Raw genomic sequence first — 55,949 nt, forward strand, 5'->3', positions numbered from 1 at the left:
ATCGAACCCACCGAGGACTTCCTGTGATGACCGTTGAAGGACGTGTCGACGTCCACCACCACTTCACCGCGCCGGACTGGCTGGACTGGGCGGAGGAACGAGGCGTCGTCAGCCGCGAGAAGCTGCCGTGGTGGACGCGCTGGGACCGGGAGACGGCCCTGGAACTGATGGACAAGACGGGCATCGGCACCGCCGTCATGACGGTCGCCATGCTCGGCCGGTTCCGGGAGCGCGCCGAGCGCCGGGAGAGCGCCGGCGTCGCCCTGCGGGCCGCGGCCGAGGTCGTGAAGGGCGATCCGGACCGCTTCGCGTTCTTCACCCCCGTCTTCCTCGACGACCTGGAACTCTCGTCGTGGAGCATCCGGTACGGCCTGGACGAACTCGGCGCCGTCGGGGTGAGCACGCGCACGAGCGTGAACGGCGTCTTTCTCGGGGACCCGTCGCACGACCGCCTGCTGCACGAGCTGAACGAGCGGTCCGCGGTGATCAGCACGCACCCCATGGAGGTACCGGGTGGGAAGGACGGCGGTGCCCAGCTGCCGGGAACGCCGCCCTTCGTGTGCGACTTCCTCATGGACACCACGCGCGCGGCCATCAATCTGATCAGGAACGGCACGCTGGACCGCTATCCGAACCTGAGCTTCGTCCTCCCCCACGGCGGCGGCTTCCTCCCCTACATGGCCACCCGGCTCGAACTCTTCGGCGGGCACATCACGCCCCCGATCGAACCGGGCCGGGTCCGCGACCACCTCCACCGTTTCTACTTCGACACCGCGGGTCCCATGTCCCCGTCCGCCACGCCCACCCTGCTGGCGACGGTGGACCCCGGCCGGATCCTCTTCGGCACGGACTGGCCGCCGACGCCCGCCTCGGTCATCGCCGACACCGTGGCGCCGGCGCTGGACGGCGACCCCTGTCTGTCGGAGCGGCAGCTGCGGGACATCAACCGGGACAACGCGCTGCGACTGCTGCCGGCGCTCGCGCGCTCCTAGAACCGCGTCCGCCGGAAGGATCCGGAACGCGGAACGCCGCCGCCCGCGCTCGGTCGGCGCGGGCGGCGGCGTTCCGCGGTTCGCCGGTGCCCCGCTCAGTCCCTCTCCCAGTGGTAGAAGCACTGCGCCATGGCGTCCTTCGGACCGCGCCAGGTCTGCGGGTCGTACGGGCTGACGTACTTCTCCAGCCTCCGGCTGATGTCGACGAACTCGGGGTGCCCGGTCACCTTGGCGATGGCCGGTCCCGGGTCGCGTTCGGCCTCGATGAAGTGCATGTACACGTCGCCGAACTGGAACAGGGAGCGCTGGGTCACCCCGACGAGGTGCGGGAGTTCACCGCGGTCGGAGGCCTCGAAGACGCCGGCGATGTCCGGAGCCGACTGCGGGGCCATCCTGGCGACGATCAGGGCGTGGTGCATGGGTTCTCCTCGGGCGGGTGTCGCTCAGGCGGGGGTGGTGGACGCGGGCCGCTGTTCGCCCGCGGCCTCCTCGACCCGGTCGCGGATGAGGGCCATCTGGATGGGCGAGTTGCGGTTGATGATCTCCGTCATCCCGGCGTCGTCGACCGGGGCGTCGGGCTTCATGGCGAAGTCCTGGGTCCAGTGCATCCGGGTGCCGGCCGGCGTCTCCTCGTACTCCCACACGATGTTCATGTACTCGAACGGGCCGGTCTCGATCCTGCGGGCGCGGACGATGAGCTTGTCGCGGTCGGCGACCCGTTCCGACACCCAGCTCCACACCTTGCCGTTCTCGTCGGGGTGCATGGTCAGGCGGAAGGTCACCGTGTCGCCGTCCCGGGACAGGACCTCGCAGGACGCGTACTCGCTGAACAGCTGCGGCCAGCGGTCCAGGTCGTTCGTCATGTCCCAGACGAGGTCGAGGGGTGCGGCGATGGTGATCTCGTTCTCGGTGTGTCCAGGCATGTCAGGCTCCTGTCGTGAGCGCGCCGTTGACCAGGTCGAGGAAGTGGCGGGGGGTCTTGCACCGCTCCGCGTCGGTGGGCAGCGGGCGGCCGTGCCGGTTCTCCAGCTCGCCCACGATGCCGAGGAGGCCGAGCGAGTCCAGCCCGAACTCGCCGAAGGGGGTGTCCACCCGGCGTTCGAGGTCGTGCGGCTCCACGACCACGCCGGCGGCCTTCTTCATCAGCGCGGCCAGTTCCTCGACGGTCAGTTGGGTCACTTCAGTACTCATCGTTCTCCCTTTCGTTCCGGGCGGCGTTGTGGGCGTCTTCCTGTGCGGCGGTCGGGGGCTGTTGCGGGTAGGGGGCTGTTGCGGGCAGGGGGCTCTTGCGGGCCGGGGCTCTTGCGGGCCGGGGCTGCTGCGGGTCAGGGCCGGCCTCGGCGCAGCACGAGCGCCGCGTTGGAGCCCATGAGTCCCCGGCTGAGGACCAGGGCCGTGCGCAGCTCGGCGGGCCGGGCCGCGCCGGTCACCAGATCGATGTCGTGGCAGATGTCGAAGACGCCCGGCGTCGGCGGGATCTGCCCGTGCTCCATGGCCTGCACCGCGGCCACGATGTCCAGCATCGGCGCCCCGCAGTAGGACCGTCCGATGCCGGTCTTGGGGGCCGTGACCGGTACCCGGGTGCCGTGCGGGCCGAGGGCGTCGGCGAGGGCCAGCGCCTCGGCACGGTCCGCCTCGGGGACCCCCATCGCGTCGGCGAAGACCACGTCGATCTCCTCCGGTGCGCAGCCGGCCTCGTCGAGGGCTCCGCGGACGGCGCGGGCGAGGCCCTCCCGCGACCGGTCCCAGCGTGAGGCGCCGGTGAAGGTGGCGGAGTGTCCGGCGACGGTGGCGCGGATGTCCGCGCCGCGGCGCCGGACCCGCTCCAGGTCCTCGACGACCAGCACGGCCCCGCCCTCGGCGGGCACGAACCCGCAGGCCGCCGAGGTGAAGGGGCGGTAGGCGCGGGCCGGGTCCTCGACCGTGCTGAGCTCGGGGTAGCCGAGCTGGCAGACCCCGGAGTACGGGGCGAGCGGTGCCTCGGCCGCCCCGACCACGACCACGTCCGTGCCCCGCTGCACCGCCCGGCCCGCGTGGGCGACGGCGTCCAGGCCGCCCGCCTCGTCACTGGCCACCACCCCGCAGGGGCCCTTGAAGCCGCTGCGGATGGAGATCTGGCCGGTGCTGGCCGCGTAGAACCAGGCGATGGACTGGTAGGGCCCGACGAACCGGGATCCCTGTCCCCACAGCTTCTGCAGCTCGCGCTGGCCGAACTCGCCACCGCCGGACCCGGCGGCGGTGACCACGCCGACGGAGTACGGCGAGTCGGCGGCGCCGCTGCCCAGTCCGGCGTCCTGCAGGGCGGCGTCGGCGGCGGCCAGCGCGAAGTGGGTGAACTTGTCGGTCTGGACGAGGAAGGTCTCCTCGATGAGTGCCGCCGGGTCGAATCCGCGGACCTCGCCGGCGACGCGGAGCGGAAGGTGCTCGCAGCCCTCCCGGGTGATCCGGTCCAGTACGCTCGCGCCCTCCTTTACGGACTTCCAGTAGGTGTCCGCGTCCAGGCCGTTGGGTGCGACCACCCCGATGCCGGTGACCGCGGTGTGCCGGGTCTGTCGACCGCTCATGGTTTCCTCCCGCCCGGCCCCGTCAGGAGCACCGCGGACTGGAACCCGCCGAAGCCGCTGCCCACGGAGAGCACATGGTCGAGCCTGCGCGGGCGGGCGGTGCGCGGTACGTAGTCCAGGTCGCACTCGGGGTCCGGGGTCTCGTAGTTGGCCGTCGGCGGCACCACCTGCCGGGCCAGCGCCAGCACACAGGCGACGACCTCGATCGCGCCGATCGCGCCGAGCGAGTGGCCCACCATGGACTTGATCGAGCTCATGGGGGTGTCGTAGGCGTGCGGGCCCAGCGACTTCTTGACGGCGGCGGTCTCGTGCCGGTCGTTCTGGCGGGTGCCCGAGCCGTGCGCGTTGACGTAGTCGATGTCCGTGGGGTCCACGCGCGCATGGGCGAGGGCGTCGTCGATGGCCCGGGCCATCTCCAGGCCCTCGCTGGTCAGTCCGGTCATGTGGTAGGCGTTGCCGTAGGTGGCGTAGCCGCTGATCTCGCAGTAGACGTGTGCGCCGCGGGCGCGGGCGTGCTCCAGCTCCTCCAGCAGGAGCACGGCGGCTCCCTCGCCCATGACGAAGCCGTCACGGTGCAGGTCGAAGGGGCGGGAGGCGTGCGCCGGGTCGTCGTTGCTGGGCGAGGTCGCCTTGATGGCGTCGAAGCAGGCCATGGTGATCGGGGAGATCGGGGAGTCCGACGCCCCGGCTATGCAGAGGTCGGCTCGGCCCTCCTCGATGGTGTGGAAGGCGTAGCCCACGGCGTCGAGTCCGGAGGTGCAGCCGGTGGAGACGGTCTGCACCGGCCCCTGGGCGCCGAACCGCTCCGCTATGTCCGCGGCCAGGGTGCTGGGCGAGAAGGCCCGGTGCAGCTGGGGCTCGGCGGCCCGGTGGTCGACGTCCCAGCGCTGTCCGCGTTCGCTGACCAGCACGTAGTCGTGCTCCAGCCGGGTCGTGCCGCCGACCGCGCTGCCCAGGGAGACGGCCACCCGCCAGGGGTCCTCGGCGCCGAGGTCGACGCCGCTGTCGGCCATCGCCTCGGCCGCGGCGACCAGGGCGAACTGTATGTAGCGGTCGGTGCGTTCGACGAGTTCGGGGGCGAGTCCGTGGGCGAGCGGGTCGAAGTCGCACTCGGCGGCGATCCGGGAGCGCAGCCCCTCGGGGTCGAAGAGGGTGATGCCGCGGGTCGCGGTGCGGCCGTCCGAGAGCAGTTCCCAGAACGCGGGTATCCCGATCCCGCCGGGGGCGACCACGCCTATGCCGGTGACCGCCACGCGCCGGGTCACGACAGCACCCCCGGTCGTTCGGGCTGCGCACCCTCCTCCTGGACGAGCGGGTACGGCTTGAGGTCCTCGCCCTCGGCGACCGCCTCGGTGTCCACGTGGCCGAGGCTCGGCTTGGGCGCCAGCGGGCTCAGGTGGAAGACCATCCGGGCCTCCTCGTCGCCGACGTTGCGGAAGCGGTGCCGCATGCCGATGGGGATCATGAGCCCCTGGTCGGCACGGAGGGGAAACGTTTCTCCGTCCAGGTCGGCCTCCAGGCGGCCCTCGACGACGAACACGAACTCCTCGGAGTACGGGTGGTAGTGCTCGCTGATGCGTTCGCCGGGCCGGATGATGGCCAGGCCCATGAACCCGCTCGTGGCACCCACCGTGACCGGGGTCAGCAAGGTGCGCAGGTCACCGCCGCGCTTGCGGTTGGGCTCGATCTCGTTCACATCCACGATGCGCGGGCGCATCTCGTCCATGGTCTGTCTCCAGGTCTTTCGGGGTGGGGTGGGGGTCCCTGCGCGCTCAGGCCGGCGCAGCACTGCGGTCGGTGATCAGCGCCATGCCGGCGTGCGCCAGGAGGCGGGTCGTCGCCCGTTCGCTGGTGAGCGGGCCCTCGATGCCCAGTGCGCCGCCGTCGAGCAGCCGGGCCAGCACGGCGGCCTTGCGCGGGCCGTGGACGCCGAGCGCCCGGACCGGATCGGCCTCGGGGTCGCCCCGTACGTCGATGAGCCGGACGACGACGTCCTGCCGCTGGAAGACGGTGCTGCGGTGCACGGGGCCGGCCGGGTCGGCCGCCGCCGCCTCGTCCTGCCGGCCGAGCAGCCGGGCCAGTGCCGTCCCGCAGCCCTCGCGGGCCGGGTAGTAGAGGGCGTGGCGGGTCAGACCGGAGGGTTCCGGGCCGCCGCGCGCCACATGGTGGACGGGAGGCATGGCCGCGCGGGCGAAGAAGGTCCGGGCGGAGTCGGGGTCGCCGAGGTCCCGGTGCTGTTCCAGATGCGGGTTGAGGGCCTCCTCGACGGCCCGCACCTCGGGCTGGCGCGAGACGTGGCGCAGCGCCGCCATCAGGTCGCCCTCGACCTCGACGGTGCGGACGACCCGGTTGCCGTGCATGAACAGGGTGGTGCGGCGCAGCCGGGTGGAGTCGTCGACCCGGGCCCGCGGCGGCGCGTAGCCGGCGAGGATCTCCGCGACCTTGGACTCGGAGCCGGGTCTGACCCGGAAGGTCAGGGCGTGGCGGGTCACGCCGTCGCCGACCCGTACGGAGGTCTGCAGTCCCCCGGCGCCGGGGTGGGCGCTGCCGGTCTCGCGGACGATGCCGTAGCGCAGCGAGCGCAGCTCGCGGACGCAGGCCTGCAGCGGCCGGACCGTCTCCAGGTGCTCCTCGCTGCTCACCCAGGCCAGGTACGGCAGGGCGGTGGCCCACTCACTGGTGATGACCCACTGGGAGGGGTCGTCCATCGACTGGCACAGCTGGTCACCGAGGTGACCGGGGACCGACGCGACCCGGTCGCGCATCTGCTCGTAGGCGTCCAGGAACTGCTGCTCGGCGCCGTCGTGGAGGTCGACGTGGAGGAGGACTCGCATCCTGGAGCCGTCGAACGCCGACTGGCATGTGTAGGGCGAAGTGGTCATCCGGCGGACCCTTCCTTCGCGGAGGCAAGCGGCGGCCGTCCGTGTCCACCTGCGCGAACGCGGGTTTCGGCCCTGAGCCTTCATCGTGGGTCAGGGCCGGGGGGTCCGCGAGCCGCGCGGGCCAAAGGAGGGAGCCGAAGGAGGGAACCGGAAGGGGAACCGGAGAGGGAAGTGCCCGCCGGGCACCCCGGAATGCGCAGGTGCCGCCCGCCGGCACCGCGTCAGGCGGGTCCGGCGGCGGCACCGGGCCGTGCGCGAGGAGCTTGCCGTGCGCGGGGAGCGGGCCGAAGCACCCGCCGCCCGCACGGAGTTGCCGGGGCGGCCGTCCTACCGGGCGAGATACCGTTCCACGGTCTCCACCTTGGAGGTGAGACCGTCCGTCACGCCCGGCCGGATGTCCGCCTTGAGCACCAGCGAGACCCGCGGCGCCCGTGCCTCGACGGCGGCGACGGCGCGCCTGACGACCTCCATGACCTCGTCCCAGCTCTCGCCCTCGACGGAGGTGAACATCGCGTCGGTCCGGTGCGCCAGCCCCGATTCGCGGACCACGCGGACGGCGTCGGCGACGTACTCCCCCACGTCCTCGCCGACCCCCAGCGGTGTCACGGAGAACGCGACGATCATGCGCTGACGACCCCTTCCTTGCGGGCCCGAGAGGCGATGACCGCGTCCTCGGCCTCACGGCGCAGCCGGCGGTCGGCGAAGAAGCCGCCGGCCGGCAGGACCGAGAGGACGAAGTAGAGCGCCGCCGTCCTCAGCGGCCACTTCGCCCGGTTCCAGGCGTCCGCCCAGAAGATGACGTACAGCACGAAGAGAACACCGTGGATCATGCCCATCACCGGCACGGCGTTGAAGTCGGTGGTCCGCTTCAGCACCGAGCAGACGAGCAGCAGCAGGAAGGAGATCGCCTCGGGGGCCGAGACCAGGCGGAGGCGGCGGAGGGAGCTGGCGGTCTTGAGGTCCACGGGTGGGTCACCTTCGGTGGGAGACGTCGACGATCTTCTTGTGAACGCGCGCACAAGCGCGCCGCCATTGTGGCAAACGGTCCGACGCTCCCTGCGTCGGGGGTCACAGGGCCCTGTCGGCGGGAGGGCGCGGCGGATACCTTTCGCTGCGTGGCGATGTTCCGACTTCAGAGCAGCAAGGTGCTCGCCGTCGAGATGACCGGGGACGCCGTCAAGGCGAAGAACGGCTCGATGGTGGCGTACGACGGCGAGATGGCGTTCAAGAAGCTCACCGGCGGCGGTGACGGACTCCGGGGCATGGTGACCCGGCGGCTGACCGGCGAGCAGATGACCGTGATGGAGGTGAAGGGACGCGGGACCTGCTGGTTCGCGGACCGGGCGTCCGAGATCAACCTGGTGACCCTGCGCGGCGAGAAGCTGTACGTGGAGTCCAGCAATCTGCTCGCGGCCGACGGAGGCCTGCGCACGGGCACCGAGTTCACCGGGCTGCGCGGCGCCTCGCAGGGCAACGGCCTGTTCACCACCACCGTCGAGGGGAGCGGGCAGGCGGCGATCATGTCGGACGGTCCGGCGGTGGTGCTGCGGGTCGGCCCGCAGTACCCGCTGACCGTCGACCCGGGAGCGTATGTGGCGCACCAGGGGAACCTGCGGCAGTCCTTCCAGTCCGGCGTGACGTTCCGCACGCTGCTCGGGGAGGGCGGCGGGGAGGCCTTCCAGATCCGGTTCGAGGGGGACGGGCTGGTGTACGTACAGCCGAGCGAGCGCAACACCATCGCGGGAGACGTGTGACATGGGCTTCCGGGAGATCAACTCGAAGATGGTGGAGGCGACCGTCGCCCCGGGGCAGCGGCTGTTCAGTCAGCGCGGGGCGATGCTGGCCTACCAGGGGGACGTGTCCTTCACCCCCAACATGGCGGGCGGCCAGGGCGGCATCATGTCGATGATCGGACGCCGGGTCGCCGACGAGGACGCCCCGCTGATGACGGTCGAGGGCAGCGGCACCGTGCTGTTCGGGCACGGCGGCCATCACATCCAGGTGATCAACCTGTCCGGGGACACGCTCTGCGTGGAGGCCGACCGGCTGCTCGCCTTCGAGGGGACGCTGGAGCAGGGCACGGTGTTCCTGGGCGCACAGGGCGGTGTGATGGGCATGGTCCGGGGCCAGGTGAGCGGCCAGGGCCTGTTCACCACGAGCCTGAAGGGCCACGGCGCGGTGGCGGTGATGGCCCACGGCGGGGTGTTCGAGATCCCGATCACACCGCAGCGTCCGGTCCACGTGGACCCGCAGGCGTACGTCGCCCACCACGGCGAGGTGCGCAACAGACTGTCCACGGCGCTCGGCTGGCGCGACATGGTGGGCCGCGGCTCCGGCGAGGCCTTCCAGCTGGAGCTGAGCGGCAGCGGCGCGGTCTACGTCCAGGCCTCGGAGGAAAAACTGTGAGCACGGTGCACGACCCGACGACCCTGCCGTCCGACGACAACGTCGACGACTACACCTTCTGCGTGGAGCTCAAGGGAAGCCAGTGGTTCCTGCAGAAGGGGAAGATGATCGCCTACTACGGCTCGATCGAGTTCAACGGCATCGGACACGGCCGGCTGGACCGGCTGGTCCGCACATCCTTCCATTCGCCTCTGCACGCGAGCGACTGGGTCGTGGCCGAGGGCCAGGGCAGGATGCTCCTCGCCGACCGGGCCTTCGACGTCAACTCCTATGACCTCGATGACGGCAATCTGACCATTCGCTCTGGCAATCTGCTCGCATTTCAGCCAACTCTGAATCTGAAGCAGTCGATCGTCCCGGGCTTTCTGACCCTGATCGGAACCGGAAGGTTCGTGGCGGCGTCCAACGGACCGGTGGTGTTCATGGAACCCCCGATCCGGGTGGACCCGCAGGCGCTGGTCGGCTGGGCCGACTGCCCCTCCCCGTGCCATCACTACGACCACGGGTACATGACCGGCCTGCTGGGCGGTCTACGTGCGATGACGGGCCTCGGCGGCGCCTCCGGCGAGGAGCATCAGTTCGAGTTCGTGGGGGCGGGCACGGTGCTGCTGCAGTCGAGCGAGACACTGATGCCGGAGCAGGCCACGGGGGCGACTCCGCAGCAGCCGGGGGTCCCCGGCGGCGGGGGGCCGGGAACGCACGGTGCCCCGGGCGGGGTACCGCGCCTTCCCGGACAGCTGGGAGACCTCCAGCGCCGCTTCGGGCTGTGAGCGGTAGTCTGCGGAGTGTGACATCGAACGCGTGCGCACCGTCACAGGACCACTCCCATTAGTTCGCCTTTCAACCTCTTAGGTAGACTTCATTCATGGAGACCGAGACGGCCACCCGCTGGCTGACCGACGCGGAGCAGTGTGCTTGGCGCACCCATCTGGAGGTCAACAGACTGTTGACGTACCAGCTCGAGAAGGACCTGCAGCCGTTCGGCCTGACAATGAACGACTACGAGATCCTGGTGAACCTCTCCGAGTCGGAGGACTTCAGGATGCGGATGAGTGACCTCGCATCCGCCACGCTCCAGTCCAAGAGCCGCCTCTCCCACCAGATCACCCGCATGGAGAACGCGGACCTCGTCCGGCGGGAGAACTGCGAGTCCGACCGCCGCGGGCTCTACGCCGTGCTCACCGACCACGGCATGGAGACGATGCGCACCGTCGCACCGCACCATGTGGCGTCCGTGCGGCGGCACTTCATCGACCTGCTCTCCATCGACGCGCTGACCGACCTCGACAAGGCGCTCAAGCCCATCGCCGAGCATCTGCGGGGCCAGCGAGGGCGCCCCTGACCCGGTTGCCTACACCGCCGGCAGGCGGAGCTCGAACAGGGCACCGCCTGCCGGAGCGTCGCGCACCGTGAGCGTCCCGCCATGGCGCCCGGCGACGTCCCGGGCGATGGCCAGCCCCAGCCCCGCCCCGCCGGCGTCACGGCTGCGGGCCGGGTCGAGCCGGACGAACCGCTCGAAGATCCGCTCCCGGTCCTCCTCCGGCACCCCGTCCCCGTCGTCGGCGACCCCGACCACGGCAAGCTCCCCCTCCCGCCGCACGGACACCACCACGCCCTCCCGCGCGTGCCGCTCCGCGTTGTCCAGCAGATTGCCGAGCACCCGCCCCAGCTGCCCGGGCGAACCGACCGCGGCCACACCCCCGCCGTCCCGCACGGACACCCCCGCCCGTCCCGCGGCCTCCTCCCGCGCCAGCCCACCGAGATCGACCCGCGCGTCGGCCGGCCGCTCCCCCGCGTCCAGCCGGGCGAGCAGCAGCAGATCGGCGGCCGGCCGCTGCAGCCGTACGGTGTCCTCCACCGCCCCGCCGAGGTCGAGCAGCTCGGGATGGGCGGCCCCCACCTCCAGCTGCGTCCGCAGACCGGCGATCGGGCTGCGCAGCTCGTGCGAGGCGTCGGCGACGAACCGCCGCTGCCGCTCCACGGAGGACTCCAGCGCGGCCAGCGTCGAGTTCGTGGTGAGCGCCAGCCGGGCCACCTCGTCGTGAGTGTCCGGCACCGGCACGCGCCGCGCCAGGTCCTCGGAGGCGGTGATCGCGGCCATCTCGCGGCGGATGCCCTCCACCGGCCGCAGCGCCCGCCGGGTGACCCGCCAGGCCACGCAGGCCACGACAGGAACCCCGCAGGCGGGTCTCAGCTCGTCGTCAGGCCCGTCACCAGCTCGTCCGCCGCGCGGTACGGATCCAGTTCCCCGGCGACGATGCGCTCCGCCAGCGCGCCCAGGCGGCGGTCGCCGTGCAGGTCACCGATCCGCTCCCGCAGCGTCGTCACCGCGATCGTCTCCACCTCGCGCGCCGCCCGCGCCCGCCGCCGCTCCGCCAGCACCCCCCGCTCCTCCATCCACGCCCGGTGCTTCTCCAGCGCCTCCACGACCTCGTCGACCCCCTCCGCCCGAGCCGCGACCGTCTTGACGATGGGGGGCCGCCAGTCACCGGGCCGCCGCGCCTCGCCCAACCCCAGCATGTGGTTCAGCTCGCGAGCCGTCGCATCCGCCCCGTCCCGGTCCGCCTTGTTCACCACGTACACGTCACCGATCTCCAGGATCCCGGCCTTCGCCGCCTGGATCCCGTCCCCCATCCCGGGCGCCAGCAGCACCACCGACGTGTCCGCCTGCGAGGCGATCTCCACCTCCGACTGCCCGACGCCCACCGTCTCCACCAGGATCACGTCGCACCCGGCGGCGTCCAGCACCCGGATCGCCTGGGGCGCGGCCCACGCCAGCCCGCCCAGATGCCCCCGCGTCGCCATCGAGCGGATGTAGACACCGGGATCCGACGCGTGCTCCGACATCCGCACCCGGTCCCCCAGCAGGGCACCCCCGGAGAACGGCGACGACGGGTCCACCGCCAGCACCCCGACCCGCCGCCCCTGTCTGCGGTACGCCGTCACCAGCGCCGACGTGGACGTCGACTTGCCGACCCCGGGCGACCCGGTCAGCCCCACCACATACGCCCCGCCGGTCAGCGGCGCCAACGCCGCCATGACCTCCCTGAGCTGCGGGGACGCCCCCTCCACCAGGGAGATCAGCCGGGCCACGGCTCGTGGCCGACCGTCCCTGGCCTGGGCCACCAGTGAGGAGACGTCCTGCATCACAGCTCCGTTCCGCGAAGAGTCGTACTGTCGTACCGCTCAGGCCTTCGGTACCCGCACGATCAGCGCGTCACCCTGCCCGCCGCCACCGCACAGCGCCGCCGCACCGACGCCACCGCCCCGCCGCTTCAGCTCCAGCGCGAGATGCAGCACCAGCCGCGCCCCGGACATGCCGATCGGGTGGCCCAGGGCGATCGCACCCCCGTTGACGTTCACCTTTTCGGTGGACACGCCGAGGTCCTTCATCGACTGCACGGCCACCGCGGCGAACGCCTCGTTGATCTCGATCAGGTCGAGATCGCCGACCTCCAGCCCCTCCTTCTTCAGGGCCTGTGCGATCGCGTTCGACGGCTGCGACTGGAGGGAGTTGTCCGGCCCGGCCACGTTCCCGTGGGCGCCGATCTCCGCGATCCACTCCAGCCCCAGCTCCTGCGCCTTGGCCTTGCTCATCACCACGACGGCGGCGGCACCGTCGGAGATCTGCGACGAGGACCCGGCGGTGATGGTGCCGTCCCTGGAGAACGCCGGGCGAAGCTTGCCGAGCGACTCGACCGTGGTGTCGCCGCGGATGCCCTCGTCCTTGCTGACCAGCACCGGGTCGCCCTTGCGCTGCGGGACCTCCACCGGAGTGATCTCCGCGTCGAAGATCCCGTTCTTCTGCGCGGCGGCGGCCCGCTGGTGCGACAGCGCGGCCACGGAATCCTGTTCCTCGCGCCCCAGCCCCAGCCGGACGTTGTGCTTCTCGGTGGACTCGCCCATGGCGATGCCCTCGAAGGAGTCGGTCAGCCCGTCGTGCGCCATGGAGTCCAGCATCTGGACCGCGCCGTACTTGTAGCCCTCGCGGGTCTTGGGCAGCAGGTGCGGGGCGTTGGTCATGGACTCCTGGCCGCCGGCCACCACCACGTCGAACTCGCCGGCGCGGATCAGCTGGTCCGCCAGCGCGATGGCGTCCAGCCCGGACAGGCACACCTTGTTGACGGTCAGCGCCGGCACGTTCATCGGGATACCGGCCTTGACCGCGGCCTGCCGCGCCGGGATCTGCCCCGCCCCGGCCTGGAGCACCTGCCCCATGATCACGTACTGCACCTGGTCGCCGCCGATCCCCGCACGGTCGAGGGCGGCCTTGATCGCGAAGCCGCCGAGGTCGGCCCCGGAGAAGGACTTCAGCGATCCGAGCAGCCGCCCCATCGGGGTACGGGCGCCCGCGACGATCACGGAGGTGTTGCCGTTCGTTCCGGACGTTCCAGATGTTCCCGGAGTTGCAGAAGTCATGAGCTGCGATCCCCTTCCGGCCTGCACGGCCGAGGAGTGAACGAGGGTTTACTTCGAATGTACAAAGGTCCGCTCCACCCCGTCACCGGGCCGCCGGTGTGATCGCGCGCACGTTGCGTAACCACCTCCGGAGCGCTCCACTGAGACCATGCTGACGCGAATCGACCACATCGGAATCGCCTGTCACGACCTCGACGCAACAGTCGAGTTCTATCGGGCCACCTACGGCTTCGAGGTGTTCCACACCGAGGTCAACGAGGAACAGGGCGTACGCGAGGCGATGCTCAAGATCAACGATACGTCGGACGGCGGCGCCTCGTACCTCCAGCTCCTCGAGCCCACCCGCGAGGACTCCACGGTCGCGAAGTGGCTCGCCAAGAACGGCGAGGGCGTCCACCACATCGCCTTCGGTACGGCGGATGTCGACGGCGACGCCGCGGCGATCGGCGACAAGGGCGTACGCGTTCTGTACGACGAGCCCCGGCGCGGTTCCATGGGGTCGCGGATCACCTTCCTGCACCCCAAGGACTGCCACGGCGTCCTGACCGAACTGGTCACATCGGCGCCGGTTGAGTCACCTGACCACTGACTCCCGTACATATGGGCCGGTAGGGTTGGGTGCGGTCGCCGCTCAGTCCAGGGTGACCGGGTCCTGCCGTACGCCTGAATCGTCACTCGTCCGGCATGGCAGGACCGCCGGGGTCCGGGTTTCGGGGGACGAGCGACGGGGCAGCAGCCCATGCTCCGCCGTTGATCTGACACCATTCCCCGGGGGCCCCGTTCGGCTAGATGGACGGAGCTCGTTGGAGAGACTTGCGACCAGGGGACGGATGGGACCGCGCAGTGCGGGGCTACGAGAGCCAGGAGCGAGAGCCGGCGGCTGACGTCGACCACCTCTCTCGGTTCGAGGCCGAGATGAAGCGGCTGAAGACCGAGCGGGAAAAGGCGATCCAGCACGCCGAGGACCTCGGCTACCAGGTCGAGGTGCTGCGGGCCAAGCTGCACGAGGCACGGCGCACCATCATGTCCCGGCCCGCCTACGACGGCGGCGACCTCGGATACCAGGCCGAACAGCTCCTCCGGAACGCGCAGATGCAGGCCGACCAGCTGCGCGCGGACGCCGAGCGCGAGCTGAGCCAGGCCCGCGCACAGACCCAGCGCATCCTCCAGGAGCACGCCGAGCAGGCGGCCCGGCTCCAGGCGGAGCTGCACCAGGAGGCGGTGACCCGGCGCCAGCAGCTCGACCAGGAGCTGGCCGAACGCCGGCAGACCGTCGAGTCCCACGTCAACGAGAACGTGGCCTGGGCGGAGCAGCTGCGCGCCCGCACCGAGCAGCAGGCCCGCAGGCTGCTGGAGGAGTCCCGGGCCGAGGCCGAGCAGGCGATGACCGCGGCCCGCGAGGAGGCCGAGCGGCTCACCGCCGAGGCCCGCCAGCGGCTGCAGAGCGACGCCGAGAGCGCCCGCGCGGAGGCCGAGCAGCTCCTGCGCCGCGCCCGCACGGACGCCGAGCGGCTGCTGAACGCCGCCTCCACCCAGGCCCAGGAGGCCACCGACCACGCCGAGCAGCTGCGCAGCTCGACGGCGAGCGAGTCCGAGGACACCCGTCGCCGGTCCCAGGAGCTCGGCCGCGCCGCCGAGGAGCGGATGGCCGAGGCCGAGGAGGCGCTGCGCAAGGCGCAGACCGAGGCCGAGAAGCTGGTCACCCAGGCCGAGGAGAGCGCCGCCAAGGCCCTGGCGAGCGCCGAGTCGACCAACGAGCAGCGCACCCGGACGGCGAAGGAGCAGGTCGCCCGGCTGGTCAGCGAGGCCACCAAGGAGGCGGAGTCCACCAGGGCGGAGGCCGAGCAGCTGGTCGCGGACGCCCGCGCCGAGGCCGAGAAGATCGTCGCGGAGGCCTCGGAGAACGCACGCGCGGTCACCGCCGAGGAGTCCGCCACCCAGCTGTCCAAGGCCGCCAGGACCGCCGAGGAGGTGCTCAACAAGGCGTCCGACGAGGCCAAGGAGACCACCAAGGCCGCCGCCGAGGAGGCCGAGCGCATCCGCCGGGAGGCCGAGTCCGAGGCGGACCGGCTGCGTGCCGAGGCACACGACATCGCCGAGCAGCTCAAGGGCGCGGCCAAGGACGACACCAAGGAGTACCGGGCCAAGACGGTCGAGCTGCAGGAGGAGGCCCGCCGGCTGCGCGGCGAGGCCGAGCAGCTGCGTGCCGACGCGGTCGCCGAGGGCGAGAGGATCCGCGCGGAGGCCCGCAAGGAGGCCGTGGCGCAGATCGAGGAGGCGGCGAAGTCCGCCGAAGAGCTGCTCGCCAAGGCCCGGGCGGACGCCGACGAGCTGCGGCAGAGCGCGACCACGGACAGCGAGAAGGTCCGCACCGAGGCGATCGAGCGGGCGACGACGCTGCGCCGGCAGGCCGAGGAGACCCTGGAGCGCACCCGCGCGGAGGCCGAGCGGCACCGCGCGGAGGCCGCCGAGCAGGCCGAGGCGGTCCAGGCGGACGCCGAGCGGGCCGCCCGCGAGCTGCACGAGGAGACCGAGCGCGCGGTCGAGGCCCGGCGCTCGGAGGCCGCCGAGGAGCTGACCCGGCTGCAGACGGAGGCCGAGGAGCGCCGCTCGGCGGCCGAGGAGGCGCTGACCGAGGCCCGTGAGGAGGCGGCGCGGATCCGCCGGGAGGCCGGCGAGGAGGCCGAGCGGCTGCGCGCGGAGGCCGCCGAGCGGATCCGGGCACTGCAGCAGCAGGCCGAGGCGGAGGCCGAGCGGCTGCGTACCGAGGCCGCCTCGGACGCCTCCGCGGCCCGTGCCGAGGGCGAGTCCGTCGCCGTCCGGCTGCGGTCCGAGGCGGCGAGCGAGGCCGAGCGGCTGAAGTCGGAGGCGCAGGAGAGCGCCGGCCGGGTGCGTGCGGAGGCGCAGTCGGCGGCCGAGCGGATCGCCGCCGAGGCGTCGGAGGCGCTGGCCGCCGCGCAGGAGGAGGCCTCCCGGCGCCGCCGGGAGGCCGAGGAGCTGCTCGGCGCCGCGCGGGAGGAGGCCGACCGGGAGCGCGAGCGTGCCCGCGAGCAGAGCGAGGAGCTGCTCGCCTCGGCACGCAACCGCGTGGAGGAGGCGCAGGCCGAAGCGACCCGGCTGGTCGAGGAGGCGGACCGGCGGGCCACGGAGATGGTGTCGGCCGCCGAGCAGCACGCCCAGCAGGTGCGGGACTCCGTCACCGGGCTGCACGAGCAGGCGCAGGAGGAGATCGCCGGGCTGCGCAGCGCGGCCGAGCACGCCGCCGAGCGCGCCCGGCGGGAGGCCGGGGAGGAGGCGGACCGGGTCCGCGCCGACGCCTATGCGGAGCGGGAGCGGGCGAGCGAGGACGCGACCCGGCTGCGGCGCGAGGCGCAGGACGAGTCGGAGGCCGCCAAGTCGCTGGCCGAGCGGACGATGTCCGAGGCGATCGCGGAGGCGGACCGGCTCCGCGCGGACGCCTCCGAGCACGCCCAGCGGGTGCGCGCGGAGGCCTCGGAGGCCATCGCCGAGGCCGAGCAGAGCGCCTCCCGCACCCGGGCGGACGCCCGCGAGGACGCCAACCGCATCCGCTCCGACGCGGCGACGCAGGCGGACACCCTGATCACCGAGGCCCGTTCGGAGGCGGAGCGGCTCACCACGGAGACCGCGGCCGAGACGGACCGGGTCCGCACCGAGGCGGCCGAGGAGGCGGAGCGGCTCCGTACCGAGGCCGCCGAGGCGGCCGAGCGGGTGCGGTCCGAGGCGAGCGCCCGGGCCGAGCAGCTGGTCGCGGAGGCCACCGGGGAGGCGGAGCGGCTCCGCGCCGAGGCCGCCGAGACGGTCGGCTCGGCGCAGAGCCACGCCGAGCGGGTCCGCGCCGAGGCCGAGCGGGCCGGGGCGGAGGCGGCGGCGGAGGCCGAGCGGCTGACGACGGCCGCCCGCGACGAGGCCGACCACACCCTGGACGAGGCCCGCAAGGACGCCAACAAGCGGCGTTCGGAGGCGGCCGAGCAGGTCGACAAGCTGATCACGGAGACCACGGCCGAGGCCGACAAGCTGCTCTCCGAGGCGCAGCAGCAGGCCCAGAAGACCACCGCGGACGCCGAGTCGCAGGCCGACACCATGGTGGGCGCCGCCCGCAAGGAGGCCGAGCGGATCGTCTCCGAGGCGACGGTCGACGGCAACTCCCGGGTGGAGAAGGCTCGTACGGACGCGGACGAGCTGCTGGTCGGCGCGCGCCGGGACGCGACCGCGATAAGGGAGCGGGCGGAGGAGCTGCGCGACCGGCTCACCGCCGAGATCGAGGAGCTGCACGAGCGGGCCCGCCGGGAGGCTGCGGAGACGATGAAGTCCGCCGGCGACCGCTGCGACGCGCTGGTGAAGGCCGCGGAGGAGCAGCTCGCCAAGGCCGAGGCGAAGGCCAAGGAGATCGTCTCCGAGGCCAACTCGGAGGCCGGCAAGGTGCGCATCGCCGCCGTGAAGAAGGCCGAGGGGCTGCTGAAGGAGGCCGAGCAGAAGAAGGCCACGCTGGTCAGGGAGGCCGAGGAGGTCAAGGCCGAGGCGGTCCGCGAGGCGGAGCGCACGGTCGAGGAGGGCAAGCGCGAGCTGGAGACCCTGGTGCGGCGCCGCGAGGACATCAACGCGGAGATCTCCCGGGTGCAGGACGTGCTGGAGGCGCTGGAGTCGTTCGAGGCACCGGCGGGCGGCAAGGACGGCGGGGTCAAGGCGGGCGCCACCGTGGGGGCCCCTCGTTCGGGTGGCAAGTCGTCGGAGGGGTAGCGCGTGGGGCGAATTCCGTGTCTGCTTGAGGCCTTTGACCATGTATGGGTCGAGGTCTTCGGCCCAGGACTTGGCAAGCCGCCCGCTGGTTAGCCACTCAAAAGGGGTGTCATTCTCCAGATCAAACACGCATCCGCTCGATGACACGCCGTCTTGGCCCCTAGGATTCCCCTATCACCTCACCGGTCTCTTTCGACAGGAACCCCATGAGCGACACTTCCCCCTACGGCTTCGAGCTTGTGCGGCGTGGGTACGACCGCGCTCAGGTGGACGAACGTATCTCCAAGCTCGTCTCCGACCGTGACAGCGCTCTCACCCGCATCACCGCTCTGGAGAAGCGCATCGAGGAGCTTCACCTCGAGACGCAGAACGCCCAGGCCCAGATCAACGACGCCGAGCCGTCGTACGCGGGTCTCGGCGCCCGGGTCGAGAAGATCCTGCGCCTCGCCGAGGAAGAGGCGAAGGACCTGCGCGAGGAGGCCCGGCGCGCGGCCGAGCAGCACCGCGAGCTCGCCGAGTCGGCCGCCCAGCAGGTGCGCAACGACGCGGAGAGCTACGCCGCCGAGCGCAAGACCAAGGCCGAGGACGAGGGCGTACGGATCGTCGAGAAGGCCAAGACGGACGCCTCCGCGCTGCGCGCCGAGGCACAGAAGGACGCGCAGTCCAAGCGCGAGGAGGCGGACGCCCTCTTCGAGGAGACCCGTGCCAAGGCCGCTCAGGCCGCCGCCGACTTCGAGACGAACCTCGCCAAGCGCCGCGAGCAGTCCGAGCGCGACCTGGCCTCCCGTCAGGCCAAGGCCGAGAAGCGCCTCGCCGAGATCGAGCACCGTGCGGAGCAGCTGCGTCTGGAGGCGGAGAAGCTGCGCACCGACGCCGAGCGCCGCGCCCGCCAGACCGTGGAGACGGCGCAGCGCCAGGCCGAGGACATCGTGGCCGACGCCAACGCCAAGGCGGACCGGATCCGTTCGGAGTCGGAGCGCGAGCTGGCGGCGCTGACCAACCGCCGCGACTCCATCAACGCGCAGCTGACCAACGTCCGCGAGATGCTGGCGACGCTCACCGGTGCCGCGGTGGCCGCCGCCGGTACACCGGCCGAGGACGAGCCGATCTCCCGCGGGGTGCCGGCCCAGCAGTCCCGGTAACGCCCGGCGTACCGGCTGCCGAACTTCGGCGGAGCCCTCTGTCACCGGGGTGGCAGAGGGCTCCGCCACGTTCTAGCGTGGTCGGCATGATCGAGCTGGAGGGGCTGACCAAGCGGTACGGCGAGAAGATGGCGGTCAACAATCTGTCCTTCACCGTGCGACCGGGCATCATCACGGGCTTCCTCGGACCCAACGGCGCGGGCAAGTCGACCACGATGCGCATGGTGCTGGGCCTCGACCGGCCCACCGCGGGGGACGTCCGGATCGACGGCAAGCACTACGACCAGCTCAGGGACCCGCTGACCTACGTCGGCGCCCTGCTGGAGGCCAAGGCCTGGCACGGCGGGCGCAGCGCCTACAACCATCTGCTGTGTCTGGCGCAGAGCAACGGCATCCCGCAGCACCGGGTGCGCGAGGTGCTGGACACCGTCGGGCTGACGGCGGTGGCGAAGAAGAAGACCAAGGGCTTCTCGATGGGCATGGGCCAGCGGCTCGGCATCGCCGCCGCCCTGCTCGGCGACCCGCGGATCCTGATGTTCGACGAGCCGGTCAACGGCCTCGACCCCGAGGGTATCCACTGGATCCGGAACCTGATGAAGTCGCTCGCCGCGCAGGGCCGGACGGTGTTCGTCTCCTCCCATCTGATGAGCGAGATGGCGCTGACCGCGGACCATCTGGTGGTCATCGGACAGGGCCGGCTGCTCGCCGACACGTCGATGGCCGACTTCATCGCCGAGAACTCGCGTTCGTACGTGCGGATCCGCACCCCGCAGCGCGAGCGGCTGCTCGATGTGCTGCACAGCGCCGGGATCACCGCGGTGCAGAGCGGCGCCGAGGTGCTGGAGGTGGACGGTGACAAGTCCGAGACGGTCGGCGAGCTGGCCGCGCGGCACCAGGTCGTGCTGCATGAGCTGAGTCCGCAGCGGGCCTCGCTGGAGGAGGCGTTCATGCAGCTGACCGCGGAGTCGGTGGAGTACCACGCGCACGACGCGCAGCCCTCGGGCCTGCAGCGGCCGCAGCAGGCGTGGGGCAGCGACTGGAGGAAGCGATGAGCATGGCGGCGACGCAGGTCGTGCGGTCCGAATGGACGAAGATCCGGTCGGTCGCGTCCACGGTGTGGACGCTGTCGCTCGCCGTGGTGGTCACCATCGGGCTCGGCATCCTGATCTCGGCACTGTCGAGGAACGAGTTCGACAATCTCGGCGCACGGGACCAGCTGGCCTTCGACCCGACCTTCATCAGCTTCGCCGGGATGAGCCTCGGACAGCTGGCGATGATCGTGTTCGGGGTGCTGGTGGTGGCGAACGAGTACAGCACCGGCATGATCCGCACCTCGCTGGCCGCCGTGCCGCAGCGCGGCACCTTCCTGTTCAGCAAGATCGCGGTGGCGGCCGCGCTGGCCCTGGTCGTCGGCATGGCCACCAGCTTCGCCACCTTCTTCCTGGGGCAGGCGATGCTCGGCGACCTCGGGGCGTCGATCGGCGACGACGGAGTGCTGCGCGCGGTCATCGGCGGCGGCCTGTACATGACACTGATTGCGGTGTTCTCGATGGGCGTCGCCGCGATGCTGCGCTCGCCGATGCTCTCGCTCGGCATCCTGATGCCGTTCTTCTTCCTGATCTCCAACATCCTCGGCGGCGTCGACGCGACGCGGGCGGTCGGTCAGTATCTGCCCGACCAGGCCGGCAGCAAGATCATGCAGGTGGTCCCGCCGCTCGACGACGACACCCCGTACGGACCGTGGGGCGGCTTCGGCATCATGGTGCTGTGGGTGATCGCGGCGCTGATCGGCGGGTACGTGGTGCTGAAGAAACGGGATGCGTAGGAGCGGATCGCCCGGGGCTGGATTTTGCCCGGGCTTGAACGGAACCGTCAGCGCCCGGATATCCTCCTAACCCTTACGGGGGCGTGTGCCCCGCTGTCCTGAACCTTTCGATGGGTGCGGAGCATGATCGAGGCAGTCGGCCTGACCAAGCGCTACGGCGACAAGACCGCTGTGTACAACCTTTCCTTCCAGGTGCGGCCCGGCGCCGTCACCGGCTTTCTCGGACCGAACGGCTCGGGCAAGTCCACGACGATGCGGATGATCCTCGGTCTGGACAACCCGACCGCGGGCCATGTCACCATCGGCGGCTACCCCTACCGCAGGCTGCCCAACGCCCCCCGCCAGGTCGGGGCGCTGCTGGACGCCAAGGCCGTGCACGGCGGCCGGGCCGCCCGCAACCACCTGCTCAGCCTGGCCCAGCTCTCCGGCATCCCGGCGCGGCGCGTGGACGAGGTGCTGGGCGTGGTCGGTCTGCAGGACGTGGCCAGGAAGCGCTCCAAGGGCTTCTCACTCGGTATGGGCCAGCGCCTCGGCATCGCGGCCGCGCTGCTCGGCGACCCCCAGGTGCTGCTGTTCGACGAGCCGGTCAACGGACTGGACCCGGAGGGCATCCTCTGGGTGCGCAACCTGATGAAGGCCCTGGCCGCGGAGGGCCGGACGGTCTTCGTCTCCAGCCACCTGATGAGCGAGATGGCGCTCACCGCCGACCATCTCATCGTCATCGGGCGCGGCCAGCTGCTCGCCGACATGAGCGTGAAGGACTTCATCTCGGCCAACTCCGCCGACTTCGCCCGCGTCCGCACCCCCGACACCGAGCCCCAGGGGCGCGAGAAGCTCTCCTCCGCGCTGGCCGAGGCCGGCGGCCAGGTGCTGCCCGAGCAGGACGGCGCGCTGCGGGTGACCGGGCTGCCGCTGCCCCGTATCAGCGACATCGCGCACGACACCGGCGTCCGGCTGTGGGAGCTCTCGCCGCACCAGGCCTCGCTGGAGGAGGCGTACATGCGGATGACGCAGGGCGCCGTCGACTACCGCTCGACCGTCGACCAGAAGGCGGGACTGCAGCAGCCGCTGCCGCCCGGCGCCCAGCCGCCCATGCCGGTGCCCGGTCAGGGCCAGCCGGGCTGGTACGCCCCGCCGCCGCCCCAGCAGGGCGGCCCGCAGCCGGCGGCCCCGCAGGCCGCCCCGGCCAACCCGTACGCCCAGTCGCCGGCCCCGTACGCCCAGTCGCCGACCCCGGGCGCGCCCGCTCCCGCCCCCGTCCCCGCCACCGACCCGACCAAGCCCGAGGACGCCCGATGAGCACGCCCCAGCCCCCGATGCCGCAGTCCGCGCCCGCGCCCGACTGGCAGACGGCGCCCGGCGCGTCGTACCCCTCCTACACCTCGCCCATCCCGGTGGTGCGCACCCATCTGCTGCACGCGGTCGCCTCCGAGTGGACGAAGATCAAGTCCGTGCGCTCGACGATGTGGACGCTGGGCGTGCTCGTCCTGCTGGTCGTCGGCATCGGGCTGCTGACCGGCGCCCTGGTGTCCGCCTCCGACCAGGACCTGGGTGGCGAGTCGGCGCTGGGTCTGGGCTTCTTCGGGCTGCTGCTCGGCAGCATGTGCGTGATCACGCTCGGCGTGCTGACCACCGCCTCCGAGTACGGCACGGGCATGATCCGCACCACCATGGTGGCCTGCCCCTCGCGCGGGCGGGTGCTGGCGGCGAAGGGAATCGTCTTCTTCCTGGTCGCGTTCGTGGTGACGCTGGTGTCCGCCTCCCTCGTCGCCCTCGTCCATGTGGCCATGCTGGAGGGCCAGGGCGCAGCGGAGCCCACCGGCGGGGAGTGGTTCAAGGGCACCGTCGGGATCTCCCTGTACATCGCCCTGCTGGGGCTGCTCTCGCTCGCCGTCGGCTCGATCGTCCGGCACTCGGCGGGCGCCATCACCATCATGATCGGTGCTGTGCTGGCCCCGCTGGTGATGGCGCTGTTCATGTTCGCGGAGTCGCTGCGGGACGTGCAGCAGGCGCTGTTCGAGTACTCGATCCCCAACCAGCTGAGCATCTTCTACGCCAACTCGCTCAGCGACTCCGGGCCGTCCGGCTGGGACCCGCTGTGGATCATGCTGGTGGTCACGGCCGCCGCGCTGGCGGGCGCCTTCGCCCTGCTGGAGAAGCGCGACGTGTGACCGGCGCGACCGGACGCCCGCCGACCGGACTTCGGCGTACCGGACCTCCCCACGGGCCGGCGGGAGGCCAAGCGCTCCGCTGGAAGTGCCGCGCTGTGCCGTCGCTCGTCTGCGGCGGCATCGTGGCTGGTCGCGCAGTTCCCCGCGCCCCTTCGGGGCGCTGCCGAAGCACAGCGGACTTCGCCCGACCTGCTCAGAACCTCGGCGTGTTACGGGACCGCTGCATCTGCGAGGTGCGGCGGTCTCTGGCGTTCCAGCACGCCTTGTGCCAGTGCCGGCGGTCGTCGACACCCGCGTGGTCGGGCCAGGCCACTACGTGCGGGACACCGTCCGGGATCATCTGGTCGCAGCCGGGGCAGCGGTAGGACTTGCCCTGCGCGCTCGCGCCCGCCACATGCCGCACGTTCCAGTCCTCGCCCTGCCAGCGCTCCGAGGACTGCCAGCCGCCGTAGCGGCCGGGGCGTTCGTCCTCGGCGCTCCGGCCGGACGCTCCGGCTCCCTTGGGTCGGTTGCGACGCGGGGACACAGCACACCTCACGGGGCTATACAGGAAGTACGGACCGTTACCAGCCTACGCGGCCCGGTCATGGGCACCCGTACGCCGCCCATGACCGCGATTCGCCCGTACGCGGACCCTCCACGGGACCGGCGACGCAGGCCGGAGGCGCATCGGAGGCCGCAACGGGCCCTCGACGACGGCCCGTTCGGCAGACAATCCGCAAATTCCTTCGTTCGGCCGTGTCCTCGGCACGTGTCAGGCGGTTATGCCGAGTGGGGGAGCTCCGTGTCGGAGCCGAGGAAGCAGGAAAAGCAATGCGCGTTGGAAGTTTCGTGTTGGCGGCCCAGTTCCCGGGTCAGGGCCAGGGGGAGGCGCTGCACCGCGCGGTCCGCTCGGCCGAGGTCGCCGAGGAGGCCGGGCTGGACTCGGTGTGGCTCGCCGAGCACCACTTCGTGCCGTACGGCACCTGCCCGTCCGCCGTCACCCTGGCCGCGTTACTGCTGGGCCGCACCCGCCGCATCCGGGTCGGCACAGCGGTCAGCGTACTGCCCACCGCCCACCCCGTGGCCCTCGGCGAGCAGGCCGCGCTGCTCCATCTGACCAGCGGCGGGCGGTTCTCGCTGGGCGTCGGCCGCGGCGGCCCCTGGGTCGACCTGGAGGTCTTCGGCACCGGCCTGGCGGCGTACGAGAGCGGGTTCCCGGACAGCCTCGACCTGCTGCTGCGCTGGCTGCGGGAACCGTCGGTCGGCGCCCTCGGGGACCGCTTCCGGTTCCGCGAGGTCCCCGTCGTCCCCCGGCCGTCGGAGGCGCTGGCGGATGTCCCGGGCCCGGAGGTCGTCCTCGCCTGCACCTCTCCGGCGAGTGTGCGGCTGGCGGCCGAGCGTGGCCTGCCGATGCTGCTGGGCATGCACGTCGGGGACGAGGAGAAGGCCGAGATGGTCGCCCTCTGGCGGCGGCATGCACGCGCCGCCGGGCGGCCCGCCGAGGAGATCAGGACCGCGGCCCATGTCTCGGCCGGCGTCTGCCAGATCGCCGACCGCCGCGCGGACGCCGCGGAGACCCTGCTCAAGGCGATGCCGGGCTGGCTGCGGCAGGGGCTCGACGCGCATGTCACGGTCGACGGCCGGGTCCGGCAGATGCGCGACCCGCTGGCGTACACCGAACTGCTCTGCGGGCTGCACCCCGTGGGCACCCCCCGGCTGTGCGCCGACCGGCTGGCGGCGACCAGCGAGCGGACCGGTGTCACCCGGTTCGCGCTGCTGGTCGAGGGCTCGGGAGACCTCGCGGCCACCGAGGAGAACGTACGGCGGCTGGGCTCGGAAGTACTCCCCCAGCTCCACTGACCCCACCGACGGCGCCATCGCTTCCCAAAGAGCTTGCCGCTCCGGTGATGACTGCACCTCCCGCGTACGGAGCGGCAAGCGGGCGTCGGTCCGCGTCAGCAGTCGCGCAGCTCCGGCGACTGGTTCAGCAGCTGACTGCGTACCGAGGTGAAGCGGGTCAGCGTCTCGTCGACCGAGGAGTCGGGCGGGAACACCGCCACCCGGTGGCAGTTCTGGAAGGCCAGCCGCACACCGAAGTGCCGTTGCAGTGCGCCGCGTATCGCGTCACTCGCGAGCGCACGCAGCAGCTGACCGCGTGCCTGCTCGTCCGGCGGGGGCGTCTGGTTGTCGGCGAACTGTCCACCGTCGACCTTCAGCTGTGCCACCAGGGAGCTGATCATCTCCCATGCGTAGGGCAGGGAGGTCCGGACGCAGTCGACGAAGTCAGCTTCGTCGACCTCGCCTCGCTCGGCCTGTTCGAGTAGGGCCGGTGAGACGTCGAGCGACATGGGTTCTCCTCTCGCACCCCCGAGAAGCAGGGGTTGCCGGACAGTAAAGGGAGTTCGCGATTTCGAACACGCTGCGTACGCATCTCGCGACCTCCCGTTCAATACCGTAAGCAACCGACGGTGACGGCACCAGGAGAATGCGCAGATGGGCAATATCCCGTAGGCACACAATCGGCCAGTGCTCAACTAGGGGCTTAGAGGGAGAAGTGGGGCGCCCTCCGTAGCAGAATCGCGTCGGGACGGGCGCGTCGAGTAGCGTTGCCGACCATGCGTCTCGTCATTGCCCGCTGCTCCGTGGACTACGCCGGGCGGCTCACCGCCCACCTCCCCTCGGCCCCCCGCCTGATCCTGGTCAAGGCCGACGGCAGCGTCTCGATCCACGCCGACGACCGGGCCTACAAGCCCCTCAACTGGATGTCGCCGCCGTGCACCCTGAAGGAGGGCACCGGCGACGAGGAGGGTGTGTGGACCGTCGTCAACAAGGCGGGCGAGAAGCTCATCATCACGATGGAGGAAGTGCTCCACGACTCCTCGCACGAGCTGGGCGTCGACCCCGGTCTGATCAAGGACGGTGTGGAGGCGCACCTGCAGGAGCTGCTCGCCGACCGCATCGAGACACTCGGCGAGGGGTACACCCTGATCCGCCGCGAGTACCCGACCGCGATCGGCCCGGTCGACATCCTGTGCCGGGACGCCGACGGGCAGACCGTGGCGGTCGAGATCAAGCGGCGCGGTGAGATCGACGGCGTGGAGCAACTCACCCGATATCTCGAGCTGTTGAACCGCGACCCGCATCTCGCCCCGGTGCGCGGCGTCTTCGCGGCGCAGGAGATCAAGCCGCAGGCCCGCGTGCTCGCCACCGACCGCGGCATCGGCTGCCAGGTGCTGGACTACGACGCCCTGCGCGGCATCGAGGACGACAAGCTGCGGCTGTTCTGAACGCGGTTCGAGAAAGCCGGGTCCCCTTTCGGGGCCCGGCCCTCCTGTTGGGTGCGGACGCGGGTGGTGCCGGCCCGGCCCGGGTTGCCTCAGATGATCTGGCCAGTGGCCGATCCCGCGTCGCTCGGGGTGCCGGAACTGGTGGTGGCGGTCTCCGGGGCACTGGCGGAGCCGCTGGCCTCCGCCGGGGGGCTGGAGGTGCCGCCGGCGGAGTCGGTGGTGGAGGGGCTTGTCGTCGCCGGGTCGGTCGGCGTCGCCGTGCTCTCGCTCCCACTGGGCGTCGGCGAGGGCGAGTCGGTCGGGCCGCTCTCGCTCCCGCTGGGCTCGGGCGAGCCGTCGGACGTCGAGGGGTCGGGAGATGCCGGCGGCTTGGGAGACGTCTCCGGCCCGTCCGGATCGGTCGGCCTCTGCGTCCCGCCCGGCCGGTCCGTGGACGTCCCCGACTTCGTCGGCGTCGGATCGTCCGACGTGCCCGGGGTGCCGTCCTGGCCCGGGTCGGTCGGGGTCCCGGACGGGGTGCCGGAGTCGTCCGGGGAGGCCTCGTCGTTGCCGGCGCGTTCCGCGCCGAGGTCGCCGTCGTCGATGCCCTGGCTGGCGGACGGGTTGACGCCGACCCGGCCGGAGGGGTCGTCGGCGTCGTTGTCGGAGGTGGCGCCGAGGGTGACCACGGTGCCGAGCACGGCGACGAGCATCGCACCGGCGCCCGCCGCGACGAGGTTGCGCCGGGCGAAGCCCCTGATGCCGCCCCGCACCTTGCGGGAGGGGCCGTCGCCGGCACCGTGGTGGGTGACCAGGGTCGGGGGCTGCGGCGCGGGCTGCAGCGGCGGGAACGGGGCGGGCACGCCCGCCGACGGCGACGCGGACTCCTCGTGCCGGGCGTCGGGCACCTCCTCCCCCGCCGTCGGACCGAGACCGCCGGCCGCGGCGGCACGGGCGAGGGCGCCGATCCCGGCCGGGCCGCCACCGGGCATGCCGAGGCCGGGGGTGTCCCCGGAGCGGTCGGCGACCAGGGCGAGGGCGCGCCGGCCGGCGACGGTGCCCCGCTTGTCGGCGGCGGCGCCGCGCAGGCCGATGGAGGTCTCCAGTTCGGAGCGGGCCCGGTCGAGCTCGGACGCGCACAGCGCGAGGATGCCGAGCTCGTGGTGGAAGTAGGCCTGCTCGGTGACGTCCCCGGCGAGCCGGGAGGCCTCGGCGCCGGAGCGCAGCGCCCGCTCCCAGGCGCTCCAGTGCAGCCCGGCGGCGAACGCGGGCGCCGCGGTGCGGGCCAGCTGCACGGCCGGGCTCTCGGCGTCCCCGTCCTGCGGTTCGGCGACCGGCGCCAGTACGGCGAGGGCGGCGAGCACCGCGTCGGCCTCGGCGCAGACGCGCTCCGGGGTGACCGAGGGGTGTCCGGCCCACCAGGCGTAGTGCCGGGCGGCGGTGCGGGCCCGGCCGGGGATGTCGTCCCCGTATCCGGCGGCGTCCAGCTGGGTGAGGACCCCGGCGGCGAGCCGGTAGCGGGAACCGACCGGCGAGACCAGTCCGCAGCCGGCCAGCTCACCGAGGGCGGCGTCGGCGTGGGTGTCGCCGACCAGGGCGGGCAGATGCGCCTGGTGCGGGACCTCACCGCCGAGGGCGACGGCGAACTCCAGGGTGGCGCGGGCGGAGCTGCTGAGCCGGGAAGCGAGCAGCGGCGCGGGCGCGGCGGCCTCGCCGAGCGCGGGCAGCGGTACGTCGTCGCTGTCGCCGGTGTCGTAGGGCGGGGCGTCCTCGGGGGCGGCCTCGGCGAAGACACCGAACTCGTCGACGGCGTCGACGCCGGCCCGCAGCCGGTCGCGCTGCCGCAGCAGGGCGCCGGCCTGGACGAACCGCAGGGGCAGTCCCTCGGACTCGAACCAGAGGTCGCCGGCCCAGTTGGCCTCGTCCTCGGTGAGGGAGCGGTCGGCCGCGTGTTCCAGCAGGTCGACGCCGTCGGAGCGGTCGAGGCCGGTGAGGAAGACCTCCTCGACGGTGGAGTCGGCGGAGGGGGCGGGCACGTCCGGGGTGGCCGCGAGGAGGAAGGCGCACTCGGGGGTGGCGTTCAGCAGCTCGTCCAGCGCGGCACCGCCGGTCTCGGCGTCGTCCAGGACGACGACGGCACCGATCTCCCGGACCAGGGCCAGGAGTTCGTCGCGGGCCGGGCGGTGCAGGGGCGCGCGGTGGACGGCGTAGAAGAGGTCGTGGAGGAGGTCGTCGGCCGTGCGGTGGCAGCCGTTGAGCCGGACCACCCCGTCGGGTGCGAGGTCGGCGCAGTCCTCGGCGACGGTGTCCAGGAGCCGGGTGCGGCCGGAGCCGGCGGGGCCGGTGAGGCGGACGGAGCGGCCCCGGGCGAGCAGCCGGACCAGGCGTTCGCGCTCGTCCTGGCGGGCCAGCAGGGGCAGCGCGGGCTGGGTGGCCGGTCCGGGCGGAACGGGCGGCCGGGCGGCGCGGGCCGCCTCGGCACGTTCGGCGGCGGTCAGCTTCTCCGGCGGGGCGGGCCGCTCGGCCGGCGGGCACAGTTCGATCTCGCTGCCGTCGACGGGGTTGACGGTGAGCAGCAGGTCGCCGGAGACGAGCTGCACCGTGCGGGCGAGCGCCGGCGCGTGCTGTCCGAGGTCGGGTGTGAGCGGGTCCCTGGGCGGGCGCGGGCGCGGCGGGTGGCCGCCGTCACCGTCGTGGCCGTACTCCTCGGGTCCCGGGGTGTTCGGGTCCATAGGTTCAAGCCCCCCAAAAGCGTCGTGTGCTCGTCGAGCCCTCCCGGCCTTGCCGCACACTGCGCTGTCGCTTCTGGTCCGGGCCCGCTCGAGGGATACAAGGCAGCGGGCAGCCAGACCCTAAACCTTCGCTCAGTATCTCCGACAGCCCGGGGTGGGCGGTCGCCCGAGACGTCACAGTCTCGTGAGGATTGCGTGCGTCGGGCGGTTCGGCGAGGGGTGTCCGGGTCTCCGGGCCGGCCGCCGGGGCACCCGCTGCGCCCGTCCGGCGGCGGTGCACCCGGCCCTGGGGTCACACCCGGGGCAGGGTCTCCACCCCGATGCCGCCCTCGATGGCCAGGATGCGGTGCAGCCGGGTGGCCACCAGCAGCCGCTGCATCTGCGGCGGTACGCCGCGCAGCACGAGCCGCCGGCCGCAGCGGCCGGCCCGCCGGTGGGCTCCCATGATGACGCCGAGTCCGGTGGCGTCCCAGGAGTCCAGCTCCGACAGGTCGAGGACCAGGTCGCCGACGCCGTCGTCGACGGCGGTGTGCAGGACCGTACGGGCGTCCGCCGCGCTGCGGACGTCGAGGCGGCCCCCGACGACCAGCTCGGCGTGGTCGCCCCTGATGTACATATGCGCTCCCCGTCCGTGCGTCTCGTACTCCGCGGTGTGGTGTCGTGCCGGTGCCCGGCAGCGGTGAGGTGTTGCAACCTCTGACTGTGTGCAACGCCCCGAGGTTGCCGCCCGTAAGCGAACCGATACCGAATTCACCCCGGCGTGTGATGTGCACGCCGGGGTGATGGCGGAGCTCAGTACTTGTAGAAGCCCTGCCCGCTCTTACGGCCGATGTCACCGGCGTCCACCATCCGGCGCATCAGCTCCGGCGGGGCGAACTTCTCGTCCTGCGACTCGGTGTAGATGTTGCTGGTGGCGTGCAGCAGGATGTCGACACCGGTGAGGTCGGCGGTGGCCAGCGGGCCCATGGCGTGGCCGAAGCCGAGCTTGCAGGCGAGGTCGATGTCCTCGGCGGTGGCGACGCCCGACTCGTGGAGCTTGGCGGCCTCGACGACGAGGGCGGAGATCAGCCGGGTGGTGACGAAGCCGGCGACGTCGCGGTTGACGACGATGCAGGTCTTGCCGGTGGACTCGGCGAAGTCGCGTGCGGTGGCGAGCGTTTCGTCGCTGGTCTTGTAGCCGCGCACCAGCTCGCACAGCTGCATCATCGGCACGGGCGAGAAGAAGTGCGCGCCGACCACGCGCTCGGGCCGCTCGGTCGCGGCCGCGATCTTGGTGATCGGGATGGCGGAGGTGTTGGAGGCGAGGATCGCCTCGTCCTTCACCAGCTTGTCCAGCGCGCGGAAGATCTCGTGCTTCACTTCCAGCTTCTCGAAGACGGCCTCGACGACGACGTCGGCGTCGGCGGCGGCGTCCAGGTCGGTGGTCGCGGTGATCCGGCCGAGGGCTGCCTCGGCCTCCTCCGCGGTGAGCTTGCCCTTGGCGACGAACTTGTCGTACGAGGCCTTGATGCCGCCGGTGCCACGCGCGAGCGCCTCGTCGGTGACGTCGCGCAGGACGACGTCCCAGCCCGCCTGCGCGGAGACCTGGGCGATACCGGATCCCATGAGACCGGCTCCGATGACGGCGAGCTTCCGTGCCACTGTGCGACTCCCCTGATACGCGCTGTTCTTGTCCTCTCGGGCGGACACTAGCGTTCGTGAGGGGCTGTGTGACCGGTTAGTAACGCGCGTCACGTCTCACATGACGGACATCACACCGGGGAGGGCCATTCTTCGCCACGTACGGCGTAGTTGAGCACCCTCCGGCTGAGCTGCTCCTCCCTCTGGTCCGGCGGTGCGAGCATCTCGCGGGACACCTCGGCCGGTTTCCCGCCGGCCGCCGTGCGCTGCCCGACGGTGACCAGCAGGGTGCCGTGCAGCCCTTGACCTGACCGGCCGTCAGGGCGGGCGGCGGGTCGTCGTCCGGGGCGCCCGTCACCGTCGCCCGCCGGTGCTCGCCCGCGACGAGGCCGAGGTCCTCGCCGACCGGGTGGTGACCGTCGGCCGCGGCACGGCCGCGGCACGGCCGCGGCCGAGGGCACACCGTCCGCGCCGAAGCTGCGGTACGGGGGCTCGCCGGACGCCTCGCTGCAGGACCATGCCGTACGGCGTCCTGGTCGCGGCCGGATTCGCCGGGCCGGCCGTGACGGTGGGCACACGTGTCGTCCGAACCGAGGGCGCGTAACTACGCTGGGTGCATGGTCAACCTGACGCGCATCTACACGAGAACCGGCGACCAGGGCACCACCGCCCTCGGCGACATGAGCCGGGTCCCCAAGACCGACCTGCGGATCTCCGCGTACGCCGACGCCAACGAGGCGAATGCGGTGCTCGGCACCGCCATTGCCTTGGGCGGGCTGGACGAGCAGGTCGTGAAGGTCCTCGTCCGTGTCCAGAACGACCTGTTCGACGTGGGCGCCGACCTGTGCACGCCGGTGGTGGAGAACCCGGAGTTCCCGCCGCTGCGGGTGGAGCAGTTCTACATCGACCGGCTGGAGGCGGACTGCGACCGCTTCAACGAGGAGCTCCAGAAGCTGCGCTCCTTCATCCTCCCCGGCGGCACGGCCGGCGCGGCCCTGCTGCACCAGGCGTGCACGGTGGTCCGCAGGGCCGAGCGCGCCACCTGGGCGGCGCTGGAGGTTCACGGCGAGACGATGAACCCGCTGACGGCGACCTACCTCAACCGCCTGTCCGACCTGCTGTTCATCCTGGCCCGCTCGGCGAACAAGGAGACCGGCGACGTGCTGTGGGTGCCGGGCGGAGAGCGCTAGGCGCTCCGCTGGGTGGCCCGGGGGAAGGTGCCGGGGCCGTCTCTCGTCCGCGGCTCCGTCGGGGCTGGTCGCGCAGTTCCCCGCGCCCCTTCAGGGCATCGCGGTCACCGGCGGGCCCTTTCGTACTCGGCGTCCTTGCCGGGCGCGGTCCCCTCGGCCGCCGGGGCCTTGCGGGGCCAGACCGCGTAGGACAGGGCGATCAGTCCATGGATGCCGGCGGCGCGCCAGGCCGCGCCCTGCCAGGCCTCCAGGGAGGTGACGCGGGCCGGGTCGTCGACGTACCAGACGGCGAGCTGGAGCAGCGCCGTCGCCACCGTCGCGCCGATCAGCGTGCCCAGCCACACCTTGCCCTCGTGCCGGGCGCGGGCCATGCCGTGGCGCGGGGGCCGTATCAGCGGGCGGCCGTCGAGGCGGTGGGCGGCGTGACGGTCGAGCCACTTCACGGTGCGGTGACCGTGGCCCACCGTGTAGCCGATGTACAGCGCGGCCAGGCCGTGCTCCCAGCTGGGCTCGGCGCCGTTCTTCAGGTCGATCGCGGTGACCACCAGCAGGACGATCTCCAGCACCGGCTCGCACAGCAGCAGGGCCAGGCCGGTGCGCGGCATCCGCAGCAGATAGCGGAAGCCCAGTCCCGCCGCCAGCAGCACCCAGAAGCCGATCTCGCAGGCGATGATCAGGGTGACGATCACGGTTCGCTCCTCTCGGTCACCGTTCCAGGCTCCCGTGCGCCCCGCCCCGGATCGTCGTCGCCGGTGACGAACCTCCGGTACATCGAAAGATGCAGTCCGGGACCCTTCCCGGGAATCAGGCGGGCGCCCCGCGCACCGTGTTGGATGGAGGCCATGGCCGCCGTACGACTCGCCCGCCCGCACCGCTTCGACGTGTACATCGCGGTCGGCGGCCTGTTCGGCGGCCTGCTGCTGTGGGGCATCGGCCTGGGGATGCGTCCGGCCGGGCAGCCGCTCGTCGTGCTCGAGGGCCGCTGGTCCCTGCTGGCGCCACTGGCCGTGATGGCCGGCTGCGAGGTGCTGCGCCGGACCGCCCCGCGCACCGCGCTGCTGGTCGGCACGGCCGCCCTGGCCGTGGACACCCTCACCCAGGGCAGCCTGGTCACGGTGCTGATGTTCACCGACGTGATGTACGCGGCGGTGCTGTACGGCCCGTCCGCCACGGCCCGCCGCCTCCCCTGGATCACCGGGCTGCTCACCGTGGCCGCGACCGTGGTGCCGTTCGCCGTGTGGCGGGTGCCCGAGGCGCTGCTGATCGGGGTGGCCGTCGGGATCGTGTCGTTCGCGCCCGCCTCCACGGGACTGATCGTGCGCAGTCACCGCGAGGACGCCGAGGCGGCCCGGCTGCGCGCCGAGCAGACCGCGCTGCTCGCCGAGATGGACCGGGTCCAGGCGGTGACCGCGGAGCGCTCCCGGATGGCCCGCGAACTGCACGACATGGTCGCCAACCATCTGTCGGCCATCGCCATTCACTCCACCGCCGCGCTGTCCCTGGAGGACCCCGGCACCACCCGGCAGGCGCTGACCGTGATCCGGGAGAACAGCGTCGAGGGGCTGGCCGAGATGCGGCGGCTGATCGGCCTGCTCCGGGACGCCGGTGCCGGTGCCGCGCCCGGTGCCGCGCCCACCCTCGACGGCCTCGGCACCCTGGTGGACACCGCCCGCGCCAACGGGCTCGATGTCACCCTGGACGCGGTACCCGGGAAGGGGCTTCCGGCCCCCGTGGAGCTGGCCGCGTACCGGATCGTGCAGGAGTCGCTGACCAACGCGCTCAAGCACGCCGCCCGGGGGCCGGTCACCGTGGCGCTCTCCCGCGGAGACGGCGTGCTGCGCGTGGAGGTGACCAGCCCCTACGGCGACGGCGGCCGGGACGCCCCGCGGGCTCCGGGTTCCGGTGCCGGGCTGGTCGGCATGCGGGAGCGGACGGCTCTGCTGCACGGCAGCTTCGAGGCCGGCCCGGTACCGGCCGACGATCCGGCGGGCGGCAAGGTCTGGGCCGTCCGGGCCGCCCTGCCCCTCACCGAAGGAGACTCCGCATGATCCGTGTCCTGGTCGCCGAGGACCAGTCCGCCGTACGCGCCGGGCTGGTGCTGATCCTGGGCAGCGCGCCCGACATCGAGGTGGTCGGCGAGGCGGAGGACGGGGAGCGGGCGGTGGCGCTGGCCAGGGAGCTGCGGCCGGACCTGGTGCTGATGGACGTTCAGATGCCCCGGCTGGACGGGGTGTCGGCGACCCGGCGGGTGGTCGGCGAGCGGCTGGCCGATGTGCTGGTGCTGACCACCTTCGACCTCGACGAGTACGTCTTCGGGGCGCTCCGGGCCGGCGCCTCCGGGTTTCTGCTGAAGAACACCGAGGCGAAGGACCTGCTCGCCGCGGTGCGCACCGTCGCCGCCGGCGAGGGCATCGTCGCCCCGGCGGTCACCCGGCGGCTGATCGCCGAGTTCGCCGCACAGCCCGCCGTGCGGGAGCCTTCGGCCGATCCGGCGGTGCTGCGTGAACTGACCCGGCGTGAGCGCGAGGTGCTGTCGTGCCTGGGCGAGGGGCTGTCCAACGCGGCGATCGCGGACCGGCTGGACATGGCCGAGGCGACGGTGAAGACGCACGTCAGCCGTCTGCTGGGGAAACTGGGGCTGCGCAGCCGGGTGCAAGCGGCGGTGCTGGCACAGGAGTTGGGGATCTAGCGGAGCCCGTCGGAGCGCTTCCGTGCAGTGGTCCAGACCTATTGACCTATGGTCCAGACCTTTCTATTCTCGCGGCACTGCGGGCGTGAAGGCTCAGTCATGCCCACAACAAATCTCCCCATAAAGGAGGCGCAGCATGCGCTTCAGGCACAGAGCGGCGGCACTGATCGCCACCCTGGCGCTCCCCATGGCGGGCCTCGTGGGCCTCGCCAGTCCCGCCCAGGCGGCGACCAGCGCCACGGCCACCTACGCCAAGACCCAGGACTGGGGCTCCGGCTTCGAGGGCAAGTGGACGGTGAAGAACACCGGCACCACGACCATCAACTCCTGGACCGTCGAATGGGACTTCCCCTCCGGCACCCGGGTCACCTCCGCCTGGGACGCCACGGTCACCAACTCCGGCGACCACTGGACCGCCAGGAACGTCGGCTGGAACGGGACCCTCGCCCCCGGGGCCTCGGTCTCCTTCGGCTTCAACGGCACCGGCTCCGGCTCCCCGTCCGGCTGCAAGCTCAACGGCGGCTCCTGCGACGGCACCTCGGTCCCCGGTGACGAGGCGCCCTCCGCACCCGGCACCCCCACCGCCTCGGACATCACCGACACCTCGGTGAAACTGTCCTGGTCGGCGGCGACCGACGACAACGGCATCAAGAACTACGCCGTCCTGCGCGACGGCGCCGAGGTCGCCACGGTCACCGGCACCTCGTACACCGACACCGGCCTGACCAAGGGCACGGACTACTCCTACACCGTCCAGGCCCGGGACACCGCGGATCAGACCGGCCCGGTCAGCGGCGCGGTGTCGGTCCGCACCACGGGCGGCGGCGGTGACCCGGACCCGAACCCCGGTGAGCACATCAAGCTCGGCTACTTCACCAACTGGGGCGTCTACGGGCGCAACTACCACGTGAAGAACCTGGTCACCTCCGGCTCCGCCGAGAAGATCACGCACATCAACTACGCCTTCGGCAACGTCCAGGGCGGCAGGTGCACCATCGGCGACGCCTACGCCGACTACGACAAGGCCTACACCGCGGCCCAGTCCGTCGACGGTGTGGCCGACACCTGGGACCAGCCGCTGCGCGGCAACTTCAACCAGCTGCGCAAGCTGAAGGCCATGTACCCGCACATCAAGGTGCTGTGGTCGTTCGGCGGCTGGACCTGGTCCGGCGGCTTCCCCGACGCGGTGAAGAACCCGGCGGCGTTCGCCAAGTCCTGCCACGACCTGGTCGAGGACCCGCGCTGGGCCGACGTCTTCGACGGCATCGACCTGGACTGGGAGTACCCCAACGCCTGCGGTCTGAGCTGTGACACCACCAGCGCGCCCGACGCCTTCAGCACCATGATGCGGGCGATGCGCGCCGAGTTCGGCCAGGACGCCCTGGTCACCGCGGCCGTCACCGCGGACGCCTCGGACGGCGGCAAGATGGAGGCCGCCGACTACGGCCCCGCGACGCAGTACATCGACTGGTACAACGTGATGACGTACGACTTCTTCGGCGCCTGGGCGAAGAACGGTCCCACCGCTCCGCACTCGCCGCTGACCTCGTACTCCGGCATCCCGCAGCAGGGCTTCAACTCCGCCGAGGCGATCGCCGGGTTCAAGTCGCTGGGCGTGCCCTCCGACAAGCTGCTGCTCGGCATCGGCTTCTACGGCCGCGGCTGGACCGGCGTCACCCAGTCCCAGCCCGGCGGCACCGCCACCGGCCCGGCCAGCGGCACCTACGAGCAGGGCATCGAGGACTACAAGGTGCTCAAGAACAGCTGCCCGGCCACCGGTACCGTCGCCGGCACCGCGTACGCGCACTGCGGCAGCAACTGGTGGTCCTACGACACCCCGGCGACGGTGCAGTCCAAGATGGCCTGGTCCAAGAACCAGGGCCTGGGCGGCGCCTTCTTCTGGGAGTTCAGCGGCGACACCGCGAACGGCGAGCTGGTGACCGCCATCGACAGCGGCCTCGGGTGACCGGCCACCGAGCAGACGGGTAGACGGCCCGACAGCCGAGCGACGTCGGCTCTTCCCCCGGACGTCGTCCGGCGGACCCCCGGACAGCGGGTGAACACGGCTACGCCACGTTCACCCGCTGTCCGGGCGGGGCTGCCTCGAGCCACGCGAGGAAGCCGGTCAGCGCGTCTTCGCTCATCGCCAGCTCCAGCCGCGTTCCCCGGTGCAGACAGGCGAGGACCACGGCGTCGGAGAGCAGCGCCAGTTCCTCCTCGCCGTCGGGGACGCGGCGGCCGGCCACCTCGATCGCGGAGCGCTCCAGGGTGCGACGCGGGCGGGGGGAGTACGAGAAGACCCGGTACCACTCGACGCGGTCGCCGTTGTAGCGGGCCACGCCGTAGGCCCAGCCCTTGCCGCTGCCGTCGCCCTCCTTCGGGGCGTCCCAGCGCAGCGAGCAGTCGAAGGTGCCGCCCGAGCGCTGGATCAGCCGGCGGCGCAGTCCGAAGACGAACAGTCCCACCACCACGAGGGCGACGACGACTCCGCACACAGTCAGAGCGAGGACCATCGGCACCGACCTCCTCGTCTCCTAGGTAACGGAACGGAAAAAAGTCCCACATCTGCCTCAGCCGCGGCCGGGTCCGGATCACTCCGGTCCCAGCCGCGGCTGAGTCACATCACAGTACGGCTCCCCCAGAGCCTAACGGCCCCGGGAGGTACCCCCAGGGGTCAGCGCGCCGCCGCGGCGCGCAGTCGGACATCCGCGCGCCGCTCCGCAGAGGCGTCGTCGTCCGCCTTCGCGCGCTCCAGCGCCCGCTCCGCACGCTGGATGTCGATCTCGTCCGACAGCTCGGCGATCTCGGCCAGCAGCGACAGCTTGTTGTCGGCGAACGAGATGAAACCGCCGTGCACCGCGACGACGACCGTCCCGCCGTCAGTCGTACGGATCGTCACCGGGCCCGACTCCAGCACACCGAGCAGCGGCTGGTGACCGGGCATGACGCCGATGTCGCCGGACGTGGTGCGCGCGACGACCAGGGTGGCCTCGCCGGACCAGACCTCTCGGTCGGCCGCGACCAGCGCGACGTGCAGCTCAGCAGCCAAGGGTGGCTCCTCGGGTCACCACCCGGCGGGTCTGCCGGGTGTTGGTTACAAGTCTAAAGGGCGTGCGTGTGGGGGCGGGACGCGCCCGCCCCCACATCGAAGACACCGGGGTCAGGAGACGCCCAGGTCCTTCGCGTTCTTCTTCAGGTCCTCGAGACCACCGCACATGAAGAACGCCTGCTCCGGGAAGTGGTCGAACTCACCGTCGCAGATCGCGTTGAACGCGGCGATCGACTCGTCCAGCGGCACGTCCGAGCCGTCCACACCGGTGAACTGCTTGGCGACGTGGGTGTTCTGGGACAGGAAGCGCTCCACGCGGCGGGCACGCTGGACGACCAGCTTGTCCTCCTCGCCGAGCTCGTCGATACCGAGGATCGCGATGATGTCCTGCAGGTCCTTGTACTTCTGCAGGATGTTCTTCACGCGCATGGCCGCGTTGTAGTGGTCCTGCGAGATGTAGCGCGGGTCCAGGATCCGGGACGTGGAGTCCAGCGGGTCCACGGCCGGGTAGATGCCCTTCTCCGAGATCGGACGGGAGAGCACCGTCGTCGCGTCGAGGTGGGCGAAGGTGGTGGCCGGCGCCGGGTCGGTCAGGTCGTCCGCAGGGACGTAGATCGCCTGCATCGAGGTGATCGAGTGACCACGGGTCGAGGTGATGCGCTCCTGGAGGAGGCCCATCTCGTCGGCCAGGTTCGGCTGGTAGCCCACCGCGGAGGGCATCCGGCCGAGCAGGGTCGACACCTCGGAACCGGCCTGGGTGAAGCGGAAGATGTTGTCGATGAAGAACAGCACGTCCTGCTTCTGGACGTCACGGAAGTACTCGGCCATGGTGAGGCCGGCCAGCGCGACGCGCAGACGGGTGCCCGGGGGCTCGTCCATCTGACCGAAGACCAGGGCGGTCTTGTCGATGACGCCGGACTCGCTCATCTCGTCGATGAGGTCGTTGCCCTCACGGGTGCGCTCACCGACACCGGCGAACACCGACACACCGTCGTGGTTGTTGGCGACACGGTAGATCATCTCCTGGATGAGCACCGTCTTGCCGACGCCGGCGCCGCCGAACAGACCGATCTTGCCGCCCTTGACGTACGGGGTCAGCAGGTCGATGACCTTGACGCCGGTCTCGAACATCTCGGTCTTCGACTCGAGCTCGTCGAAGTTCGGGGCCTTGCGGTGGATGGACCAGCGCTCGCCCGTGTGCTTCTCGTCGACGTTCAGCACCTCACCGAGGGTGTTGAACACCTTGCCCTTGGTGAAGTCGCCGACCGGGACGGTGATGCCGTCGCCGGTGTCGACCACCGGGGCCTGGCGGACCAGGCCGTCGGTGGGCTGCATGGAGATGGTGCGGACCAGGCCGTCACCCAGGTGCTGGGCGACCTCCAGGGTCAGCGTCTTCTTCTCGCCGTCCTTCGCCGGGTCGGCGACCTCGACGTGAAGGGCGTTGTAGATGTCCGGCATCGCGTCGACGGGGAACTCCACGTCGACGACCGGGCCGATGACCCGCGCGACGCGGCCGGTGGCCACGCCCGCCGCAGCGGTCGGCTCAACAGTGGTGGTCATTACTTGTCACTCCCCGCGGTCGCGTCGGCCAGGGCGCTGGCGCCACCGACGATCTCGCTGATTTCCTGGGTGATTTCGGCCTGGCGGGCCGCGTTGGCAAGACGGGAGAGCGTGTTGATCAGCTCGCCCGCGTTGTCGGTGGCCGACTTCATCGCGCGCCGGGTGGCGGCGTGCTTGGAGGCGGCCGACTGGAGCAGCGCGTTGTAGATCCGGCTCTCGACGTAGCGCGGCAGCAGGGCGTCGAGGACGTCCTCGGCCGACGGCTCGAAGTCGTACAGCGGCAGGATCTCGCCCTTGGCGGACGACTCCTGCCCCACCTCCTCGAGGCTGAGCGGCAGCAGCTGGTCGCCGACCGCCGTCTGCGTCATCATCGAGACGAACTCCGTGTAGACGATGTGGAGCTCGTCCACGCCGCCGTCCGCGGTGTCCTTCTCGATGGCCTCGATCAGCGGAGCCGCGACGCTCTTGGCGTCGGCGTACGACGGCTGGTCGGTGAAGCCGCCCCACGACTGAGCGATCTTGCGCTCACGGAAGTTGTAGTGCGCCACACCACGGCGGCCGACGATGTAGACGTCGACCTCCTTGCCCTCGCGCTCCAGCTGCTCGGTGAGCTGCTCCGCCCGCTTGATGGCGTTGGAGTTGAAGGCACCGGCCAGACCGCGGTCGCTGGTCAGCAGCAGCACCGCGGACCGGGTGACCGTGTCGGCCTGGGTGGTCAGCGGGTGCTTGGTGTTCGACCCGGTACCGACCGCCGTGACCGCACGAGTGAGCTCGGTCGCGTACGGCGTGGAGGCCGCCACCTTGCGCTGCGCCTTGACGACGCGCGAGGCGGCGATCATCTCCATCGCCTTCGTGATCTTCTTGGTCGCGGTGACGGATCGGATGCGACGCTTGTAGACCCGGAGCTGGGCTCCCATGAGTCAGGTCCTTCCTTACGTCACTTGGCGGCAGCGGCCGGAGCGTCCTCGCCGAGCAGCTTGCCGTCGCCGGTCTCGAACTGCTTCTTGAACTCCGCGATCGCGTCGCCGACGGCCTGCAGGGTGTCGTCGGACATCTTGCCGCCCTCGCGGATGGAGGTCATGAGGCCCTGCTCCTTGCGGTGCAGGTACTCCAGGAGCTCCTTCTCGAAGCGGCGGATGTCGGAGACCGGGACGTCGTCCATGCGGCCGGTGGTGCCGGACCAGACGGAGACGACCTGGTCCTCGGTGGCCATCGGCTGGTACTGGTCCTGCTTCAGCAGCTCGACCATGCGCTGACCACGCTCCAGCTGGGCCTTGGACGCCGCGTCCAGGTCGGACCCGAAGGCGGCGAACGCCTCCAGCTCACGGAACTGGGCGAGGTCGACGCGCAGCCGGCCGGAAACCTGCTTCATCGCCTTGTGCTGCGCGGAACCACCGACTCGGGAGACGGAGATACCGACGTTCAGCGCGGGACGCTGACCGGCGTTGAACAGGTCCGACTCCAGGAAGCACTGGCCGTCGGTGATGGAGATGACGTTGGTCGGGATGAACGCCGAGACGTCGTTGGCCTTGGTCTCGACGATCGGCAGACCGGTCATCGAGCCGGCGCCCATGTCGTCGGAGAGCTTGGCGCAGCGCTCCAGCAGCCGGGAGTGCAGGTAGAAGACGTCGCCCGGGTAGGCCTCGCGGCCCGGCGGACGGCGCAGCAGCAGCGACACGGCGCGGTAGGCGTCGGCCTGCTTCGACAGGTCGTCGAAGATGATCAGGACGTGCTTGCCCTCGTACATCCACTGCTGGCCGATGGCCGAGCCGGTGTACGGCGCCAGGTACTTGAAGCCGGCCGGGTCGGAGGCCGGGGCGGCGACGATGGTGGTGTACTCCAGCGCGCCGTTCTCCTCCAGCGCGCGGCGGACCGACGCGATCGTCGAGCCCTTCTGGCCGATGGCGACGTAGATGCAGCGGACCTGCTTGCTCGGGTCGCCGGTGCGCCAGTTGTCGCGCTGGTTGATGATCGTGTCGACGGCCAGGGCGGTCTTGCCGGTCTGGCGGTCACCGATGATCAGCTGACGCTGACCACGGCCGATCGGGGTCATCGCGTCGACGGCCTTGTAGCCGGTCTCCATCGGCTCGTGCACCGACTTGCGCTGCATGACCGTAGGGGCCTGCAGCTCGAGGGCGCGGCGACCGGAGGTCTCGATCTCGCCGAGGCCGTCGATCGGGTTGCCGAGGGGGTCGACCACGCGGCCGAGGTAGCCCTCGCCGACCGCGACGGAGAGGACCTCACCGGTACGGCTGACCGGCTGCCCCTCCTCGATGCCGCTGAACTCACCGAGAACGATGGCACCGATCTCGCGCTCCTCGAGGTTGAGGGCGAGGCCGAGGGTGCCGTCCTCGAACTTCAGCAGTTCGTTGGCCATGGCCGAGGGCAGCCCCTCGACCTTCGCGATGCCGTCGCCGGCAAGGGTGACCGTACCGACCTCCTCGCGCGAGGCCGCGTCCGGCTCGTACGACTGGACAAAGTTCTCCAGCGCGTCCCGGATCTCCTCCGGCCGGATCGTGAGCTCCGCCATCTGGGTTCCCTGCTCTCCTTGTTGGGCCCGAAGTTTCTTTGGGGGGATCTGGGGGCTCCCCCCAGAAACTTTGCAATCCTCTGCACGGCCCAACCAGGGCCGTAGGTACGTACTGCTTGTTCAGTTGGCGCGTCGGCCGCGTGGCCGCTAGCTCGCCAGACGGCGGCCGGCGTCCTCGAGGCGGTCGGCGATGGAGCCGTTGATGACCTCGTCACCGACCTGCACCCGGATCCCGCCGAGGACCTCGGGGTCCACGTCCAGGTTGAGGTGCATCGGGCGGCCGTAGAGCTTCGCGAGGGCGGCGCCCAGGCGCTGCTTCTGCGTGTCGCTCAGCGGCACCGCCGACGTGACGACGGCCACCATGCGGTCCCGCCGCTCGGCGGCGAGCTTGGACAGGGACTCCAGTCCCGTCTCCAGGCTACGTCCCCGCGGTGCGGTGACAAGGCGCGTCACCAGTCGCTCGGTGACCGGCTTGGCCCGGCCGCCGAGCAGACTGCGCAGCAGCTCGCCCTTGGCCGGGGCGCCGGCCCGGCGGTTGGTCAGCGCGGCCCGCAGCTCGGTGCTGGAGGAGACGATCCGGCCGAACCGGAACAGCTCGTCCTCGACGTCGTCGAGCGTGCCGTCCTGCTGCGCCGCGGTGAGGTCGGCGGTGTCCGCCAGCTCCTCCAGCGCGTCCACCAGGTCGCGCGACTGCGACCAGCGGGAGCGCACCATGCCGGACACCAGGTCGGCGGTCGGGCCGCCGACGTGGGAGCCGAGCAGTCGCTGTGCCAGTCCGGCCTTGGCCTCTGCGGACTGCGCCGGGTCGGTGAGGACCCGGCGCAGCGACACCTCGCGGTCGAGCAGCGCGGTGACGGCGGCCAGCTCGCCGGCGAGCGAGCCCGCGTCCACGGGCGTGGAGTCCGTCAGCGCGTCGAGACGCTCACGTGCGGCTGCCAGGGCCTCCCGGCTCGCTCCGTGCATCGTCATCGGGCCGCCTCAGCCGTCGTCGACTTGTCGTCGAGCTCGTCGAGGAACCGGTCGATGACGCGGCTCTGCCGGGCGTGGTCCTCGAGGGACTCGCCCACCAGCTTGCCGGCCAGATCCGTGGCGAGCTTGCCGACGTCCTGGCGCAGCGTCGACGCGGCGGCCTTGCGGTCGGCCTCGATCTGGGCGTGACCGGCGGCGACGATCTCCTCGCGCTGCCGCTGGCCCTCCGCGCGCATCTCGGCGATCAGCGCGGCGCCCTGCTCCTGCGCCTCCTGGCGCAGTCGCGCGGCCTCGTGCCGGGCCTCGGCGAGCTGGGCCTTGTACTGCTCGAGGACGCTCTGGGCCTCGGTCTGCGCGGCCTCGGCCTTCTCGATACCGCCCTCGATGGCCTCGCGACGCTCTTCCAGAACCTTGTTGATGTTCGGGAGAAGCTTCTTGGCGAGGAAGCCGAAGACGATGACGAAGGCGATCAGGCCGATGACAAGCTCGGGGATCGGCGGAATGAGGGGGTTCTGCTCCTCTGCCGCGATCGTGAGCAGATTGCTCATGGGTGTGCCTTTCGTCTAGTCGGCTGGTCGTGGATCAGCGATCAGTAGCCGTAGACGAACGGCATGACCAGGCCGATCAGGGCCAGCGCCTCACAGAAGGCGAAGCCGAGGATCTGGTTGGCACGGATCAGGCCGGCGGCCTCGGGCTGACGGGCCAGGGCCTGGGTGCCGTTACCGAAGATGATGCCGACGCCGACGCCGGGGCCGATCGCGGCAAGACCGTAACCGATGGAACCGAGGGAACCTTCGACGGCAGCAAGGTGCTGGGACATGCCAGTTCTTCCTTTTCCTTTACGGACCGGTGGGGGTTGGCCACCGGACGATTGGTGGGCGGGTGGTGGTGCGGGCTCGCTCAGTGGTGCTCGGCCAGCGCGCCCTGGATGTAGGTGCAGGTCAGAAGGACGAACACGTACGCCTGCAGGGCCTGGATGAACAGCTCGAACGCGGTCATCACCAGCACCATCACGAACGAGACACCCGCGTAGGCGATGCCGACGCCGTTCAGCAGGTACCAGCTGGCGATGGTGAACAGGACCAGCAGGGTGTGACCGGCGAACATGTTCGCGAAGAGTCGGACGGCGTGGGTGAACGGGCGGATCAGCAGGTTCGAGAAGAGCTCGATCAGCATCGCCAGCGGCAGCACCGCGCCGAGCGACTTGTCGTAGCCGGTGACGTTCTTCCAGAAGCCGACGAAGCCCTGACGCTTGAAGGTCAGGACCACCCACGTGACGTAGACGATCAGAGCCAGGACCAGCGGGTAGGCGATGATCGAGGTGACCGGGAACTGGGCGACCGGGATGATCGACCACAGGTTCATCATCCAGACGAAGAAGAACAGCGAGACGACCAGCGGGACGTACTTCTCGCCCTCCTTCTTGCCGATGGTCTCGTAGACGACTCCGCGCCGGATGAAGTCGTAGCCCGCCTCGGCGACCATCTGGAGCTTGCCGGGGACGACCTGCGGCCGGCGGAAGGCGGCCCAGAAGAAGCCGATGACGATGATCGAGCCGAGCAGCGCCAGCAGCATCGGCTTGTTGAAGTACAGGTTGCTGTCCGCGTCGCCCCAGAGAGGCTGGAACAGGAACGAGTGCAGGCCCGGGGAAACCTCGGCGAAGCCGCAGCCATCGAAGATGTGGCAGTCGGTCTCGAAGGCGAGCACCTGCGTCGGGTCAGCACTCACCGCGGGCTCCTTCATCGTGGCGCATGGGTACGGCAACCTCGTTGTGTCGGCGCGGCGCGCAGCCGCGGTTCGGCACGGGACTGGTGTTACGGATTTTGGGGCGGCTGTGGGGCATCTCGCCTCGCGATTGAGCAGGCGTCAGCTCGGATGCCCGCGCCCGCGATGCCGCAGTTGGCACCGGACGATAGCAGGGTCTCTTACCCGTCCTTATCCCGGCCCTACCCCTCACGACGAGTGGCCCGTCTTCTCGGGCTTGTTGCCCTCGGAGTCGGGTTCCACGTAGAGGATCTTGGCCTTCATGTGGGCACGCGTCTGTGCGGCGATCCACACGAGGGTGCCGACGACCAGCGTGATGGCGAAGGACCGGGGATTGAAGAGCGTCGTGTTCTTGAACGCGGCGAGGAAGATGAACAGCAGCAGGATCTGAGCCGCGTAGAGCATCAGGCCCATCGCCTGGAAGAGGTGCGGGAGCGATTTGGCGGTGCGCTGCAGTACGTACAGGCCGATGCCCATGAAGAGGACGACCACCAGCGTCGCCACGACGGCTCCGAGGGCGCCCTTGCCACCGGCGACCGCCGCACTGACGGTGGCGGCGATCGCACCGGCGGCAGCCGTGGGCACGGCGGCCTGGGCCAGGGTCCGGACGTCGTTGGACGGCATGGCGGCAACTCCGCTTTTCACAGGGGGCAGGGGTGTCGTCATGGACGAGCGTAATCCCGGGCCGAGTGGTCACCTCACGCCGAGGAGGCCGTCGCACTACGGCCCTTCGGCTCTGTCCCGGGGTTCTCGTGAACCGTATCACAAACTATTTGATGAGGTCTTTACCTGAGGGTGTGCTCACTCTCACACATGAGAGTGACAGTGCGCGTTTGAGCTGTCACGAGGGCGATTTGTCTGATAGTGGAGCGCTTTGGCGTCCAGCGGTGCCTCAGGAGCGTCCCAGGAGCTTCCCACGGGATGGCAATGCTCTCGCCGGATTCTTACCTTGGCAGCCGCGAACGAGGGCCGATGGCCGTCGCGCCGTTGACGCCCGGGACACCGGAGCTGCCCGGGACACCGGAGCCGCCCGGGACATCGGCCCCGGCGGAGCCGACACCGGCCGCCACCGGCACGCGCTCCTCCTCGTCGCCGTCCGGGCCCGCGGGCCCCGCCGCCGCCGGCACCGGCTCCACGGCTGCCGCACGGCGGCGTCGGTAGCGGGGCGGGACCAGGGCCTCGGCCCAGCGCGGGGCGCGCGGGGTGAAGCGGGGCAGCAGGAGCAGGACCAGGCCGACCGCGCTGAGGCCTACCACGCCCAGCACGATCCACATCGAGGCCGAGTTCACCGAGTAGGCGAGCGCCCCGAAGGCGATCAGCGCCGACCAGAAGTACATGATCAGCACCGCGCGGCTGTGCGAGTGTCCGACCTCCAGCAGCCGGTGGTGCAGATGCCCCCGGTCCGCGGCGAACGGCGACTGGCCCCGCCAGGTGCGCCGCACGATGGCCAGGATCAGGTCGGCGGCCGGGATCGCGATGATGGTCAGCGGCATCAGCAGCGGGATGTAGACCGGCACCATCTGGTGCACGGTGTTGCGCTCGGAGCCCGAGAACAGCTTCATCGCGTCCGGATCGACCTGGCCGGTGACCGAGATCGCGCCCGCCGCCAGCACCAGGCCGATCAGCATCGAGCCGGAGTCGCCCATGAAGATCCGCGCGGGGTGCATGTTGTGCGGCAGGAAGCCGAGGCACATGCCCATCAGGATCGCGGCGAACAGCGTGGCCGGAGCGGCGGCCTCGATGCCGTACGAGTACCAGATCCGGTAGGCGTACATGAAGAACGCGGCCGAGGCGATGCACACCATGCCCGCCGCGAGCCCGTCCAGGCCGTCCACGAAGTTCACCGCGTTGATGGTGATCACGACCAGGGCCACCGTCAGCAGCGTGCCCTGCCACTGGGTCAGCGCCACGTTGCCGACGCCCGGGATGGGCAGCCACAGGATCGTCAGACCCTGCACCACCATCACACCCGCGGCGATCATCTGGGCGCCCAGCTTGATCAGCGCATCGATCTCGAACTTGTCGTCAAGGACGCCGATCAGCCAGATCAGGGCCGCGCCGGAGAGCAGCGCGCGCGGCTCGTTGGAGCGCTCGAAGACCTCACTGAGGTTGGTCAGGTGGTCGGCGACCAGCATGCCCGCGCACAGGCCGAAGAACATGGCGATCCCGCCGAGCCGCGGAGTCGGTTCCCGGTGCACGTCCCGGGCCCGGATCTCCGGCATCGCTCCCGCCACGATCGCGAACTTCCGCACCGGCCCCGTGAGCAGGTACGTCACCGCGGCCGTGATGCAGAGCGTCAGCAGGTATTCACGCACTGGCTTCCCCACAGGTCTCGCTGGCCATCTCAGCCCCACACCCTAGCGAGGTGCGCATATCAGTGGGGACTTCCGGGTAGCGACGATGGTTGCACGTGTGTCTGTGTACGCGAGTACGGCTGCCCCCGTTCAGCCCCGAGAGGCCGGTCGGACCAGCCCGGGCGGGCGGGTCCGTCCGGCTACGGCAGGAGGGCGGGTCAGCCCGGATACGGCGGGAAGGCCGTGGCCAGATCCCGTACCCGCTCCCGCGACTCGGCGGCCTCCACCTCACCCCGCAGGACTCCGGCCAGCAGCCCGGCGACCGTGCCCATCTCCCCCTCCCCCATGCCCTGGGTGGTGACCGCCGCGGTGCCCAGGCGCAGGCCCCGGGCGTCGCCGTGCGGCAGCGCACAGCAGTCCAGGACCAGCCCGGCCGCCGCCAGCCGGCCGCGCGCGGTGCGCCCGTCGACGCCGAGCGGGGCCGGGTCGGCGGTGAGCAGATGGGTGTCGGTGCCGCCGGTGGTCACGACCAGCCCCTCCGCGGCCAGGCCGGCCGCCAGCACCCGGGCGTTGGCGACCACCCGATGGGCGTACCCGGCGAAGGCGTCGGTCGCCGCCTCCCCGAAGGCGACGGCCTTGGCGGCGATGGTGTGCATCTGGGCGCCGCCCTGGGTGAACGGGAACACGGCCCGGTCCACCCGCTCGGCCAGTTCGCTCCCGCACAGGATCATGCCGCCGCGCGGGCCGCGGAGCACCTTGTGGGTGGTCGCGCACACGATGTCGGCGTACGGCACCGGGCTGGGCGCCGCTCCCCCGGCGACCAGCCCGATGGGGTGGGCGGCGTCCGCGATCAGGTAGGCGCCGGCCTCGTCGGCGACCTCCCGGAAGAAGGCGTGGTCGATGTGGCGCGGGTAGGCGATGGACCCGCACACGATCGCCTTGGGCCGGTGCAGGCGGGCCAGGGTGCGCACCTGGTCGTGGTCCATGAGCCCGGTCTCGGCGTCCACCCCGTAGGCGACGAACTCGAACCAGCGGCCGGAGAAGTTGGCGGGCGAGCCGTGGGTGAGATGGCCGCCGTGGGGCAGGCCGAGGGCGAGGACGGTGTCGCCGGGGCGCAGCAGGGCGGCGTAGGCGGCGAGCACCGCGGAGGAGCCGGAGTGCGGCTGGACGTTGGCGTGCTCGGCGCCGAAGAGGGCCTTGGCGCGCTGCACGGCGAGGCGCTCGGCGACGTCCACGATCTCGCAGCCGCCGTGGTGGCGGGCGCCGGGGTAGCCCTCGGCGTACTTGTTGGCGAGCGGTGAGCCGAGGGCGGCCAGCACGGCCGGGGAGGTGAAGTTCTCGGCGGCGATCAACTGGAGGGTCGTCGACTGCCGGTGGTGTTCGGCGAGGAGGATCTCGGCCAGCTCGGGGTCCTGCCGCCGCAGGACATCGGCATCGGCCGCTGGGGCGTGGGTGACCGACATGGTGCGCTCCGGGCGTGCGGCGACGTTGACGGTGACGGTGACGTACGTCCCAATGTAGGCCCGCCGCGGGCCGTCGTCCCGCTGGGAAGGGGCGGGTGGGCATGGCGCCGAGGGCGCGCTACGCCCGCGACGCGACCCCCGTCAGTGCCGTCACCACCGGGTCCAGCGCCTGGTGTATCTCGTCCCCGATGGAGCGGAAGAACGTCAGCGGCGCCCCGTAGGGGTCGTAGACCTCGTCCGCCTCCGCCGTCGGTGCCAGCAGCCAGCCGCGCAGTGCCGCCGCGGCCCGTACGAGCGCGCGGGAGCGGACCACCAGCCCCTCCTCCAGGGACGGCAGCGTCGCCGGGTCGATGGCGTTCACCAGCCGGGTGAACTCCTTCAGCGTGAAGGTGCGCAGCCCCGCCGAGTGGCCCATGGAGATGACCTGGGCCCGGTGGTCGCGGGTCGCCGTCAGCACCAGGTCGGCGCGGATCACATGCTCGTCGAGCAGCTCGCGGCCGACGAAGCCGGAGGCGTCCGCGCCGAACTCGGCGAGCACCGTCTCGGCGTTGGTCTCCATGGGCGCGCCCTCGTGCCCCCAGGTGCCCGCGCTCTCCACGATCAGTCCGCCGCCCAGGACGCCGAGACGTTCGTGCACGAAATGCCGGGTGAGCCGCTCGGTGATGGGCGAGCGGCAGACGTTGCCGGTGCTGACGTGGAGGATGCGGAAGCTGTCGCGCGGGAAGCCGAACGTGCTCGTCTGCTCCGCCGCCCGTTCCCCGCTGCCTATGCCGCGCCCCGCCTCAGGGGCCGTCAATTCGCCACCTCGAGGTCGGGTACGACCTTTCGCAGCTCCTGAGCCGACAGTGCGCCCGCGCGCAGCAGTACGGGCGTCTCGCGGGTGACGTCGACGATGGACGACGGGACGATGCCGGGGGTGCGGCCGCCGTCGAGGTAGACGGAGACGGAGTCGCCGAGCATCGCCTGCGCGGCGTCGCAGTCCTCGGGGGCCGGGTGGCCGGTGAGGTTGGCGGAGGAGACGGCCATCGGGCCGACGTCGGTGAGCAGCTCGATGGCGACCGGGTGCAGCGGCATGCGCACCGCGACGGTGCCCCGGGTGTCCCCGAGGTCCCACTGCAGGGACGGCTGGTGCCGGGCGACCAGGGTGAGCGCGCCCGGCCAGAAGGCGTCGACCAGCTCCCAGGCCTGCTCGGAGAAGTCGGTGACCAGTCCGTGCAGGGTGTTCGGGGAGCCGATCAGGACCGGGCTGGGCATGTTGCGGCCCCGGCCCTTGGCCTCCAGCAGGTCACCGACGGCCTCCGAGGAGAATGCGTCGGCGCCGATGCCGTAGACGGTGTCCGTGGGCAGCACCACCAGTTCGCCACGGCGCACTGCGGACGCGGCCTCACGCAGACCGGTCACGCGGTCGGTCGCGTCGTTGGTGTCGTATCGCCGTGCCATAGCTAGCGGGCCTCCTCGTACACGTGCTGCGGATGCGAAGTCGGGTGCGGGCTCACGGCAGCGCCTTGCGGGCGGTCGCGAACCGGGGGCGGTTGTTGAGGTCGGGGTGGTCGGCCGCGTCGGCCCAGCCCCGTTCCTCTGCGAAGATCCACGGCACCTGACCGCCCTGGGTGTCGGCGTGCTCGACGACGACCACGCCGCCGGGGCGCAGCAGCCGGTGCGCGGTGCGCTCCAGGCCGCGGATCAGGTCGAGGCCGTCCTCGCCGGAGAACAGGGCCAGCTGCGGGTCGTGGTCGCGGGCCTCGGGGGCGACGTACTCCCACTCGGTGAGCGGGATGTACGGCGGGTTGGAGACGACCAGGTCGACCTGGCCGTCGAGGTCGGGGAAGGCGGTCAGGGCGTCGCCCTGGCGCAGCTCGACCCTGGACCCCTCCATGTTCTTGCGGGTCCACCTGAGGGCGTCCTCGGACAGCTCCACGGCGTACACGCGCGAGCGCGGCACCTCCTGGGCGAGGGCGAGCGCGATGGCTCCGGAGCCGGTGCACAGGTCGACGATGCAGGGCTCGACGACGTCCATGGCGCGCACGGCGTCTATGGCCCAGCCGACCACGGACTCGGTCTCCGGCCGCGGCACGAAGACGCCGGGGCCGACCTGGAGCTCCAGGTAGCGGAAGTAGGCGCGTCCGGTGATGTGCTGGAGCGGTTCGCGGGCCTCGCGGCGCGCGACGACCTCCCAGTACCGGGCGTCGAAGTCGGAGTCCTTCACGGAGTGCAGCTCACCGCGCTTGACGCCGTGCACGAACGCGGCGAGCTCCTCCGCGTCGGTGCGCGGCGAGGGCACGCCGGCGTCGGCCAGCCGCTGGGTGGCCTGGGCCACCTCCAAGAGCAGCAGGTTCACGCTGGTCCTCCGGGAGTACTCGTACGTGCGTTACGCGGCGGCGAGCTTGGCGGCCGAGTCCGCGTCGACACAGGCCTGGATCACCGCGTCGAGCTCGCCGTCCAGGACCTGGTCCAGGTTGTACGCCTTGAAGCCGATGCGGTGGTCCGAGATGCGGTTCTCCGGGAAGTTGTAGGTACGGATCTTCTCGGAGCGGTCGACGGTGCGGACCTGGCTGCGACGGGCGTCGGCGGCCTCCTTCTCCGCCTCCTCCTGCGCCATGGCGAGCAGCCTGGAGCGCAGGATACGCAGTGCCTGCTCCTTGTTCTGCAGCTGGCTCTTCTCGTTCTGGCAGGAGGCGACGACTCCGGTCGGCAGGTGCGTGATGCGCACCGCGGAGTCGGTGGTGTTGACGGACTGGCCGCCGGGTCCGGAGGACCGGTAGACGTCGATGCGCAGATCGTTGGGGTTGATCTCCACGTCGATCTCCTCGGCCTCGGGGGTCACGAGGACGCCCGCCGCCGAGGTGTGGATCCGGCCCTGGGACTCGGTGGCCGGGACGCGCTGCACCCGGTGCACGCCGCCCTCGTACTTCAGCCGGGCCCACACGCCCTGTCCGGGCTCGGTGGCGCCCTGGCCGCCCTTGGTCTTCACGGCGACCTGGACGTCCTTGTAGCCGCCCAGCTCGGACTCGGTGGCGTCGATGATCTCGGTCTTCCAGCCGATCCGCTCGGCGTACCGCAGGTACATGCGCAGCAGGTCCCCGGCGAACAGGGCGGACTCGTCGCCGCCGGCGCCCGCCTTGATCTCCAGGATGACGTCCTTGTCGTCGCTGGGGTCGCGCGGGACCAGCAGCAGCCGGAGCTTCTCGGTGAGCTCGTCGCGCTGCTGCTCCAGCTCCTTGACCTCGGCGGCGAAGTCGGGGTCGTCGGCCGCCAGCTCACGGGCGGTGTCGATGTCGTCGCCGGACTGCTTCCAGGAGCGGTACGTGGCGATGATCGGGGTGAGTTCGGCGTAGCGCTTGTTCAGCCTGCGCGCGTTGGCCTGGTCGGCGTGGACCGACGGGTCGGCGAGCTGCTTCTCCAGGTCGGCGTGCTCGGCGACGAGTTCCTCGACGGCCTCGAACATCTTGGGGCTCCTGATACTGCGGTGAAGGGGAGGGCGGGCGACCAAAAACGCCGGTCCCGGCGCGCCCGGGCGGGGGCGCGGCCGTGGACCGGCGGTTCGGTGCTCGCTACTTCTTGGAGCCGGCGGCAGCCTTGCCGAAGCGGGCCTCGAAGCGGGCCACGCGGCCACCGGTGTCGAGGATCTTCTGCTTGCCCGTGTAGAACGGGTGGCACTCGGAGCAGACCTCGGCCCGGATGGAGCCGGACTCGATGGTGCTGCGGGTGGTGAACGACGCGCCGCAGGTGCAGCTGACCTGCGTCTCGACGTACGCGGGGTGGATGTCGCGCTTCAAGGTGTCTCCTAGGTTCCGGGAGGGCGCCGGGTCGCTGCCGCGGGATGCGGGAGCGTGAACCGGAGCCGACGTACCAGTCTGCCAGGACTGGCGTCTTCTCCCAAAACCGGGGGTTGCCGTCCGGTATTCCCGGTGGGGCCGCCGATGCCCGCCCCGGCCGCCCTATCCGGCGTTCACCACACCGCCGGCCTCACCCGTGGCCGTGCCCTCCGTGGCCGACTCCGGGATCGGCCTGTCGTTCTTCAGGGCCGTCCAGACCTGCTCTGCCTTGGTCTCCTCCAGGAGGACCCGGTTCGGGTCCACCGGGTCGTACACCACCGGCATGGTGACCATGGTCAGGTCCGAGGAGGCGATGTTCTTCAGACCCGCCGCGAAGGACATCAGGGAGTTCACCGAGCCGAGCTCGGAGTCGGTGGTGACGGACTTGGTGGCGGTGTCGGCGAGGTCGTAGAGCCGCTTGGGGTTGCCGAGCAGGCCGATGTCCTTGACCTGGTCGACCAGGGCCTTCACGAAGGCCTGCTGGAGCTGGATGCGACCCAGGTCGGAGCCGTCGCCGACGCCGTGCCGGGTGCGGACCAGACCGAGCGCCTGCTCGCCGGTGAGGCGGTGGGTGCCGGCCTCGAGGTCGAGATGGCTGTCGGGGTCGTCGATGTCCTGGGTGGTGGTGACCTCGACGCCGCCGAGGTCGTCGATCAGCTGCTGGAAGCCGCTGAAGTCGATCTCCAGGTAGTGGTCCATGCGGAGCCCGCTCAGCGTCTCCACGGTCTTCACGGCGCAGGCGGCGCCGCCGGTGGAGTACGCCGAGTTGAACATCACGGAGTCGGCGGCGGGGTGCACCCTGCCGTCGGTGCCGGTGCACTCGGGCCGGTCGACGAGGGTGTCGCGCGGGATCGAGACCACGCTGGCCGTCCGGCGGCCCTCGTGAACGTGCACGATCATCGCGGTGTCGGAGCGGGCGCTGCCGTCGTCGGTGCCGCCGCCCAGCTCGCGGTTGCCGCCTGACCGGCTGTCCGAGCCGAGGACCAGGATGTTCTCGGAGCCGCCCGCGGCCTTGGCCGGGCGGTCGGTGCCCAGGACCTGGTTGATGTCGACGCTTCTGAGGTTGCCGTTGAGCTTGAAGTACACGAAGCCGGCGCCGGTACCACCCAGGATCACGATGCCCGCGGCGGTCCAGGCCGCGACCAGCAGCCCCTTGCGGCGTCCGGTGCGCGGCTTGCGGCGGCGCCCCTTGCTCCGGCGGCCCGGCCCGTCGGGGCCGGGCGCCCCGGGTATGCCGGGTTCCGGCGTGCTCTCGGCAGACATGTACTCCTCGGCTCTTCTCTCCGGTCGGGTACCCCCTTGCACTCGGGGTCCCTCCGTAGCTCAGACGGCGGAATTCGGCCAAGGGTTGCACGACAGCCTGTGTCCGTTCGGTACGGGAATGTGCACAAAGGGCCGCCTCGGAGTTCCCGGGACGGCCCTGAGCACCGTCATGGCGTACCTGGACCGGACGGCCGAGGCGGGCCGGACGGCCGGAGATCCGGGCCGGACGGCCGGAGATCCGGGCCGTCGGCCGATGAGGTCGAAGACCCCTGCCGCCGCTCCGGTCACCGTCCGGAGGCTGATGGCCAAGTGGTCGCAGGCAGGACGAAGAACCGACGGACGCGGATCCGACGAGGGCGGCACGGACCCGTGGGTCCGCGTGGACCTCCGTGAGTCGGCACACCCCCTGGGCGTATCCGAGAATACGTTCCCCCCACTGCGGTGCGCCGGTCCTACACGGCGGAAGTCCCGCCCGTCACCTCTGTGACGGGCGGGACTTCCGGAGAGTGCCGAAGACGCCGGTGGCGGGTCAGTCGCCGTTGCCCGGGGTCGGGGTCGTCTTCTGGATCTGCATCAGGAACTCGACGTTCGACTTGGTCTGCTTCATCTTGTCGAGGAGCAGCTCGATCGCCTGCTGCTGGTCGAGCGCGTGCAGCACCCGGCGCAGCTTCCAGACGACGGACAGCTCCTCGTTGCCGAGCAGGATCTCCTCCTTGCGGGTACCGGACGCGTCGACGTCCACCGCCGGGAAGATGCGCTTGTCGGCGAGCTTCCGGTCGAGCTTGAGCTCCATGTTGCCGGTGCCCTTGAACTCCTCGAAGATCACCTCGTCCATGCGGGACCCGGTGTCCACCAGCGCGGTGGCGAGGATGGTCAGCGAGCCGCCGTCCTCGATGTTGCGGGCCGCACCGAAGAAGCGCTTCGGCGGGTACAGGGCGGTCGAGTCGACACCACCGGACAGGATGCGGCCGGAGGCCGGGGCGGCGAGGTTGTACGCGCGTCCCAGGCGGGTGATCGAGTCGAGCAGGACGACCACGTCGTGGCCCAGCTCCACCAGGCGCTTGGCGCGCTCGATGGCCAGCTCCGCGACGGTGGTGTGGTCCTCGGCCGGGCGGTCGAAGGTCGAGGAGATGACCTCGCCCTTGACCGACCGCTGCATGTCGGTGACCTCTTCCGGACGCTCGTCGACGAGGACGACCATCAGGTGGCACTCGGGGTTGTTGTGGGTGATCGCATTGGCGATCGCCTGCATGATCATGGTCTTGCCGGTCTTCGGCGGGGCCACGATCAGACCGCGCTGGCCCTTGCCGATGGGCGAGACCAGGTCGATGATGCGGGTGGTGAGGACGCCGGGGTCGGTCTCCAGACGGAGCCGGTCCTGCGGGTACAGGGGCGTCAGCTTGTTGAACTCCGGGCGGCCGCGGCCGTGTTCGGGCGCCATGCCGTTGACGGAGTCCAGGCGGACCAGCGCGTTGAACTTCTCGCGCCGCTCGCCCTCCTTGGGCTGGCGGACCGCACCGGTGATGTGGTCGCCCTTGCGCAGGCCGTTCTTGCGGACCTGGGCGAGGGAGACGTACACGTCGTTCGGGCCGGGCAGGTAGCCGGAGGTCCGGATGAAGGCGTAGTTGTCGAGGATGTCCAGGATGCCCGCGACGGGGATCAGGACGTCGTCCTCGGCGATCTGCGGCTCGGAGACGTCGTCGCGGCCGCGACGGCCCCGGCGGTCACGGTAGCGGCCGCGACGGCCGCGACGGCCGCCCTCGAAGTCGTCGTCGTTCTGGCCGCCCTGCTGACGCTGCTGGCCGCCGCCCTGGCCCTGCTGGTCCTCGCCCTTGCCGCGGCGGTCCCGGCCGCGGTCGCGGCGGTCCCGGCGGCGGCCCTCGCCACCGCCCTCACCGGCGTCGGAACGGGCGTCGCCCTGGCCGCCGCCCTGCTGGCCCTGCTGCTGCGCGGGGGCCTCGGCCCTCGGCTCGCTCCTGGCCTCGGCTGCGACGGTCTCGGGGGCGGCCGGGCTGCCGGCATCGGCGGTGGCGCGGCGACGGCGGCGCTCGGTGGGCGCGTCGTCGCTGGCGGGCTGACCCGGGATCTCGATCTGCTGCTGGCTGCCGGCCTTCTCGGCCGGGGCCTCGGCGGCCACCTTGTCCGCCTTCTTGTCGGCCTTGCCGCCCTTGTCGGCCTTCTCGGCCTTGTCGGCCTTGTCGCCCTTGGCGGTCTTGTCCGCCTTGTCGGCGGCGGCCTCGTCGCCCGTACGGGCGCGGGAGGTGGCGCGACGCTTCGGCTTGGCCTCGGTGGCGTCCTCGGCCTTGGCGGGGGCTCCCCCCGCGGCCTGCGCCTCCTTGATGACCTCGATCAGCTGGCTCTTGCGCATCCGCGCGGTGCCCCTGATGCCGAGGCCGGATGCGACCTGCTGCAGCTCGGCCAGCACCATGCCCTCGAGGCCGGTACCGCGGCGCCGCCGGGAGCCGGCACCAGTGGCAGGCGCGGAGGCGTCCGTGGCGGGCGCTGCAGCGGTCTCCTCGACACGTGCGCCCATCAGATCGGTGGTGTCGCTCACGAAGGGTCCTTCCCTGGAGCGGACGTCGGCCTGTCTGGCTCGGCGACCGG

Annotated in this window: 54 protein-coding genes and 1 pseudogene; 18 read left to right on the plus strand and 37 right to left on the minus strand. The window is 71.4% G+C overall.

Annotation, left to right across the window (positions count from 1 at the left end; genetic code table 11):
- Window positions 1-26: 26 nt before the first annotated feature.
- Window positions 27-992 carry an amidohydrolase family protein gene (locus V5O46_RS22575; protein ID WP_332886486.1) on the plus strand — a complete coding sequence of 322 codons (966 nt, stop codon included), beginning with the start codon at window positions 27-29 and terminating at the stop codon, window positions 990-992.
- Window positions 993-1,087: 95 nt separating this feature from the next.
- Here V5O46_RS22575 and V5O46_RS22580 read toward each other — a convergent pair whose 3' ends face one another.
- The 9 genes from V5O46_RS22580 to V5O46_RS22620 all read right to left on the minus strand — a co-directional run bounded on the left by V5O46_RS22580 (window position 1,088) and on the right by V5O46_RS22620 (window position 7,403).
- The gene (locus V5O46_RS22580; RefSeq protein ID WP_332886487.1) at window positions 1,088-1,411 is read right to left on the minus strand and encodes a TcmI family type II polyketide cyclase; all 324 of its coding nucleotides are present in this window, start codon (window positions 1,409-1,411) and stop codon (window positions 1,088-1,090) included.
- A gap of 24 nt (window positions 1,412-1,435) precedes the next feature.
- Window positions 1,436-1,915 (minus strand): SRPBCC family protein, encoded by a 480-nt coding sequence (locus V5O46_RS22585; protein WP_332886488.1) that lies wholly within the window; start codon window positions 1,913-1,915, stop codon window positions 1,436-1,438.
- A gap of 1 nt (window position 1,916) precedes the next feature.
- Window positions 1,917-2,183, minus strand: coding sequence for an acyl carrier protein (locus V5O46_RS22590; protein WP_332886489.1), 267 nt, complete (start codon window positions 2,181-2,183; stop codon window positions 1,917-1,919).
- A 134-nt stretch (window positions 2,184-2,317) separates the two neighbouring features.
- Entirely contained in the window at window positions 2,318-3,556 is a 1,239-nt protein-coding gene (locus V5O46_RS22595; protein WP_332886490.1) for a ketosynthase chain-length factor, read from the minus strand.
- Window positions 3,553-4,821, minus strand: coding sequence for a beta-ketoacyl-[acyl-carrier-protein] synthase family protein (locus V5O46_RS22600; RefSeq protein ID WP_332886491.1), 1,269 nt, complete (start codon window positions 4,819-4,821; stop codon window positions 3,553-3,555). Before V5O46_RS22600 ends, V5O46_RS22595 begins: the two co-directional genes overlap by 4 nt.
- Window positions 4,818-5,282, minus strand: coding sequence for a cupin domain-containing protein (locus V5O46_RS22605; protein WP_332886492.1), 465 nt, complete (start codon window positions 5,280-5,282; stop codon window positions 4,818-4,820). The genes V5O46_RS22600 and V5O46_RS22605 overlap by 4 nt, the downstream gene beginning before the upstream one ends.
- A gap of 46 nt (window positions 5,283-5,328) precedes the next feature.
- Complete coding sequence (locus V5O46_RS22610; RefSeq protein WP_332886493.1) at window positions 5,329-6,438, minus strand: SchA/CurD-like domain-containing protein; 1,110 nt, start codon at window positions 6,436-6,438, stop codon at window positions 5,329-5,331.
- Window positions 6,439-6,765: 327 nt separating this feature from the next.
- Entirely contained in the window at window positions 6,766-7,062 is a 297-nt protein-coding gene (locus V5O46_RS22615; protein ID WP_332886494.1) for an MTH1187 family thiamine-binding protein, read from the minus strand.
- Window positions 7,059-7,403, minus strand: coding sequence for a DUF3817 domain-containing protein (locus V5O46_RS22620; RefSeq protein ID WP_332886495.1), 345 nt, complete (start codon window positions 7,401-7,403; stop codon window positions 7,059-7,061). The genes V5O46_RS22615 and V5O46_RS22620 overlap by 4 nt, the downstream gene beginning before the upstream one ends.
- Before the next feature lie 156 nt (window positions 7,404-7,559).
- On the opposite strand from V5O46_RS22620, the gene V5O46_RS22625 reads away from it, so the two are divergent.
- The 4 genes from V5O46_RS22625 (at window position 7,560) to V5O46_RS22640 (ending at window position 10,186) form a co-directional block, all read left to right on the plus strand.
- The gene (locus V5O46_RS22625; protein ID WP_332886593.1) at window positions 7,560-8,192 is read left to right on the plus strand and encodes an AIM24 family protein; all 633 of its coding nucleotides are present in this window, start codon (window positions 7,560-7,562) and stop codon (window positions 8,190-8,192) included.
- Window position 8,193: 1 nt separating this feature from the next.
- Window positions 8,194-8,844 carry an AIM24 family protein gene (locus V5O46_RS22630; RefSeq protein ID WP_332886496.1) on the plus strand — a complete coding sequence of 217 codons (651 nt, stop codon included), beginning with the start codon at window positions 8,194-8,196 and terminating at the stop codon, window positions 8,842-8,844.
- Window positions 8,841-9,614, plus strand: coding sequence for an AIM24 family protein (locus V5O46_RS22635; protein ID WP_332886497.1), 774 nt, complete (start codon window positions 8,841-8,843; stop codon window positions 9,612-9,614). Before V5O46_RS22630 ends, V5O46_RS22635 begins: the two co-directional genes overlap by 4 nt.
- Before the next feature lie 95 nt (window positions 9,615-9,709).
- A complete protein-coding gene (locus V5O46_RS22640; RefSeq protein ID WP_332886498.1) occupies window positions 9,710-10,186 on the plus strand; it encodes a MarR family winged helix-turn-helix transcriptional regulator in 477 nt (158 codons plus the stop codon).
- Between the two features lie 9 nt (window positions 10,187-10,195).
- On the opposite strand, the pseudogene V5O46_RS22645 reads toward V5O46_RS22640, so the two are convergent.
- From V5O46_RS22645 to V5O46_RS22655, 3 genes and pseudogenes are all read right to left on the minus strand, one after another.
- Window positions 10,196-11,014, minus strand: a pseudogene (locus V5O46_RS22645) (ATP-binding protein); the annotation flags it as partial.
- Between the two features lie 20 nt (window positions 11,015-11,034).
- Window positions 11,035-11,991 (minus strand): methylmalonyl Co-A mutase-associated GTPase MeaB, encoded by a 957-nt coding sequence (meaB, locus tag V5O46_RS22650; protein WP_332886499.1) that lies wholly within the window; start codon window positions 11,989-11,991, stop codon window positions 11,035-11,037.
- A 39-nt stretch (window positions 11,992-12,030) separates the two neighbouring features.
- Window positions 12,031-13,263 (minus strand): acetyl-CoA C-acetyltransferase, encoded by a 1,233-nt coding sequence (locus V5O46_RS22655; RefSeq protein ID WP_332886500.1) that lies wholly within the window; start codon window positions 13,261-13,263, stop codon window positions 12,031-12,033.
- 148 nt (window positions 13,264-13,411) lie between these two features.
- Here V5O46_RS22655 and mce point away from each other — a divergent pair, with 148 nt between their 5' ends.
- From mce to V5O46_RS22690, 7 genes are all read left to right on the plus strand, one after another.
- Entirely contained in the window at window positions 13,412-13,852 is a 441-nt protein-coding gene (gene mce / locus V5O46_RS22660; protein WP_332886501.1) for a methylmalonyl-CoA epimerase, read from the plus strand.
- A gap of 254 nt (window positions 13,853-14,106) precedes the next feature.
- A complete protein-coding gene (scy, locus tag V5O46_RS22665) occupies window positions 14,107-18,021 on the plus strand; it encodes a polarized growth protein Scy (RefSeq protein ID WP_332886502.1) in 3,915 nt (1,304 codons plus the stop codon).
- Between the two features lie 206 nt (window positions 18,022-18,227).
- On the plus strand, window positions 18,228-19,163 hold the full coding sequence (locus tag V5O46_RS22670) for a coiled-coil domain-containing protein (protein ID WP_332886503.1): 936 nt from the start codon (window positions 18,228-18,230) through the stop codon (window positions 19,161-19,163).
- Window positions 19,164-19,249: 86 nt separating this feature from the next.
- Window positions 19,250-20,215, plus strand: coding sequence for an ABC transporter ATP-binding protein (locus tag V5O46_RS22675; protein ID WP_332886504.1), 966 nt, complete (start codon window positions 19,250-19,252; stop codon window positions 20,213-20,215).
- On the plus strand, window positions 20,212-20,988 hold the full coding sequence (locus V5O46_RS22680; protein WP_332886505.1) for an ABC transporter permease: 777 nt from the start codon (window positions 20,212-20,214) through the stop codon (window positions 20,986-20,988). Before V5O46_RS22675 ends, V5O46_RS22680 begins: the two co-directional genes overlap by 4 nt.
- A 123-nt stretch (window positions 20,989-21,111) precedes the next feature.
- Entirely contained in the window at window positions 21,112-22,287 is a 1,176-nt protein-coding gene (locus V5O46_RS22685) for an ABC transporter ATP-binding protein (RefSeq protein WP_332886506.1), read from the plus strand.
- Window positions 22,284-23,159 (plus strand): ABC transporter permease, encoded by an 876-nt coding sequence (locus V5O46_RS22690; RefSeq protein WP_332886507.1) that lies wholly within the window; start codon window positions 22,284-22,286, stop codon window positions 23,157-23,159. The genes V5O46_RS22685 and V5O46_RS22690 overlap by 4 nt, the downstream gene beginning before the upstream one ends.
- Before the next feature lie 193 nt (window positions 23,160-23,352).
- On the opposite strand, the gene V5O46_RS22695 is transcribed toward V5O46_RS22690, so the two are convergent.
- Entirely contained in the window at window positions 23,353-23,685 is a 333-nt protein-coding gene (locus V5O46_RS22695; RefSeq protein ID WP_332886508.1) for an ATP/GTP-binding protein, read from the minus strand.
- A 287-nt stretch (window positions 23,686-23,972) separates the two neighbouring features.
- Here V5O46_RS22695 and V5O46_RS22700 point away from each other — a divergent pair, with 287 nt between their 5' ends.
- A complete protein-coding gene (locus tag V5O46_RS22700; protein ID WP_332886509.1) occupies window positions 23,973-25,001 on the plus strand; it encodes an LLM class flavin-dependent oxidoreductase in 1,029 nt (342 codons plus the stop codon).
- A 95-nt stretch (window positions 25,002-25,096) separates the two neighbouring features.
- On the opposite strand, the gene V5O46_RS22705 is transcribed toward V5O46_RS22700, so the two are convergent.
- Entirely contained in the window at window positions 25,097-25,489 is a 393-nt protein-coding gene (locus tag V5O46_RS22705; RefSeq protein WP_332886510.1) for an SCO5389 family protein, read from the minus strand.
- A 267-nt stretch (window positions 25,490-25,756) separates the two neighbouring features.
- On the opposite strand from V5O46_RS22705, the gene nucS reads away from it, so the two are divergent.
- Complete coding sequence (gene nucS, locus V5O46_RS22710; RefSeq protein ID WP_332886511.1) at window positions 25,757-26,428, plus strand: endonuclease NucS; 672 nt, start codon at window positions 25,757-25,759, stop codon at window positions 26,426-26,428.
- Window positions 26,429-26,517: 89 nt separating this feature from the next.
- On the opposite strand, the gene V5O46_RS22715 is transcribed toward nucS, so the two are convergent.
- The 3 genes from V5O46_RS22715 to V5O46_RS22725 form a co-directional block, all read right to left on the minus strand.
- Window positions 26,518-29,139 (minus strand): ATP-binding protein, encoded by a 2,622-nt coding sequence (locus V5O46_RS22715; RefSeq protein ID WP_332886512.1) that lies wholly within the window; start codon window positions 29,137-29,139, stop codon window positions 26,518-26,520.
- Window positions 29,140-29,431: 292 nt separating this feature from the next.
- On the minus strand, window positions 29,432-29,755 hold the full coding sequence (locus V5O46_RS22720; RefSeq protein WP_332886513.1) for an STAS domain-containing protein: 324 nt from the start codon (window positions 29,753-29,755) through the stop codon (window positions 29,432-29,434).
- A gap of 176 nt (window positions 29,756-29,931) precedes the next feature.
- Window positions 29,932-30,780, minus strand: a complete 849-nt coding sequence (locus V5O46_RS22725; RefSeq protein WP_332886514.1) for a 3-hydroxyacyl-CoA dehydrogenase family protein — start codon at window positions 30,778-30,780, stop codon at window positions 29,932-29,934.
- Between the two features lie 596 nt (window positions 30,781-31,376).
- Here V5O46_RS22725 and V5O46_RS22735 point away from each other — a divergent pair.
- The gene (locus V5O46_RS22735) at window positions 31,377-31,949 is read left to right on the plus strand and encodes a cob(I)yrinic acid a,c-diamide adenosyltransferase (protein ID WP_332886515.1); all 573 of its coding nucleotides are present in this window, start codon (window positions 31,377-31,379) and stop codon (window positions 31,947-31,949) included.
- Between the two features lie 104 nt (window positions 31,950-32,053).
- Here V5O46_RS22735 and V5O46_RS22740 read toward each other — a convergent pair whose 3' ends face one another.
- The gene (locus V5O46_RS22740; protein WP_332886516.1) at window positions 32,054-32,638 is read right to left on the minus strand and encodes a hypothetical protein; all 585 of its coding nucleotides are present in this window, start codon (window positions 32,636-32,638) and stop codon (window positions 32,054-32,056) included.
- A 153-nt stretch (window positions 32,639-32,791) separates the two neighbouring features.
- Here V5O46_RS22740 and V5O46_RS22745 point away from each other — a divergent pair, with 153 nt between their 5' ends.
- The 3 genes from V5O46_RS22745 (at window position 32,792) to V5O46_RS22755 (ending at window position 36,604) form a co-directional block, all read left to right on the plus strand.
- Complete coding sequence (locus tag V5O46_RS22745) at window positions 32,792-33,997, plus strand: sensor histidine kinase (protein WP_332886517.1); 1,206 nt, start codon at window positions 32,792-32,794, stop codon at window positions 33,995-33,997.
- Window positions 33,994-34,638 (plus strand): response regulator transcription factor, encoded by a 645-nt coding sequence (locus tag V5O46_RS22750; RefSeq protein WP_332886518.1) that lies wholly within the window; start codon window positions 33,994-33,996, stop codon window positions 34,636-34,638. Before V5O46_RS22745 ends, V5O46_RS22750 begins: the two co-directional genes overlap by 4 nt.
- 136 nt (window positions 34,639-34,774) lie before the next feature.
- Window positions 34,775-36,604 carry a glycoside hydrolase family 18 chitinase gene (locus V5O46_RS22755; RefSeq protein ID WP_332886519.1) on the plus strand — a complete coding sequence of 610 codons (1,830 nt, stop codon included), beginning with the start codon at window positions 34,775-34,777 and terminating at the stop codon, window positions 36,602-36,604.
- 100 nt (window positions 36,605-36,704) lie between these two features.
- On the opposite strand, the gene V5O46_RS22760 is transcribed toward V5O46_RS22755, so the two are convergent.
- The 19 genes from V5O46_RS22760 to rho form a co-directional block, all read right to left on the minus strand.
- Window positions 36,705-37,151, minus strand: a complete 447-nt coding sequence (locus V5O46_RS22760; RefSeq protein ID WP_332886520.1) for a DUF2550 domain-containing protein — start codon at window positions 37,149-37,151, stop codon at window positions 36,705-36,707.
- 161 nt (window positions 37,152-37,312) lie between these two features.
- A complete protein-coding gene (locus V5O46_RS22765; protein ID WP_332886521.1) occupies window positions 37,313-37,687 on the minus strand; it encodes a F0F1 ATP synthase subunit epsilon in 375 nt (124 codons plus the stop codon).
- A 111-nt stretch (window positions 37,688-37,798) separates the two neighbouring features.
- Entirely contained in the window at window positions 37,799-39,247 is a 1,449-nt protein-coding gene (atpD, locus tag V5O46_RS22770) for a F0F1 ATP synthase subunit beta (RefSeq protein WP_332886522.1), read from the minus strand.
- Complete coding sequence (locus V5O46_RS22775) at window positions 39,247-40,164, minus strand: F0F1 ATP synthase subunit gamma (RefSeq protein WP_332886523.1); 918 nt, start codon at window positions 40,162-40,164, stop codon at window positions 39,247-39,249. Before V5O46_RS22775 ends, atpD begins: the two co-directional genes overlap by 1 nt.
- A 20-nt stretch (window positions 40,165-40,184) precedes the next feature.
- Window positions 40,185-41,777, minus strand: a complete 1,593-nt coding sequence (atpA, locus tag V5O46_RS22780; RefSeq protein WP_332886524.1) for a F0F1 ATP synthase subunit alpha — start codon at window positions 41,775-41,777, stop codon at window positions 40,185-40,187.
- A gap of 147 nt (window positions 41,778-41,924) precedes the next feature.
- The gene (locus V5O46_RS22785) at window positions 41,925-42,740 is read right to left on the minus strand and encodes a F0F1 ATP synthase subunit delta (protein WP_332886594.1); all 816 of its coding nucleotides are present in this window, start codon (window positions 42,738-42,740) and stop codon (window positions 41,925-41,927) included.
- A 2-nt stretch (window positions 42,741-42,742) separates the two neighbouring features.
- Window positions 42,743-43,294, minus strand: coding sequence for a F0F1 ATP synthase subunit B (locus V5O46_RS22790; RefSeq protein WP_332886525.1), 552 nt, complete (start codon window positions 43,292-43,294; stop codon window positions 42,743-42,745).
- A gap of 41 nt (window positions 43,295-43,335) precedes the next feature.
- Window positions 43,336-43,566, minus strand: a complete 231-nt coding sequence (gene atpE / locus V5O46_RS22795; RefSeq protein WP_332886526.1) for an ATP synthase F0 subunit C — start codon at window positions 43,564-43,566, stop codon at window positions 43,336-43,338.
- Between the two features lie 80 nt (window positions 43,567-43,646).
- Window positions 43,647-44,489, minus strand: coding sequence for a F0F1 ATP synthase subunit A (gene atpB, locus V5O46_RS22800; protein WP_332886527.1), 843 nt, complete (start codon window positions 44,487-44,489; stop codon window positions 43,647-43,649).
- 210 nt (window positions 44,490-44,699) lie between these two features.
- Window positions 44,700-45,134, minus strand: a complete 435-nt coding sequence (locus V5O46_RS22805; protein ID WP_332886528.1) for a hypothetical protein — start codon at window positions 45,132-45,134, stop codon at window positions 44,700-44,702.
- A 320-nt stretch (window positions 45,135-45,454) separates the two neighbouring features.
- Window positions 45,455-46,825 (minus strand): MraY family glycosyltransferase, encoded by a 1,371-nt coding sequence (locus V5O46_RS22810; protein WP_332886529.1) that lies wholly within the window; start codon window positions 46,823-46,825, stop codon window positions 45,455-45,457.
- Window positions 46,826-47,022: 197 nt separating this feature from the next.
- The gene (locus V5O46_RS22815; RefSeq protein ID WP_332886530.1) at window positions 47,023-48,267 is read right to left on the minus strand and encodes a serine hydroxymethyltransferase; all 1,245 of its coding nucleotides are present in this window, start codon (window positions 48,265-48,267) and stop codon (window positions 47,023-47,025) included.
- A 118-nt stretch (window positions 48,268-48,385) separates the two neighbouring features.
- Window positions 48,386-49,063, minus strand: a complete 678-nt coding sequence (locus V5O46_RS22820) for an arsenate reductase/protein-tyrosine-phosphatase family protein (protein WP_332886531.1) — start codon at window positions 49,061-49,063, stop codon at window positions 48,386-48,388.
- On the minus strand, window positions 49,060-49,707 hold the full coding sequence (locus V5O46_RS22825; protein ID WP_332886532.1) for an L-threonylcarbamoyladenylate synthase: 648 nt from the start codon (window positions 49,705-49,707) through the stop codon (window positions 49,060-49,062). Before V5O46_RS22825 ends, V5O46_RS22820 begins: the two co-directional genes overlap by 4 nt.
- A 52-nt stretch (window positions 49,708-49,759) precedes the next feature.
- Window positions 49,760-50,605: a peptide chain release factor N(5)-glutamine methyltransferase gene (gene prmC / locus V5O46_RS22830; protein WP_332886533.1), complete on the minus strand. Its 846-nt coding sequence runs from the start codon at window positions 50,603-50,605 to the stop codon at window positions 49,760-49,762.
- Window positions 50,606-50,635: 30 nt separating this feature from the next.
- Complete coding sequence (gene prfA, locus V5O46_RS22835) at window positions 50,636-51,712, minus strand: peptide chain release factor 1 (RefSeq protein WP_332886534.1); 1,077 nt, start codon at window positions 51,710-51,712, stop codon at window positions 50,636-50,638.
- Between the two features lie 106 nt (window positions 51,713-51,818).
- Window positions 51,819-52,043 carry a 50S ribosomal protein L31 gene (gene rpmE, locus V5O46_RS22840; protein ID WP_141358350.1) on the minus strand — a complete coding sequence of 75 codons (225 nt, stop codon included), beginning with the start codon at window positions 52,041-52,043 and terminating at the stop codon, window positions 51,819-51,821.
- Window positions 52,044-52,205: 162 nt separating this feature from the next.
- Window positions 52,206-53,345, minus strand: coding sequence for an LCP family protein (locus V5O46_RS22845; protein ID WP_332886535.1), 1,140 nt, complete (start codon window positions 53,343-53,345; stop codon window positions 52,206-52,208).
- 529 nt (window positions 53,346-53,874) lie between these two features.
- A complete protein-coding gene (rho, locus tag V5O46_RS22850) occupies window positions 53,875-55,899 on the minus strand; it encodes a transcription termination factor Rho (RefSeq protein ID WP_332886536.1) in 2,025 nt (674 codons plus the stop codon).
- Window positions 55,900-55,949 lie beyond the last annotated feature (50 nt).

It is taken from the genome of Streptomyces poriticola (assembly GCF_036689765.1).
Classification (GTDB): domain Bacteria; phylum Actinomycetota; class Actinomycetes; order Streptomycetales; family Streptomycetaceae; genus Streptomyces; species Streptomyces poriticola.

Coding starts and splice junctions, on each gene's coding strand:
- V5O46_RS22815 (WP_332886530.1), bottom strand. CDS start 48,267: ATGTCGGTCACCCACGCCCCAGCGGCCGATGCCGATGTCCTGCGGCGG.
- V5O46_RS22610 (WP_332886493.1), bottom strand. CDS start 6,438: ATGACCACTTCGCCCTACACATGCCAGTCGGCGTTCGACGGCTCCAGG.
- V5O46_RS22685 (WP_332886506.1), top strand. CDS start 21,112: ATGATCGAGGCAGTCGGCCTGACCAAGCGCTACGGCGACAAGACCGCT.
- V5O46_RS22760 (WP_332886520.1), bottom strand. CDS start 37,151: ATGGTCCTCGCTCTGACTGTGTGCGGAGTCGTCGTCGCCCTCGTGGTG.
- V5O46_RS22805 (WP_332886528.1), bottom strand. CDS start 45,134: ATGCCGTCCAACGACGTCCGGACCCTGGCCCAGGCCGCCGTGCCCACG.
- V5O46_RS22720 (WP_332886513.1), bottom strand. CDS start 29,755: ATGTACATCAGGGGCGACCACGCCGAGCTGGTCGTCGGGGGCCGCCTC.
- V5O46_RS22775 (WP_332886523.1), bottom strand. CDS start 40,164: ATGGGAGCCCAGCTCCGGGTCTACAAGCGTCGCATCCGATCCGTCACC.
- V5O46_RS22700 (WP_332886509.1), top strand. CDS start 23,973: ATGCGCGTTGGAAGTTTCGTGTTGGCGGCCCAGTTCCCGGGTCAGGGC.
- V5O46_RS22625 (WP_332886593.1), top strand. CDS start 7,560: ATGTTCCGACTTCAGAGCAGCAAGGTGCTCGCCGTCGAGATGACCGGG.
- V5O46_RS22605 (WP_332886492.1), bottom strand. CDS start 5,282: ATGGACGAGATGCGCCCGCGCATCGTGGATGTGAACGAGATCGAGCCC.
- V5O46_RS22745 (WP_332886517.1), top strand. CDS start 32,792: ATGGCCGCCGTACGACTCGCCCGCCCGCACCGCTTCGACGTGTACATC.
- V5O46_RS22585 (WP_332886488.1), bottom strand. CDS start 1,915: ATGCCTGGACACACCGAGAACGAGATCACCATCGCCGCACCCCTCGAC.
- V5O46_RS22845 (WP_332886535.1), bottom strand. CDS start 53,345: ATGTCTGCCGAGAGCACGCCGGAACCCGGCATACCCGGGGCGCCCGGC.
- mce (WP_332886501.1), top strand. CDS start 13,412: ATGCTGACGCGAATCGACCACATCGGAATCGCCTGTCACGACCTCGAC.
- V5O46_RS22630 (WP_332886496.1), top strand. CDS start 8,194: ATGGGCTTCCGGGAGATCAACTCGAAGATGGTGGAGGCGACCGTCGCC.
- V5O46_RS22755 (WP_332886519.1), top strand. CDS start 34,775: ATGCGCTTCAGGCACAGAGCGGCGGCACTGATCGCCACCCTGGCGCTC.
- meaB (WP_332886499.1), bottom strand. CDS start 11,991: ATGCAGGACGTCTCCTCACTGGTGGCCCAGGCCAGGGACGGTCGGCCA.
- V5O46_RS22670 (WP_332886503.1), top strand. CDS start 18,228: ATGAGCGACACTTCCCCCTACGGCTTCGAGCTTGTGCGGCGTGGGTAC.
- V5O46_RS22705 (WP_332886510.1), bottom strand. CDS start 25,489: ATGTCGCTCGACGTCTCACCGGCCCTACTCGAACAGGCCGAGCGAGGC.
- V5O46_RS22790 (WP_332886525.1), bottom strand. CDS start 43,294: ATGAGCAATCTGCTCACGATCGCGGCAGAGGAGCAGAACCCCCTCATT.
- V5O46_RS22615 (WP_332886494.1), bottom strand. CDS start 7,062: ATGATCGTCGCGTTCTCCGTGACACCGCTGGGGGTCGGCGAGGACGTG.
- V5O46_RS22715 (WP_332886512.1), bottom strand. CDS start 29,139: ATGGACCCGAACACCCCGGGACCCGAGGAGTACGGCCACGACGGTGAC.
- V5O46_RS22680 (WP_332886505.1), top strand. CDS start 20,212: ATGAGCATGGCGGCGACGCAGGTCGTGCGGTCCGAATGGACGAAGATC.
- atpA (WP_332886524.1), bottom strand. CDS start 41,777: ATGGCGGAGCTCACGATCCGGCCGGAGGAGATCCGGGACGCGCTGGAG.
- V5O46_RS22575 (WP_332886486.1), top strand. CDS start 27: ATGACCGTTGAAGGACGTGTCGACGTCCACCACCACTTCACCGCGCCG.
- V5O46_RS22690 (WP_332886507.1), top strand. CDS start 22,284: ATGAGCACGCCCCAGCCCCCGATGCCGCAGTCCGCGCCCGCGCCCGAC.
- V5O46_RS22595 (WP_332886490.1), bottom strand. CDS start 3,556: ATGAGCGGTCGACAGACCCGGCACACCGCGGTCACCGGCATCGGGGTG.
- V5O46_RS22785 (WP_332886594.1), bottom strand. CDS start 42,740: ATGCACGGAGCGAGCCGGGAGGCCCTGGCAGCCGCACGTGAGCGTCTC.
- V5O46_RS22580 (WP_332886487.1), bottom strand. CDS start 1,411: ATGCACCACGCCCTGATCGTCGCCAGGATGGCCCCGCAGTCGGCTCCG.
- V5O46_RS22590 (WP_332886489.1), bottom strand. CDS start 2,183: ATGAGTACTGAAGTGACCCAACTGACCGTCGAGGAACTGGCCGCGCTG.
- V5O46_RS22655 (WP_332886500.1), bottom strand. CDS start 13,263: ATGACTTCTGCAACTCCGGGAACATCTGGAACGTCCGGAACGAACGGC.
- atpD (WP_332886522.1), bottom strand. CDS start 39,247: ATGACCACCACTGTTGAGCCGACCGCTGCGGCGGGCGTGGCCACCGGC.
- prfA (WP_332886534.1), bottom strand. CDS start 51,712: ATGTTCGAGGCCGTCGAGGAACTCGTCGCCGAGCACGCCGACCTGGAG.
- V5O46_RS22825 (WP_332886532.1), bottom strand. CDS start 49,707: ATGGCACGGCGATACGACACCAACGACGCGACCGACCGCGTGACCGGT.
- V5O46_RS22750 (WP_332886518.1), top strand. CDS start 33,994: ATGATCCGTGTCCTGGTCGCCGAGGACCAGTCCGCCGTACGCGCCGGG.
- V5O46_RS22675 (WP_332886504.1), top strand. CDS start 19,250: ATGATCGAGCTGGAGGGGCTGACCAAGCGGTACGGCGAGAAGATGGCG.
- atpE (WP_332886526.1), bottom strand. CDS start 43,566: ATGTCCCAGCACCTTGCTGCCGTCGAAGGTTCCCTCGGTTCCATCGGT.
- V5O46_RS22640 (WP_332886498.1), top strand. CDS start 9,710: ATGGAGACCGAGACGGCCACCCGCTGGCTGACCGACGCGGAGCAGTGT.
- atpB (WP_332886527.1), bottom strand. CDS start 44,489: ATGAAGGAGCCCGCGGTGAGTGCTGACCCGACGCAGGTGCTCGCCTTC.
- nucS (WP_332886511.1), top strand. CDS start 25,757: ATGCGTCTCGTCATTGCCCGCTGCTCCGTGGACTACGCCGGGCGGCTC.
- V5O46_RS22735 (WP_332886515.1), top strand. CDS start 31,377: ATGGTCAACCTGACGCGCATCTACACGAGAACCGGCGACCAGGGCACC.